Raw genomic sequence first — 57,671 nt, 5'->3', positions numbered from 1 at the left:
TGATGTTTCATCTATCTGCTGTATTCTATTGATTTTGCCGCGGCGGAGCACTTCTAATTCTGAAAGAAGTGCATGGACAAAGTTGCCGTCGAATGCCATGGTTTCGTCCTCCTAGTTTAGACTATCCAATATTTTAACATGAAACGTGAGGTCTTTGTTCAAGGTGGTGATTTAATGATGAATTTTTCTTTTGAATATGGTACATTAAGATATAATTACAAATAGAAAGGTAACGTGTTATGACTTCAGACAAGGGACTGCTGATTGTTCTATCCGGCCCGTCCGGTGTAGGAAAAGGGACCGTCAGAAAGGCGATTTTCGACCATCCGGATACGGATTTTAAATATTCCATTTCAATGACGACGAGAGAGAAGCGTGAAGGTGAAGTGGATGGTGTGGATTACTTCTTTAAAGCCAAAGAGGAGTTCGAAGCACTGATCGAGCAGGATAAATTTATTGAATATGCTCAATATGTAGGCAATTATTATGGTACCCCAGTCGATTATGTGGAGCAGACGATGACTTCCGGCCACGATGTCTTTCTGGAAATTGAAGTTGAAGGCGCAAAGCAGGTGAGAGAGAAATTCCCAGAAGCGCTATTCATCTTTTTGGCACCACCGGATCTAGCTCAGCTTGAAAAGCGGCTTGTAAATCGCGGTACAGACTCTCCGGAAATAATAAAACATCGTATAGATGAGGCGAAACGTGAACTTAAACTGATGAACCTGTATGATTACGTTGTAATTAATGACGATGTGGATCATGCACGACAACGGGTACAATGCATCGTTGAAGCTTCCCATATGAAGCGGGCACGTGTCGAATCAAAATTAAGAAAAATGCTACTGGAGGTTAACCAATAATGCTATACCCATCAATCCATGATTTGAAAAAGAATGTAGACTCCAAATACCGCCTCGTGACTATGGCTGCCAAGCGCGCCCGTCATCTTCAGGATCATCCCGATGATCTCGCAATGGATGATTATGAAACGTTGAAAACAGTAAGTCGGGCATTAGAAGAGATTGCCCTGAACAAAGTTAAGCAAAAACACTAGCTGACAAATTTTTGTCAGCTTTTTTATGAGGTGAAGACATGGCAAATATTGTAATCGGTGTTGCCGGTGGAATTGCTGCATACAAAGCTGTGGATCTGACAAGCAAGCTGATCCAGTCCGGTCATGCTGTCCGTGTTGTGCTGACTGAAAATGCTCAGGAATTTGTAACACCACTTGCTTTTCAGGCGATCAGCCGCAATCACGTCTATACAGATACTTTCAAAGAAGAAGATCCGTCAGTCATTTCCCATATTAGCATCGGGGAATGGGCGGATATTATTGTTGTTGCACCCATAACAGCCAATACGATCAGTAGATTAGCAAACGGACTTTACGACAACATGTTACTCAATGTACTTGCTGCGAATACTAAACCCGTCGTTTTGGCACCCGCAATGAATGTCAATATGTATAACCAACCAGCTGTCCAAAGAAATATACAAACCTTGATGAACGATGGGTATCGCTTAATCGACTCGGAATCTGGGTTTCTTGCATGCGGCTACAATGCAAAAGGCCGTATGGCGAATGTACCTGAAATAAAGGCCTATTTAGAAGAACTGCTTGAAACAGGAGAAAAGTTTAAAGGGAAAAAAGTGGTAATCACAGCAGGACCTACTCAGGAAGCAATTGATCCTATCCGCTATATCACCAACCATTCGAGCGGCAGAATGGGATATGCGTTGGCCGAAGCAGCAAACCGTCAGGGTGCCGAAGTGGTTCTCATCAGCGGACCAGTCAATCTGTCTGCACCATACGGTGTCAAAGTTATTGATGTAGTATCAACAGACGAGATGTTTGCAGCTGTAAAGGCTAATATGGATGCAGATCTCGGCATTTTCACTGCAGCGGTTAGCGATTTTACGCCAGTATCTCCACTAGATAGCAAGCTGAAGAAACAAGGCGGGGGGAATATTTCGATAGATATGAAGCAGACACAAGACATTCTTCATTATGCAGGGGAAAACAAATCGAATATGTATGTTGTTGGGTTTGCTGCTGAAACTAATGATGTCGAAAAGTATGCGCTTGATAAACTTAAACGTAAAAATGCTGACTGCATCGTCATGAACGATGTATCTGACCCCTCAATTGGCATGAACAGTACCGACAACGAGGTTGTCTTGCTCTTTAAAGAAGGCGAACGTATCCCTTTGGAAAAGATGGACAAAATGCTCCTGGCAGAGCGCATCATTGATCTGCTTTCAAAGAGGTGGACCGATTAATGTTTGCTTCAGTCATAGTTGATATACCGAGCAAAAGCGTCAACCAGGTGTTCGACTACCGAATCCCTAACGGCATGGAAGACTTGATAAAAGTGGGCCACCGTGTGCTTGTCCCATTTGGTCCAAGAACGATTCAAGGCTATGTCATGTCAATTGATGATAAAACGGATTTCGATCCAGCGAGAATCAAAGAGATCGCACGTACACTTGACATAGAGCCGGTATTGACGAAGGAAATGATTACAATCGCAATGTATCTGGCAGACTACTATGTCGACCAGTACATCAGCGTCATAGAGACAATTTTGCCAGCTGCACTCAAAGCGAACTATAAGAAAGTGCTTAGGCTTGGTGAATCTCCTTCCATGGCAGCTAGGAATGCATTCGCAAAAGTTTCAGGTGAGACAGAAATTGAGGTGAAACGTCTTGATCCAAGTGTCATCAAAACTTTAGCCCCCTATTTAAAATCTGGGGACATTCATGAGGAGACAATCATCACCCAGCATACAAAAAAGAAAATGGCACTTGCGGTGCACTCACTGAATGAACAGGCGATCGATCTCTCCCGTGCTAAAAAGCAACAGGAACTCTACGATGTCATTAATGCATCTTCAGAACCGATTTTCATTAGAAATCTGGTCAATGATGGTTTTTCCAATGCGCTGATTAATGCACTTCATAAGAAGGGTCTGATTGCAAAAGTGGAGATTGAGATGGAGCGTGATCCATACAGTGATCGTGTGTTTACAATCGATCCTCCGAAAGTACTCAATCCCGAGCAGCAACATGCATACAGTAGAATCACCTCATCCATGGATGCAGAAGAAGCGAAAACATTTTTACTTCACGGCATAACGGGCAGCGGCAAGACTGAAGTCTACCTCCAGATCATCCAAAAAGCGCTTGACGAAGGGAAAACAGCCATCATGCTGGTGCCTGAGATTGCTCTGACTCCGCAGATGGTTAACCGTTTCAAACGGCGTTTTGGAGATGATGTGGCGGTGCTGCACTCAGGTTTGTCCTCCGGTGAAAAATATGATGAATGGCGTAAGATCAAGGAGAATCGTGCACGTGTTTCTGTCGGTGCAAGGAGTAGCATATTCGCCCCGTTTCAAAATATTGGTGTAATCATCGTGGATGAAGAGCATGAGACGACGTATAAGCAGGGCGATCGTCCAATGTATCATGCAACGGAAGTGGCAAAGTTCAGAAGCACTTACCATAACTGCCCGCTGATTCTTGGTACTGCGACACCAAGTCTCGAAACCTTCGCAAGAAGTGAGCGCGGTGTGTATGAACGGCTTGAATTGACAACGAGAGCGGGTACGAAAGTACTGCCTGAAATACGTGTTGTCGATATGTCAGAAGAACATCGGACTGGTAATACCTCCATCATTTCTGGGACACTTGAAGCAGGTATCCGGGAAAGGATCGGAAAAGGGGAACAGACAGTACTTCTACTGAACCGCCGGGGATATTCCAACTTCCAAATCTGCCAGAGCTGCGGGCACGTACCGATGTGCCCAAACTGCGACATCTCTCTGACTTACCATAAGTCCAATCGCAGCCTCATGTGTCATTACTGTGGCTATGAAAGTGCAGTGCACAAAACGTGTGATAACTGTCAGAGTGACGAAGTAACTTTCCGCGGCACTGGTACCGAGAAAGTAGAAGAGATACTCCGGGACATGTTCGACACAGATGTGGTCAGAATGGATAATGATACGACGAGAAGGAAAGGCATGCATGAAAAGCTGCTCGATCACTTCGAACAAGAAGAGATTCCGATACTGCTCGGTACACAGATGATTGCTAAGGGACTCGATTATCCAAAAGTCACACTGGTCGGCGTATTGAATGCCGATACGATGCTTAACCTACCGGATTTTAGAGCGAATGAAAAAACCTACCAGCTGCTGACGCAGGTGTCCGGTCGTGCTGGACGTCATGAACTCTCTGGGGAAGTAATCTTCCAAACCTATAACCCGACACATTATGCGATACAGTTAGCTAAGGAAAGTGACTATAGAACCTTCTATGAAAAAGAAATGGCGTTCAGGCGACTCGCACGCTATTCACCGTACTATTTTCACGTCCTTTTTACGATCTCGAGTGAGGATATTAGGAAATGTCTAAAGGCGACCACACATATTCATGATACGCTGGTTCAAGAAGTCTCAGATCAGTCCATCATCGTCGGCCCGTCACCAAGTCCACTCGAGCGTATCAATCGACAATACCGTTTCCAAATCATGCTTAAATACAAAAGAGAGCCAGAGCTGCTCAAAATGCTCAATGCATTGGATGAACACTATCATGAAGCATATAAGACGGAGGGGATATCTCTCAGAATCGATGTGGATCCGTTAGTGATCATGTAGGAGGAATAGATTATGACTGAAACTATTATATTTATGGGTACACCGGATTTTTCCGTACCAATATTAAAACGGCTACATGACGAATATCAGGTTGCCATGGTCATCAGCCAGCCCGATAAGCCTGTAGGGAGAAAACGCGTGCTGACATCACCACCTGTAGCTGAAACGGCAAAGGCACTCAATATCCCATTGTTCCAGCCTGAGCGTATAAGGGATGAAGCAGCGCTTGAAAAAATTGCAGAAATAAAGCCAGATTTGATCATCACGGCAGCTTATGGTCAGATACTGCCCAAAGCGTTGCTTGACATTCCGCCGCTTGGTGCCATCAATGTCCATGCCTCCCTCCTGCCAAAGCATAGAGGTGGGGCACCGATTCACCGAGCTATTATGGAAGGTGACACTGAAACAGGTGTCACAATCATGTATATGGCTGAAGGGCTTGATAGTGGAAACATCATCAGTAGTCGCCGGACACCGATTGAGGATCAGGATGATACAGGAATACTACATGACAGGCTTTCGGCAATTGGTGGAGATTTACTGATGGATACGCTCCCCGACATATTCTCTGAGCAGAACAACAGTATTCCGCAGGATTCTGAGCTAGTGACAGTCAGCCCCAACATCTCGAAGGCTGATGAGAAGATCGACTGGACGAGGGATGCCCGAGAAGTGTTCAACCATATCCGAGGCTTGTCCCCTTGGCCTGGTGCTTATACGGAAATAGAAGACAAGCGTCTAAAAATATACGAAGTGAAAATATCTGAAAGTACACCCAAGGAAATGAACTACATCCCGGGTACCATTGTAGATACAACGCCTGAAGGCATCACCATCGTCTGCGGTGATGGTGGAACCATTGAAGCCATCACTGTACAGATTGCAGGCAAGAAGCGGACGACGGCCATCGAATTCGCAACGGGTAGACAAGTCGTCGGCACCGTACTCGGGCAGGTGGAGTAGATGCAACTGCGTGAAATGGCACTTGAGGCCTACAGTAGAGTAATGGACGAAGGTGGCTACAGTAATATCGTACTGAACGATATGATCAAAAGTAGCGACCTCGCTCCGAATGACCGTGGTCTGCTTACAGAGATCGTATATGGTACAATTTCGAAAAAGCTGACCATCCAGTTCTATATCAGACCATTCATCCGTACAAAACTGAAACGTTGGCAGAAAAACCTACTCGACATCACCGTTTATCAGATTGTCTGGCTCGACCGTGTCCCCAACTATGCTGCTATCAATGAAGCGGTCGATATTGCCAAAAAGTGGGGCGGCCCCCAGGCAGGAAAGGCGATTAATGGCATATTGAGAAACTTTGAGCGTGAACCGCTTGAAGATATTTCAAAGATCAAAAGCGAGACGCTGCGATTATCTATCGAGACAAGTATTCCAGAGTGGATCATCACCCACTGGAAGATACATCACGGCATCGGCGGTGCGGCGGAAATCGCTCACGCACTGAACGATCGTCCGAAAATGTATATTCGGACAAATACTACGCGCATATCTCGAGATGCACTCGTGGCGAATCTCCTTGATGAAGGGTTCAGCGCCATTCCGTCTGAAATACAAAAGGATGCCATCGAAGTCAAAGGAGAAGTGCTCCAATCCGACTTGTATCAAAAAGGCTTCTTTAGCATACAAGATGTTAGTTCCATGCTCGTCAATGATGCACTATCGCCTGAATCAGACGATGTCATTCTCGATGCGTGCAGTGCACCGGGGGGGAAAGGACTCCATGCACTTGAGAAAGTACCCGGAGGTCATGTTGATCTGAGTGATATCCACGAGCATAAGATTCCATTGATAGAACAGCAAGCTGAACGCCTGGATTTGAGTGGGTATGAAACCTTCCAAGGGGATGCAACAAAAAAGGTCTATCCTCGCCAGTATGACCGTATCATTGTAGACGCACCATGCTCAGGCCTCGGAGTCATCCGCAGAAAACCGGAAATCAGATACGAACGCAGGGCAGAAGATGTCGATTCACTGGTCGACCTCCAGCTCGAAATTTTAGCCAATATAAAACAATACTTGAAGCCTGGCGGAGTACTTGTATACTCCACTTGTACCATCCATCAGATGGAGAATGAAAATGTGGCCTATACATTCATGAAAGAAAATGACGATATCGAGTTCGATCCATTTGTGCTCGAAGCATTTGATTTTGAAGGTCCATACCGACAAATCCTGCCTCAAGAAGTAGGGACGGATGGATTTTTCATCGCCAGATTCAGAAAGAAGGAAAAATAATGATTCAAAGACCACCCAAAAAACCGATAAAGAACATTAGACAACCTGATTTTGACCAGCCCTCTATCTATTCGCTATCTCTCACTGACCTTGAAGCACTTGCACTTGAGTGGGGGGAAGATAAGTACCGTGGCGGACAAATATTCGAATGGCTCTACACACACCGTGTCGACCGCTTCGAAGATATGATGAACTTGCCAAAAAGTATGCGCGAAGCGCTTGCTGAGAGCTACAACATCGATCCCCTTGAGACCGTTGTAAAACAAGAGAGTAAGGATGGCACGATGAAGTTCCTTTTCCGTCTACGCGACGGCTATACGATCGAAACTGTACTAATGCGCCACGATTACGGTAATTCCGTCTGTGTTACGACACAGGTTGGATGTCAGATCGGCTGTAGTTTCTGTGCTTCCACACTCGGAGGATTAAAACGGAACCTCGAAGCAGGTGAGATTGTTTCTCAAATCGTGCAGATTCAGAAGGTACTGGACGATACAGATGAGCGTGTTAGCAGCGTCGTCATTATGGGTATTGGTGAACCATTCGAAAACTATGTCCAAATGATGCAATTCCTAAGAATCATCAACCATGATGATGGTTTAAATATTGGTGCCCGTCATATTACGGTATCAACAAGTGGAATTGTCCCAAGAATCTACGATTTTGCAGACGAAGATATCCAGATTAATTTTGCCGTGAGCTTGCATGCGGCAGATAATGATATAAGAACACGTCTCATGCCAATCAACCGTGCCTATGATATCGATAAGCTGATGGAATCGTTGAAGTATTACCAACAGCAAACGAATCGCAGAATTACTTTCGAATATGGTCTGTTTGGTGGCGTTAATGACCAACCGGAACATGCGCGTGAATTGAGTGAACTGATCAAGGACTTGAAGTGCCATGTTAACCTCATCCCCGTCAATCATGTGCCGGAGCGAAACTATGTACGCACGAGCCGGGACGATATTTTTGGATTTCTCGAAACATTGAACGAGTGCGGGGTCAACGCTACACTCAGAAGAGAACAAGGTACCGATATAGATGCTGCTTGTGGACAACTCAGAGCAAAAGAATCAAAAAACGAAACGGGGGAATAGCTTTGAAAGTGATCGATCGGAGTATTCGTGGCGACTATAGGGAGCTCAACGAAGACGTTACAGGTATTTTTGAGAATGGCACTGGCCAAATGCTGATGCTTGTGGCCGATGGCATGGGGGGCCATCGGTACGGGGACGTCGCAAGCCGGTACGTACACGATGAAATCAAAGCGGCCTGGATTGAAGAAAATCTTTTCAATGTGGAAGAAGGCGTTGAATTTTTGCGACGCCTCGTAATGGATGTAAATAGACGGATGTACGACTACCAACAAGAAAATCCGGAGTATCAGGGCATGGGAACAACGCTTGTACTATGCGCACTCATTGACGAGTCGATTGTCGTACTCAATGTTGGTGACTCACGAGCCTATGCAATGAATGATCGTGCCATTGAACAAGTGACGAGCGACCATTCATTCGTCAATCTGTTGGTCGAATCAGGAGAAATCACACCTGAGGAAGCGAAACATCATCCGAAGCGTAACATTATTACAAAAGCACTCGGGACAGACCGTCTGATCCAAGCAGACGTCTTCAGGCTCAGGAACAGGCAATATGATTATCTGCTGCTGGCTTCTGATGGGCTGACAGACAACCTCGATGACAGTGAACTTCACGACACTATTATCCGTGAGGGGGTCGAGATATCGGATAAAGCTTCACAATTGGTCGAACAGGCGCAAAAAAGTGGGTCTACGGACAATATCAGTCTCGTTCTCGCGGACTTGAAAGCGAGTGGCTCGGATTGATCGGCAGTATCGTCTCGGATCGATACCGTGTGACTGCGTACTTAGGTGGGGGGATGAGTTCAGTATATTTGGCGCACGATATCATACTGGACCGTGAAGTTGTCCTGAAGATGATCAAGATTGATCATCATAACCGAGAGAAGTCAAAGGCGCGGTTCCAAAGAGAGGTGGAGAGTACGATCCACCTTGCACATCCCAATATTGTTAGTGTGCTGGATGTCGATGAGTCCGAAGAATACCATTTACTTGTAACTGAAGTCGTTCATGGACCGACACTGAAAGCCTTCATTGATGAAAATCATCCTATTGCGATCGATGAAGTTATTCGCATCAGTGAGATGGTATTGAAGGGTATAAGGCATGCGCACAATGCTGGTATCATCCATCGGGATATAAAACCTCAGAACATACTGATGAATGAGTCGAATCAGATTAAGATAACGGATTTTGGTATAGCCAAAGCGCTAAGCGAGACCCGCCTGACTGAAACAAACCAAGTGATGGGGTCGGTGCAGTACATTTCTCCTGAGCAAGCAAAGGGACAGGTAACGGATGAACGAACAGATATCTATTCATTTGGCATCGTACTCTACGAATTGATCACATCCAAGCTGCCTTTTGATGGAGAAACTCCGGTATCCGTAGCTTTAAAGCATATTTCAGAACCGTATCCGAATATCTCACAACATAGAGAAGTTCATGGAGATCTGGCGTATATTGCCTACAAATGTACTGAAAAGGATCTGAATCGTCGTTATCGTCACGTTGATGATGTGCTCAAGGATTTGAATAGCTTCAAGGAAGGCCGACCAATCAATGCACCCGTTCTGCCCATGGATATGGAAAGTACGGTCGAATCTCCAGCACTCATTTCACCAGTGTCTGAAGAACAAGAGCCAGAGGCAAACGCTCCCGCACGAAAGAGACGGCGTATGATTTGGTTGTTGCCAATATTATTGATACTTGGTGCCATCATTTTGCTCTTGTCTCCAATCTGGTCGGGAGATAGTTCAGTTGTTCTGCCAGACATGCAAGATATGACTTTGGAAGAAGCCGAAACATTTCTTGACGACAATGGACTTGTGCTTGGAGAAATAACTGAGGAGTATAATAGTAACTTCGAAGTAGATCGTATCATCGAGACATCGCCTGTTTCCGGTGCTGAAATAGAAAAAGGTGGGACCGTGGACCTTATTGTCAGCAGAGGAGAAGAGCCCTACATAATGGAGGACTTTACTGGTGAAAGATACAATGATGTCCTCAGTTCAATCAATAGTCTTGGCTTTGCTTCACTCGAAGTGAATGAAGCGCATGATGACTCTGAACCTGGAACGATTGTCTCCCAATCTGTAGAGCCAGGCGAAGAAGTAGATCCAGGAGAGACATCACTCACACTCACTATCTCACAAGGTATTGAGCCAATTGAAATGCGTGACTACAGAGGACAGCTCTATGATTCAGCAGTGCAAGATGAAATCGCGGAACAGGGCTTTACTGTCGACTTGGAACAGATATACGACGATGCGGAATCCGGGACAATCTTGCGGCAATCTATAGAGCCCGGCGATGAAGTTGTCCCTTCGGAAGAGACACTTGTACTATCCATCTCCCAAGGACCTGAAACAACCGTTATATCCGATTACACAGGACAGTCGTACGACGAAGTGAAAGATACACTCGAAACGCTCGGCTTTGAAGTCGAAGCAACAGAGGAAAATGATGATGCCGATGTCGGCACTATCCTCTCACAGTCCATAGAGCCCGGTACCGAGGTCGTCCCCGGGTCGGAAACATTGCGATTTACCATCTCAGAGGGGCCAGAACGAGTTGAAATCACTGACTATACCGGCGAGCCATACGATACAGCTAGAAAGGCCCTCGAGGATCAGGGGTTCACGGTTGAAATGATTCAGGAAGCCTACAGCAGTGAAGTGGAAGAAGGTAGTGTAATCAGCCAGACTCCGGACGAAGGGGAGCTGGTTCCAGGGGAGACCAACGTCCGTATGATTGTTTCGCTCGGAGAAGAGCCCGTGCGTGAAAGGGAGTTCGTCAGGCAAATCGATATTCCTTATAGTGATGATGATTCTGAAGAAGGGGATAATACTGAACCGGTAACAGTGGAAATCTATATTGATGATAAGACACGGTCCATAGAAGATGTCTCAGATACAGTCGAGATTACTGAAGATACAGACTATACAATCAGCCTAGTCATTCAGGAAGGGGAAGCAGCTGCCTACCGTATTGAACGTGAGGGTGATGTTGTAGCAGAAGAAAAGGTTCCATACGAGTAATTGTTGGCATATATGTTATGATTTATATATAATGGTTTAGGAATACTGAAATTGGAGGAGAACTTATGAGCACAATCAAGAGAGACAAAGGTCTCGATAATACGCTTAAAGTCATGAAAGAAGGATATCTCTATACAACCAACCAACGACAACGTCTTGGTGCAGACAATATTTTCGAAACACGTGGGCTTGGTGGTAAACGCATTATCGTTCTCAGCGGAAAGAAAGCAGCAGAAACTTTCTACGACAATGACAAGATCGAGCGTAAAGGTACACTACCAAAGCGTGTAGTCAATACACTTTTCGGCCAAGGTGCCATCCACACGACGACAGGAAAGAAACACATTGATAGAAAAGCCCTCTTCATGTCCTTGATGACAGAAGGCAATCTCAAACACCTCAGAGAATTGACACGCAACCACTGGTATATGAATACACACAGAATGGAACAGATGGATCAGATTAACATTTACAGAGAATCTATCATTCTTCTGACTAAAGTGGGTACCAAGTGGGCAGGCGTCCAGGCACCTGAAGAGAAGATTGAGGAGATTGCGACTGATATGGATATCATGATCGACTCCTTCAGAGGTCTCGGAACAGCGTTTAAAGGTTATAAATCTTCAGTCAAAGCACGTCGTCGTGTTGAAGATTGGCTTGAAGACCAGATCATCCAGACACGTAAGGGCAAGATTCATCCTCCTGAAGGTACTGCTCTTTACGAGTTTGCGCACTGGGAAGATTATCTCGGGAACCCGATGGACTCCAGACTATGTGCGATTGATCTGATGAATACTTTCCGTCCTCTGATTGCGATCAACCGTTTCGTTTCCTTCGGTCTGCTTGGAATGCACGAACACCCAATTTCAAAAGAAAAGATTAACAACGAAGAAGATTATGCTTACATGTTCTCCCAAGAGGTCAGACGTTTCTATCCATTCGTTCCTTTCCTTCCTGCGAAAGCGAAAACTGACTTCCACTTTGATGGTCACAAAATAGATAAGGATACGATGCTACTACTTGATATCTATGGCACAATGCATAGGGAAGACGTATTCGAGAATCCGAACGAATTCCGTCCTGAGCGTTTCCTTGATTGGGATGGTAGTCCGTTCGATCTAATTCCACAAGGTGGCGGCGACTATTACACGAACCACCGTTGTGCGGGCGAATGGATGACTGTTATCATCATGGAAGAAACAATGAAATATTTTGCAGGCAGAATCACTTACGATGTGCCTGAACAGGACTTACGTGTAGATCTCAACAGCATTCCAGGATATGTCAAGAGTGGCTTTATCATTGAGAATGTCAAAGAAAATCTTGATCGCGGATAACTTTAACTATAGAAGACTGCAGACATCGTCTGCAGTCTTTTTATTGCATAAGGAGGGACGAATTTGGAACGGATTATCGTACTGCATGGCTCGAAGAATGAAAAAAGAAATGACGTGCTTACCGAACGTCTTGCTCACCTAATGGGAACGGTCTCTGATTATAGTGTGGCATTCGTTGAAAGTCGCGAACGAGGTGTCGATCAAGTAATTGAAAAACGGATAGAGCAGGGGCAAAGTCGTTTTAACATTGTACCGGCACTTTTCTTTTCAGCGTCGCACTATTGCCATGATATTCCTAGAGCGATTGAGAAGGTCAGGGAAAGCCATAATTTCGAATATACAATGGCCCCTGTACTCAGCCATCACCCGTTTATGAAGTGTCTTATTGAAAAACGTATGTCCGAGCTACCACCCGATGGTGCTGTCATTGTAATGGCACATGGAAATACAGAATACGAAATGGCGGATTACGAGATGAAGAATCTGGTCTCCGGGATGGAGACCGATCGTTCTGTTTTCCCTGCCATGCTCAAAGGACAACTCTCGGTGGAAGGTGTTTTGAGGGAAGTAAGAAAGAAGCATAGAGTGTTATGTGTTGTACCAATTGTACTTGAAGACGGTTTTGTGACCTCGAAAATGAAAGATGCGGTGATGACGCATGCAGAAGATCTTACGGTCGCATTTGCTCCTGCAATCAACTACGACCCCATACTTAAAGAGATTCTGCTAAGTCATATGAAATTATAGACACGGTGCAACCATATAAAAAAGGTGTCCATATGGACACCTTTCATTTTGATTATATATGATTCACTGGACCGTCATAGTCCAGTATGCCGCCTTCAACATTGACTGCGTCATAGCCATTGTCGATCATATAGTTTTGGACTTGTGCACTGCGTTTGCCTGAACGGCACATGACGTAGTACTTTTTGTCTTTGTCGAGATTACCGAGTGCACTGTCGAAGCTCGACATCGGATAGTGATGCGCGCCTGGAACGAAGCCCGTTTCTTCAAGCTCCTCCCTCTCTCTGACATCTAGTAGCACGTTATCGGGATTTTGTGTTACGCGATGAACTTCGCTTGCATGTATTGCATCAGTCATGCTATGTCCTCCTCATATTAAATCTATTCATATTTTATCATAAAGTCTGGAACTGTTATAATGAAGAAAAATGAGTTCGGGGTGAAGTATGCTGGAAGGTAGAATTGTAAAAGCATTAAGTGGGTTCTATTATGTGGAATCAGAAGGCAGTCTTTATGAAACAAGAGCACGGGGACTGTTCAGGAAAACGAAAGAATCGCCACTTGTTGGCGATATCGTAACCTTTCAGGTTGAAAATGAAAATCAAGGGTACATCGGAGAAATACATGAACGCAGAAACGCATTAGTGCGTCCACCGGTTGCCAATATCGATCAAGTCCTAGTAACAATGAGTATGAAGTCACCTGAGTTCAGCTACTATCTCTTGGACCGCTTTTTGGCTTATGCCGAGGCCCACGACATTGAACCGGTCATCGTAGTTACGAAGACGGACCTTGCTGAAGGAGATGCATATCAGGAAAAAATTGCATCAGTATACCAAGGAACATATGATATCCATTTCACTGACCGGGATCATATTAATGAAGCATTGAAAGATATTTTCAAAGACAAACTCAGTGTACTCGCTGGCCAGTCGGGTGTTGGCAAGTCCACACTTCTGAATACGCTTGTACCAGAACTTGCGCTTATTACCAATGAAATATCCAATGCATTGAATCGAGGCAAGCATACCACAAGGCACGTTGAACTGGTTAAAATCGGGGGTGGTCTGATTGCTGATACACCGGGATTCAGTACAATTGAATTCAGCGAATTGGACAAGCATAATCTGAAATTCTGTTTCCCAGATTTCAATTATTACAGTGCTTCATGTAAGTTTCGTGAGTGCCAACATATCAAGGAGCCAAAATGTGGCGTCAAGGACGCAGTCACAGCCGGTGAACTGGCTGAAAGCCGATACAGTAGCTATACAGCCATCTATCAAGAAATCGAAAACAGAAAGGCGCGTTACTAACATGGTAAAAATTCTTCCTTCACTGCTTGCCAGTGACTTTACAAAGCTTGGACAAGACATAAAGAAGATGGAGGCAGCAGGTGCTGATCTATTCCATCTCGATATTATGGATGGACAGTTCGTTCCAAATATCTCTTATGGCCTGCCTGTTGTGGAAGCCATCAGCGAAGTGGCTTCCCTCCCGCTTGATGTCCACCTTATGACAAACGATCCGGGACAATTCATAGATGAGTTCAATAGAATGGGCGTCAGCATGATATCTTTTCACATCGAGGCGACAAATCATCCGCACAGATTGATGCAGTATATACAGGAGCGAGGTATGAAAGCTGGCATTGTACTCAATCCGCATACACCTGTGTCATCCATACACCATCTGCTTCAGGAGATTGACTACATCCTTATCATGACGGTCAATCCTGGTTTTGGTGGGCAGAAATTTATCAATGATGGTGTGGAAAAGATTAAGATGCTCAATACTTTAAGGCAAGAAAATAGTTATGGATATGAAATCGAAGTGGATGGTGGTATTAATGATGAGACTGCTAGCATCTGCAAAGAAGCTGGCGCAGATCTGCTCGTCAGTGGATCACACCTGTTTAAATCGGAGGACTGGAAGGCTGCAGTCTCTAGAATGAAGGGGTGAAAGCATGCATATGAATGTGCTGATCAGAGAAGATCAATCGGATATATTGAAAAGTAGGTGTGATGAAGCATGGACTGGTGTCGATCGTGGTGTCTACCTATTGTTAAATGAGAGTATCATGCCAATGCATACTTACGGGGACTTTGACTCCGTGAGCGGTGAGGAGTGGGAGTATATAAAAACACGCATGGCAGTTACTCCAGTACCTGCTAGAAAGGATGACACTGATCTTGAAATGTGTTTGCATGATCTTGTAGAGCGGGGCTATAGTTCAATTGACGTATATGGAGCAACCGGTGGTAGACTTGATCATATGCTTGGTAACATGTTTCTGCTTATGCATGGGGACTTCAAGAAAGCGGATATACGGATTATTGATAATCAAAATGTCATGCAGCGTTTAGGCGCAGGAAGTCACGAAGTTGAAAAGGCAGTGGGTATGAAATATGTCTCTTTCATTCCATATTTTTCAGGAACAAAAGTCACCCTTGAAGGATTCGAGTACGATCTTGATGAAAGAGTACTATCTCTTGGTTCTACGCTCACCATCAGCAACGAATTTGTGAAAAGTCCTGCAAAAGTCCGTACAAATGAACCGTTAATTATGATACAATCCAAGGATGATTAGTAAAGGAGAGAACTAATGATTCTTACGGGTGCATTTATCAATGGGCTGGCGATTGTCGTTGGTGGACTCTTGGGACTGATATTTACCTTCATACCGGAATACATAAAAGATTCGATTATGAAGATACAAGCACTTGTCATTATTACGCTCGGCATCCAGATGGTAGTACAGGCAGAAGATATTATTCTGACTCTGCTCAGCCTGATCGTTGGCGTGGTTATCGGAGAAGTTGTCCGACTTGAAGAACTGCTCAATCGCTTCGGGCATTGGTTGGAATTCAAGCTGGGCGATAAACATGCGGGAACGCTATCGCAGGGTCTCGTTTCCGGGACACTCGTATTCATTGTAGGTGCCATGGCGATTGTTGGCGGACTAGACGCCGGACTCAGAGGGTCAAATGAAGTACTTTTCACTAAATCGATCATGGATTTCTTCATCGCTATAGTGATGACGACAACTTATGGCATGGGTGTTATCATCTCTGGTATTCCGACATTTCTATATGAGTCCGGAATCATCCTTTCCGCTCAGCAAATTGCCCAATTCATTCCTGAGCCGGTACTCGATGACATGATTGATCAGGTCACAGGGACCGGTGGGGTCATTCTGCTTGCGATTGGTCTCAACATGCTCAACGTCACACATATGCGTGTTGGCAACATGATACCAGCGATATTCACAGCAATGCTTATGGTCTATCTGATAAATATTATATAATAAAAAAACCATCTGACACTGTCAGATGGTTTTTTTAGATATTAAACGCGTTCAACTTTACCGGACTTAAGCGCACGAGTTGAAACCCATACTTTTTTCGGCTTGCCGTCAACCAAGACTCTTACTTTCTGCAGGTTAGCACCAAAACGTCTTTTGTTAGCGTTCATCGCGTGTGAACGATTGTTTCCTGAAGCCGCTTTACGACCAGTGAAATAGCATTCTTTAGCCATATTTTTCATCTCCCTTTATAAGAATTACCATAAACATTCAATGTTGGTTTAATTGCATACTCTAATATAATACATTATTTTGATCTGTACGTCTACATCAAAAGTTTTGTCAGTGGACGTATGCGGTATGGATAGTGCTCCATTAAAGCTGGAACTTGACCAAGTCTCTTAGATGAACACTAGGAGACGTATACTTCTTTTAACGAGTGGACGGGTCGAGTAGGCTTCACCTCTAATGGTTTGCGCTTACAATAGAAGTCAAATATAATACAAGAAACAACAGTTATATTAGCCGTATGCATTTTATATAATCAACTCTGCAGATGACGGATCACACTTGTAATCACCTGTCATTTCTGCTTATAATAAAATGATGCGACAGGGGGTAAAATAATGGCTCTGGAAATAAAAAATGAACTTGGCAGCATTGATATCGCAATAGATGTCATCTCCAACATTGCCGGTGGTGCCGTGGTAGAAAGCTATGGCGTAGTCGGCATGGCTTCAAAGCATCAAGTAAGGGATGGCTTTGCGGAATTACTCGGTAAAGAGAACTATGCGCGAGGTGTCATCGTCGACAACAAGGATGGCGATATTAACATTGACCTTTATATCATCGTAGGCTATGGAATTAAAATTTCCGAAGTCGCAACGAATGTACAATCAACTGTAAAATATAAACTTGAAAAGACGCTTGGACTTGATATTAAGTCAGTAAATATCTACGTGCAAGGCGTCAGAATCATTAATACCGAGGACTGACCAGGGAGGATTTATTAAGTAATGGATAAGATAGATGGCAGAATGTTCAGGAATATGATTTTAAGCGGGGCCGAGAATCTAAGGCAACACGCTGAATATGTGGATTCTTTAAATGTCTTCCCTGTGCCTGACGGTGATACGGGCACGAATATGAACCTTTCCATGACCTCGGGTGCAGATGAAGTGGCGGATAAGGAAGATGTTCATATCGGTACTGTGGGAAAGCACTTTTCAAAAGGGCTACTCATGGGAGCACGTGGCAATTCAGGGGTCATCCTGTCCCAACTCTTCAGAGGATTTTCCAAATCAATCGAAGAAAAAGAAGAGATCGCAGCATCGGATTTCGCCGCTGCGCTTAATGCAGGAGTCAAGACAGCCTACAAAGCCGTAATGAAACCAGTGGAGGGTACAATCCTCACAGTAGCTAAGGATTCTGCCAACAAAATTGAGGAAATTGGTGGTTCCGAATCCTCCATCATAATGGTGATGGAGGCAGTTATCAAAGAAGCAAAGGCCTCTCTTGAAAGAACGCCGGAATTGCTTCCTGTACTTAAAGAAGTGGGCGTCGTCGATTCTGGTGGGCAAGGTCTTGTGTACGTCTACGAAGGTTTTCTTTCTGCCTTGAAAGGTGAACCAATCGAAACGACTGAAAAAACAGACACAGAAACATTCGTGAATGATGAACATGATTTCGAAGAATTCATGTCTGTAGAGGATATCGAATATGGATTCTGTACAGAATTCATGGTGCGTTTCGAGGCGGACAAACGAGCATTTGATGAAGAGGACTTCCGCCAAGAAATGAGTGCATTCGGTGATTCTCTACTCGTGATATCGGATGAAGAGATTGTCAAAGTTCATGTTCACACAGAAACACCTGGTGAAGCCATGACGTACGGCGCAACTTATGGTGAATTAATCAAAATGAAGATCGAAAACATGCGTGAGCAGTTTAGGGCAGTCCATCATAAACAGAGTGCCGTAAATGAGAAAAAAGAAGACTACGATACAGCAATCATCACAGTTTCTTCCGGAGAAGGCGTCAATAAGCTGTTCACAAGCCTTGGTGCTACACATGTCATCAATGGTGGACAGACTATGAACCCTTCAACTGAAGACATTCTAAGAACAATCGAAGAAGAAGATGTTAAATCTGCCATCATCTTGCCAAACAATAAAAATATCATCATGGCAGCAGAGCAGGCGCGAGACATGCTGGATATTCCAGCGGTCGTTATTCCCACACGTTCCATACCGGAAGGGCTCTCCAGTCTCTTAGTCTATTCGCCTGATGCGGAACTTGAGGAAAACAAAGAGGCAATGGAAGCTTCCCTTGAACATGTCAAGACTGGGCAGGTCACTTACGCGGTCAGAGACACGAAAATTGATGGCATCGAGATCCGCAAAGACCAGCATATGGGTATCAAGAACGGTAAAATTACTGGTGCGCATGACTCGCGTGAAACTTCACTTAAGCAGTTAATCGAGTCCATGCTTGATGAAGAGTCGGAAATCGTTACTGTGCTAATAGGTGATGAAGGGGATGCGGATGAAGTAGACCGTATCATTGAAGCGCTCGAATCGGAATACGATGATGTGGAATTCGAGGTTCATGATGGACAGCAGCCGGTGTACAGCTATCTGCTATCTGTAGAGTAATCATAATAATCTCATCGGTTCCATGGAGCTGGTGAGTTTTTTAATGGAGGGGATTATATGAAGTATAAAAGTGTTTTTGATATTATAGGACCGGTAATGGTCGGACCTTCTTCATCACATACGGCAGGAGCAGCGAGGATTGGACTACTGGCTCGCAACCTTTTTGGCGGACAACCGGATCATGCTGACATTTACCTTTACGGTTCTTTCAAAGATACCTACAGGGGACACGGTACTGATGTGGCGCTGATCGGAGGGTTGCTCGGTTTCGATACAGATGACGATCGTATTATTACGGCGCACGCGCTCGCAGAAGAGGCCGCGATGCATGTACAGTTTATCGAAATGGATGAAGAACGCTCTCATCCAAATACTGCACTGCTTCATCTCGTAAAAGGAGCAGAGCGTCTGACTGTAGAAGGTATTTCTATTGGAGGCGGTAAGATTGAGGTGGTCAGCATCAACGACTATCCAATCAATATTTCAGGGAACTACCCGGCCTTGCTCGTTTTTCATAAAGATACGTTCGGGACGATTGCACGGGTGACGACCATTTTGGGCAATAATCGCATTAATGTCAGCCAGATGAACGTCTCACGCAAAGAAAAAGGGGATATTGCATTAATGACCATTGAACTCGATGAACGGATCGATAAAGCGGTCACCGAAGAAATCCGCGAGGCATCGGGTGTCGAAAGAGTAATGGAAATGGAAGAAAGCTAGGGGGGCCATTATGTTTAAAACTATTGAAGAACTTATAACGAAAGCGTCGGCGGAAGAAAAATCAATCGCAGATATCATGATTGCCCAGGAGATTGAAGCGACCGGAAAGTCTTACTTGGATATCTATAAAGATATGGAACGGAACTTGGAAGTCATGGAATCAGCTGTCGAAGAAGGGTTTGGCGGCGTTGAAAGTACCACTGGCTTGACCGGTATGGATGCCGTAAAAATGAAGAAATACATCGATAGTGGGAAAGGGCTCAGCGGAGAATTGACACTCTATGCCATCGCTCATGCCGTCAGTACCAATGAAGTGAATGCCGCTATGGGTAAGATTTGTGCTACACCGACAGCAGGCTCAGCAGGCGTCGTTCCTGGTGTGCTTTTTGCCATGCGAGAGAAGCACGATATAAGCCGTGAAGATATGGTGAAGTTTCTATTCACTTCAGGTGCCTTTGGTTTTGTTGTGGCTAATAACGCCAGCATTTCAGGTGCTGCCGGGGGCTGCCAGGCGGAAGTCGGGAGTGCCAGTGCAATGGCTGCAGCGGCACTTGTTGAGATGGCAGGCGGAACTCCGGAAATGAGTGCCCATGGGTTTGCCATCGCTCTGAAAAACATGCTTGGGCTTGTATGCGATCCGGTGGCTGGTCTGGTTGAAGTCCCTTGTGTCAAAAGGAATGCAGCAGGTGCGAGTAATGCGCTGACTGCAGCCGACATGGCCTTGGCTGGCATCGAATCCAGAATACCAGCGGATGAAGTAGTCGAGGCGATGTACAAGATTGGCCTAACTATGCCGTCTGCACTGCGTGAAACAGGACGTGGCGGCTTGGCTGCAACACCAACAGGAGAGCGTATAAAAGCAGAACTGTTCGGTGACCAGTAATGCTCGCCCTGTATAATATCATCACACCAGCACCACCGGTGGAAGATATGAAGGGTGTCGGACCAAAACTTCGAGATAAGCTTCTTGAACTTGATATTAAAAATGTGAATGATATTGTATTCCATCTTCCGAGTGGATATGAGAACCTGACTGTCATGAATCTGACTGAAGCCAAGCATAATGATAAAGTCACGGTGGCTGGTCTCGTCAAGACGGAGCCTACTGTTGCCTTCTTTAGAGGCGGGAAGAGTCGTCTGACCGTATTTATGGAAGTGAATGGGATGTATGTTAAAGTCGTATTCTTCAACCAGCCTTACCTAAAGGATAAGCTGACTGTCGGGGAGCCCGCCAGAGTTTCGGGGAAGTTCGATCTTCACAAGCTTGAAATCAATGCCCAAAAACTTATTTTTGATGCTTCAGGTGGCTTTTATGTGAAGTACTACCTTGGTGGTGTAATGCATTCGAAGACTTTCAGTAAGATTGTAGCCGAAGTATTTGAAAAATGTATCTTCAATTATGACCTTCCGGAAGATCTGAAACAAAAGTACAGATTGCTGTCAGTAAGGGAAGCACTATGGCATCTCCACTTCCCTAAAAATCCGCATGATATTAACGAGGCGCGCCGGACAATCAAATTCTATGAGCTATTTATTTTTCAGCTACAATTGATGGAGAAACGAAAACAGGAGCGTGTCAGGAATGAGCGGTACATCGTCAATTACGACGTCGATGCCCTCAGAGAGTTTATCGAGACACTGCCTTTTGAACTTACTTCCGATCAGAAGCGCAGTGCCAACGAGATTTGCCGTGATCTAAAGCAAAATATTTCAATGCACCGACTGTTGCAAGGGGATGTAGGAAGCGGCAAGACAATCGTTGCCGGATTAGCGAGTTATGCGATAAAGACCATCGGTGACCAGACTGCGCTAATGGTTCCTACAGAGGTGCTCGCGAACCAGCACTATCAGTCGTTTATGGAGATATTCGATGGTCGGCTTAATATTGCTAAGCTGACAGGAACGACATCACGTCGGGAGAAAATCCACATACAACAAGCCTTGCGGGAAGGAGAGATAGATCTCCTCATTGGTACCCACGCGCTGATAGAGGATGACGTCATCTTTAAAAGGTTGTCCCTTATCATCACGGACGAGCAACATCGATTCGGCGTCAATCAAAGAAAACGGTTAAACGATAAATCCTACCGGAAGAACGTTCTCTACATGACAGCTACACCCATTCCAAGAACCCTCTCCATCACCACTTTTGGTGACATGGATGTCTCAATCATCAAGGAAATGCCAAAAGGTAGAAAGCCTGTTGAGACATACTGGCGACGATTCGATGAAACAGATGAAGTGCTCAATGCACTGGCTGCTGAAATCAAGCAAGGCCATAGTGCTTACATTGTTGCACCTCTCATCGAAGAATCGGAAACATTAGATTTAAAGAACGTACAAGAGATATTCCAGCTGTTTACCAATCGTTTCGGAGAGGAGAACGTCGAGCTTGTCCATGGGCGGATGAAGCCGGAAGATAAAGCAGCAGGCATGAAACGGTTCGAAGATCACGAGAAGCCGGTGCTTGTGTCAACGACTGTCATAGAAGTGGGGATCAATGTACCTAATGCCACTTTCATGGTAATATTCAACGCAGAACGGTTCGGACTATCTACACTCCATCAACTGAGAGGTCGGGTCGGGCGAAGTGACAAACAGAGCTACTGCATTCTTGTCAGCGACCCGAAGACTGAAAATGCCAAGCTCAGAATGGATATTATGACCAGTACAACGGATGGATTCGAACTGAGTGAACGGGACCTTGAGATGCGCGGCCCAGGTGATTACTTTGGGGTACGTCAGAGTGGTCTGCCACAGTTCAAAGTGGCGGATTTATCGGAAGACTATCGGGTGTTGGAACATGCAAGAATAAGTGCAATCGACTATGCTGCAAAAATGGAGGCAGATGGATGAGATATGTTCTTAGAATCTTCGGTGTCACGTTGATACTTTCAGGAATCGCGCTTTTCTTCTGGCAAGATATCCGCGAAATGTTTACAGACCGGGTGAACGAACGGGTGATTGAAGCCTATCAAGATGGTGGGCGAGATGTGGAATTGAATATGCTCGAGTCATTTATTACAGGTATAGACGATTCGGAACATGCTACAAGCGCTGAAGACATGTCCACTACTGAAAACAGTACACCTCCCTCGGAACTGAGCGTGGAGCATGTAGCAGGTATTCTGACAATCGAGTCGGCAGGAATAAGGGAACCGGTGTTTAAAGGCCCTGTAACCGAGTACAATCTTAAAAGGGGATTGTCTTTTGTGGATGAAACAGATCATGTTGACATGCAGAACATTCCAATCGCAGGACATCGTGTCGAAGGCGCCGGAATCCGGTTCAACCATCTGGACCGGGCTGTCTTGGGCGATGAAATCACTTTTGATACTGCCAGTGGGGTTCGAACGTATGAAATCACTGAAATATTCGAAGTGGAGCCTTCGCAAGTCGAAGTGCTCAATCAGACAGAAGGTGCTCCCCAGCAGCTTACACTCATCACTTGTGAGGATTACAATCCTGAAACATTGTTGTTTGAGAAGCGGCTCATCGTAAGGGCTGCAATAGCAGAATAAAAATGGTGCGTGTTCTTCGGACATGCACCATTTTTGTCTGGTGTTTTAGAAATTATTTGAAATCATCTGTTCAGTTATATATACTGATGTTAGTACCAACTACTAAATGAGGTCGACATATGGCGAAATATAAGAAAAGAGAACGCCAGGAACTTCTGATCGAAAAAGTATCGACAGATCCCTTCCTGACTGATGAGCGACTATCCGAAATGTTTGAGGTCAGTATCCAGACGATTCGTCTGGATCGTCTGGAGTTGAATATTCCTGAACTTAGGGAGCGCATCAAGCATGTGGCGAGAGAAGAGACAGATAAGATTCGCAGCCTTTCACTACAGGAAGTCGTCGGTGAAATCATTGATCTTGAACTTAATCACTATGCGCTGTCACTATTCATTGTTGAGGAAGGGCATATATTCAAAAAAAATCAGATTGCCAGAGGGCATTATCTGTTTGCACAGGCCAATTCCTTATGTGTTGCTGTTATTGATGAACCGCTTGCATTGACGAAGTCTGCCCAGATAGAGTTCATCAAGCCAGCGAAACTTGGTGATAAGGTAATATCAAAGGCAGTAGTTGAAAAAATGGAAGACAGGATTGCCGCGATTACAGTGGAATCGAAGATTGAACAGCGTCTTGTATTCAAAGGGCGTTTTGAAATGTACTATACAGGTGAAGGTGAAAACAATGGTTAAAATTGCAGTCGATCTAATGGGTGGAGACAATGCACCTGCAGAAATTGAAAAAGGCGTACTCAAAGCTGTCGATGCAGATGAGTCTATTGAGATACTGCTCTATGGACTCGAGGGCGCCTATACAGGCAATCATCCCCGCATACAGTTCGTCGCAGTTTCCGAAAAGATTGAATCGGAAGATGATCCTGTCCGTTCGGTCAAGCGGAAAAAAGACAGTTCTCTCGTGAGGGCATGCCATGCAGTAAAAGATAAAGAAGCAGATGCTTGCATCTCGGCTGGTAACACAGGTGCGCTGATGAGTGCCGGACTATTTATAGTCGGACGCATCAAGGGCATTGAACGCCCTGCTATTGGAACACTGCTCCCGACAACGGATGCTGGCGGTAAGGGGACGATGTTGCTTGACATGGGTGCCAATGCTGATAATAAGCCGAAACACCTCCACCAGTTTGCGATTATGGCGGACATTTATATGCGTGATAATGAAGGACGCAGCAATCCGACCATCGGTCTCGTGAATAACGGCAGTGAAGCCAATAAAGGCAGCGAACTGACAAAAGAAACGTATCAATTGCTTGATGAGAGCGAATTGAATTTTGTAGGCAATTTCGAAACACGCGATATTCTCTCAGGTAAAGTAGATATTGCAGTGACGGATGGATTTACAGGCAATGTAATACTTAAAACAATTGAAGGCACTGCCATGTCACTCATGGGCGAAGTGAAGCATGCCTTTTTAAAGAATGCCAAAAATAAGCTTGCAGCGCTCATTTTGAAGAAGGATATACAGTCCGTTAGAGACTTGCTGGATTACCGTCACTACGGTGGTGCCCCGTTGCTCGGTTTGGACGGGAACGTCCTGAAGGCTCATGGTTCAAGTGACAGTACAGCAATCGTATCTGCCATCAGACAAGCGAAAAGAATGGCCCAATCCAATGCTATAACCAAGATTAAAGAAAGTGTGGGAGAAGAATGAAGAAACTTGTTCTATTTCCAGGCCAAGGCGCGCAATACAACGGTATGGCCAAGGATATATATGAAAACTCCGCAGAAGGTCGGACACTGCTTGATGAAGTGTTCGTCAATGTGGATTACGATCTAAAGTCCATCATGTTCGGAGACGATACACGTCTGAATCAGACTGAATATACACAGCCGGCTCTGTTCGCGCACAGCCTTGCGGTGCTTGCAGCAACAGGCATCAAGGGCGATATCGTGCTCGGGCATAGTCTCGGCGAACTGCCAGCACTGGTCCACGCTGGTGTACTCAGTATCAAAGATGGCGTACGTATCGTTGCAAAACGGGGCGAACTGATGGCGCAAAGCGAAGAAGGGGGTATGGCAGCTGTGATTGGCATGGAACACGAAGCACTTGAAACACTATGTGCCTCTCTTTCCGATGAAAAACGCAAGATACAGCCGGCTAATATCAACGCACCAGACCAAATTGTTGTCTCTGGTGACCGTGAGCTAATCGAGACATTTACGACAGAAGCTAAATCGCATGGTGCACGGAAAGTGATGCCACTAAACGTATCAGGCGCATTCCATTCACACCTTATGGCCCCGGCTCAACAGGACTTCAAGGATTTCGTCGATAATATCGAATTTAATGCACCCGCCATTCCGGTAATCCAGAATGTTTCTGCTAGACCTGAGACAGACCCGGAAAAAATTAGGGAACAGCTCATCGATCAGCTGACCCATCCCGTGCGTTTCGTTGAATGTATTGAAGCCGCAGTTGAATATGGAGTGACGGAAGCGGTGGAAGTCGGACCAAAAAAAGTATTGAACGGACTGGTAAGAAAAATAGATCGTTCCATCACTACATCAAATATTGACACGATGGAGCAAGTAAAGGAGTTCAAAAATGGGTAATATTGCACTTGTAACAGGCGCTTCAAGAGGCATCGGCAGGAGCATTGCACTGAAACTTGCGGAGAATGGCTACACAGTTATCGTCAACTACTCCGGTTCTAAAGATAAGGCGGAAGCAGTAGTGTCAGATATCGAGGCTGCAGGAGGCACCGCAGAAGCACTGCAGTGTCAAGTTCAAAACTTCGACGAAGTGAAGGAGATGGTCAAGCATATTACAGACGCACATGGATCAATCGATGTCGTCGTTAATAACGCTGGTGTAACAAAGGACAATCTGCTCATGAGAATGAAGGAAGCGGAATGGGATCAGGTCGTCGATGTTAACTTGAAAGGGACATTCAACGTCATCCAAAATGTGGCGCGTCCGATGATTAGACAAAAAGGCGGCCGAATCATCAACGTTTCAAGTATCGTCGGCTCACTTGGTAATGCAGGCCAGACAAATTACGTGGCTTCAAAGGCAGGCATCGACGGTATGACTAAATCAGTGGCCAGAGAGCTTGCTCCAAAGGGCATTACAGTAAATGCCGTTGCACCGGGATTTATCGAGAGCGACATGACAGATGTGCTTTCAGATGATATCAAGTCCCAGATGCTGTCTCAGATACCTTTGAACCACTTCGGTAGCACAGAGGATATCTCCGAAACAATCGCGTTTCTTGCATCCAGTGCCGCACGTTACATCACTGGTCAGACCATTCATGTAAATGGTGGTATGTACATGGGCTAAACCCTGTGGTACCATTGGAGGGAGGTGAAGAATAATGGCAAACTTTGATAAAGTAAAAGACATCATCGTTGACAAACTTGGAATCGATGAAGAAAAAGTGACAAGAGATGCATCTTTTAAGGATGACCTTGGTGCAGACTCTCTAGATATCGCTGAGCTTGTTATGGAACTTGAAGATGAGTTCGAAATGGAAATTCCGGATGAGGAAGCTGAAAAGATTAACACAGTAGGCGACGCTCTGGATTACATCGACAAACTGGAAGCGAAGTAATGATAAAATCCACTTTTCGAAGTGGATTTTATTTTTGTAGTACAACTTTTATTCAGTATGACAATCATTTAAAATAGTGGAATGGAGGCGGATATGATGAGTGATAAAATGACTTTCAAAGCAATTGAAGCACGCATCGACAAAGACAGGCACGCAAAGCGTGGACTCGCAAACTTCCGTCGGGAATTCAGGGATTTCATTGATAGAACAGGTATTGAAGTCGAAGACGAAGCGCAATATATTCAGGCTTTCATGCACAGTTCCTACATCAATGATCTGCAGATGGATAAGATATACAATAATGAACGTCTAGAATTTCTTGGGGATGCAGTACTAGAATTGATGGTTTCAGATTATATATACGAGCGATTTCCAAAATTGCCGGAAGGTGATCTGACCAAACTCAGAGCCAATATCGTATGTGAACCCTCACTTGTAGTATTCGCAGAAAAGCTTAAGATGCACCCCATGATATTGCTTGGCCGAGGAGAGGAGAAGACAGGCGGACGTGAACGGCCTTCGATTGTCTCAGATACATTCGAAGCGTTTCTTGGCGCACTCTATTTGGACAGAGGTTCTGAAGCAGCGCGGCAATTCCTTGAGCGTCATGTATTCCCGGAAGTGAAAGGCAGCGACTACAATGCGGTTATCGACTACAAGACAGCACTTCAGGAGAAGATGCACAAGACGCATGGAAAGAGTGTTGCATATCAGCTTCTCGAATCAACGGGGCCGAGCCACGACAAGACGTTTGTGACTGGCGTATATACAGATGGAGAGATGATTGGCAGAGGTTCTGGCCGATCCAAAAAGGAATCGGAACAAAAGGCAGCGCGACATGCCCTCGTAGAAATGGATGATGGGGAGAAACAGTAATGGTATATTTGAAAGCAATCGAAGCACATGGTTTCAAATCATTTGCCGATAAAGTGAACATTCAGTTTGATGCTGGGGTCACTGCGGTGGTTGGGCCGAATGGAAGCGGCAAAAGCAATATCACCGATGCCATTCGTTGGGTACTTGGCGAACAATCTGCACGGTCTATACGTGGTGTAAAGATGGAAGATGTCATATTCAATGGCACCACTGACCGTAAGCCGATGAATTATGCTTACGTCAGGCTTGAACTTGACAATACTGCACGGACATTGCAAATGGAAGCAGATACTGTGCATATTACAAGAAAATTGTATCGTAACGGTGATAGCGAATATTTTATTAATAGTGATAAGAGCCGACTGAAGGAAATCAATGAGCTTTTCTTGGATTCGGGACTTGGACGTAATGCATTTAATATTATTTCGCAAGGCGAAGTGGATGAAGTGCTAAACGCTAAACCTGATCAGAGACGTGGGCTGATTGAAGAGGCAGCGGGCGTAATGAAGTATAAACTGCGCAAGAAGGAGTCGGAGAAGCGCCTTGAAGATACTGCCGGCAACCTAGATCGTGTGCATGATATCATTCACGAACTCGAATCCAGAGTGCACCGCTTGGAGCAGGAAAGTGCCAATGCTAAAGAGTATCTTGCACTTAAAGAGGAAATGCGTCAAAGCGACATAGAAGTGACGGTATATGATGTGGACGCCCTGCTTGCTGAGCTTAAAGCTGAATCACAGGCGCTTGCATCGGTCGAGCAGTCCATTGCAGCTGATCGCGAGGATCTTGAAGGAATCGAAGCACATATGAACCTTCTCGCACAGAAAAGAGATGAGCACGACCGTAAAAATCGAACGCTCAACAGTAAGCTGGTTGACCTATCTAAAAAGCTCGAGCAGACCAACGGGCAGATTGCGCTTTTTAAAGAACGCAAAGACAACAGAGGACAAGCGACTGAAGATCTGAATTCTCGTCTCGAAGTTTCTATAGAGCGCCATGACTACCTGCAAAGCCAACACACAGAAGTCCTTGAGACACTTTCAGAGTTGACGCATACAGCTGAAGATCTCAAGCAGACGATTAATGAAGCTAAGAAGGAACGTCAGGAACTGATGAAGGATCAGAGTGGGGAAATTGAGCAACTGAAAGATCAGTACTATGATCTGATGGTTCAAAAGACGACACTTGAAAACGAGCATCGACGTGCAGAAGATGAGAGATCGCGTCTTGGTGACAGTATTCGTCAGAAGCAAGACCGGCTCGTCTCTTTAAAATCAGCTCTGGAAGAAGAGCAATCGCGTCATCTAACTTTGCAAAAACAACATGAGGCAACTCACATTACACTATCTGAAAAACGGAAAGCATTCCAAGAAGTAAATACTGGAGTCATGTCACTGCAGTCGCAATATGATAAAGAGCGAGAAAAGCTCGACACTGCCAAAAGATATATTGAACAACAGTCATCGAAGCTTGAGATGCTAACCACTATGCAGAATGAATACCGGGGATACTATCCCGGTGCACGCTTTATTCTGAAGAATCACAAATCATCAGAGGGGATCATCGGTTCGGTAGGTGAGTTGCTGTCGACCGACAACCAGTATGTCAGAGCCCTTGATACTGCACTTGGAGCACAGGCTCAAAACATTGTTACAGCAGACGAATATAGTGCCAAGCAGGCCATCAGACGCTTGAAGGAAGCCAAAGCGGGCTTTGCAACCTTTCTGCCGGTGGATGTTATTAGACAAAAGCACATTCATTCCGACGTTAGAAATACAATCGACCAGTCATCTATTGATGTACAAATCATGTCGGAAGTCGTTCACTATACAGCTAACATTTCAAATATCGTTTCACATCTGCTCGGTACTACACTTGTCACAAGGTCGATGGACGATGCCACCAAACTAGCCCGTGAAATCGGACACAAGCTTCGTATTGTCACGGTCGATGGTGAAACAATTATGCCGGGTGGTGCTATGTCTGGCGGCTCTAAAAATACCAAGAGTTCAATCATTGAAAGTCAACGTGAACATCAAGAGACAAAAGAAAAGTTAGAAGAATATCAAGAAAAAACACGCCATATGACTGCATCTCTTACACGTCTCGGTGAAAATTTGACAGAACAGATGGTTCAAAAGGACAAGTTGGAATCTGAGGGCAGAACCCTTGCCGAACAGAATGATGCTACGCAAGCTGAAATCGGTCGGTTGGAGTATCATATTGAAGCTAAAATAGAAAATATCGCGATTCTTGAAGCGGAATTAAAGGCAATTGATGCGCCTCTTGATGCCAATGACCAAGCAGAACAAATTCGATCTGTAGAAGTGGACCTTGAAGCATTAGATGCACGAATTAAAAGAATGAGTGCTTCAGAGCAGGATAAAAAAGAAACACTGCGACAGTTGACCGATGAAGGGCATGCGATGGAACGCGAACTCGCAATGGTCAGTGAGCGGCTTAGTCACTCGAGGAGCGAAGCAGAGCGCTTGGAAACGGAACTGGGTGATGCCAAGCTCACAGTCGAGGACATCACTGCCAAAAAGCAGATGCTTGAGCAGGATATCAGCACACTCGATATCGAAGCACTCGAAGCGCAAAAGGGAACACTCGAACATCAGGTCGCAGAACTTTACGAGTCGACCGAAGCAGCTGCTACTATGCAACATAAAATGAAGCAGGAGTATATTTCCCACCAGGAGAAGAAGGATACCTATCTCAAACGTCTCAACGAGCTACAGGATGCTCTAATCAGGCACAGTTCATCGAAAGAGAAGCTCGATGTTCAAATCGAACAGAAGATCGAATATTTATCAGAAACTTACAAAATGACGTATGATAGAGCAAGAGAGGAATATCAGGACTTCTCGAACATCGAACAGAAGCGGATGAAGATAACGCTCAACAGGAAGAGCATCGAAGAACTGGGTCCAGTGAACCTCGGAGCAATCGATGAATATGAGCGGGTCAATGAACGCTATCTGTTCCTAAAAGCTCAGGAGAGCGATCTATATGAAGCGAGACAGACACTACTTGAAGTCATTGAAGAAATGGACGAAGCAGTAGCTGTAAGATTTCAGTCTGCGTATGACCAAGTTAACCAGCATTTCGGAGAGGTGTTCAGAAGAATGTTCGGTGGTGGGCAAGCAGAACTCAGACTCACTGAACCTGGCAATTATCTTGAGTCTGGCGTCGAAATATATGCCCAACCTCCAGGCAAGAAACTGTCTACACTTTCCTTGCTTTCAGGAGGAGAACGGGCTCTGACTGCTATTAGTCTGTTGTTTGGGATACTGAAGGTGCGTGTTAGTCCGTTCATCATATTAGACGAAGTAGAAGCAGCACTTGATGAAGCTAACGTAGTACGCTATGCACGTTATTTGAAGGAACTCTCACAAAATACCCAGTTCATCGTAATTACCCACCGCAAGGGGACGATGGAGGAGAGTGATCGTCTGTTTGGCATAACCATGCAGGAACGCGGAGTCAGTCAGCTGATTAGCGTCGATCTGAAAAATTACGAAGAAACTACCAGAGAGGAAGAAACAGTTTGAGCTTTCTAAAAAGACTAAAAAATAAGTTCCAACCGAAAAGTGACCAGACCGAGGGTCAGGATCCGGAAACTCTTGAATCGCAGAGTGAAGCTTTAGATGATGGCTTAATCAGCATAGAGGAATTTGAGGAATGGGAACAAGAACAGATCGGCTACAAGTTCAAAGCTGGACTTGAGAAAAGCCGCGAAAAGTTTCAAAATGAAATCAATGAACTTATGGCACGCTACCGCACAGTAGATGAAGACTTCTTCGAAGCGCTTGAAGAAGTATTAATTTCAGCTGATGTAGGATTTAATACAGTCATGGAACTGACCGATGAACTGCGTCATGAAGCTAAAATAAAGAATATTACAGAAACGGCGGATCTTAGAGAGACGATTGTCGAAAAGATGGTGGAAATCTACGAACGTAATGATGATCTTCCAGAAACAATTAATATTCAAGAAAATGGTCTATCTGTCATTCTTGTTGTGGGTGTCAATGGGGTCGGTAAGACGACAAGTATTGGTAAACTTGCGTACAAGTATAAACAAGAAGGCAAAAATGTGATGCTTGCTGCCGGAGATACGTTCCGTGCAGGAGCAATCAGTCAGCTCAAAATTTGGGGAGAGCGAGTCGGGGTTGATGTCATATCTCAAGCCGAAGGTAGTGATCCTGCTGCTGTGATGTATGATGCTGTCAGTGCAGCCAAAAAGCGTGGTGCTGATGTACTGATTTGCGATACAGCCGGTCGCCTGCAGAATAAAGGCAATCTGATGAACGAACTGTCGAAAATTAAGAAAGTTATCCAGAAAGTTGTGCCTGAAGCTCCTCACGAATCGTTGCTCGTGCTCGATGCGACAACCGGTCAAAACGCACTTAGCCAGGCCAAAGCTTTTAAGGAAGTGACCGATGTTTCAGGTATCGTCCTGACCAAGCTTGATGGTACTGCGAAGGGTGGAATCGTTCTTGCGATTAAAAACGAGCTCGGCATTCCAGTCAAGTTTGTTGGACTGGGTGAGCAGCTTGATGATCTTCAGGAATTCAGTGCAGAAAATTACGTCTATGGATTATTTGCCGATATGGTCTCTGATGCTGAAGAGATTGTGGATGGTGAAGAGGAGGATAAGGAGTGATTGAAGGTCTTGAGCGTACGATGCGCATGAATTACCTCTATGACTTCTACCATACACTGCTTACAGATAAGCAACGCAAGTATATCGAGCTGTACTACCTTGAGGATTTTGCCTTTAGTGAAATTGCCGAAGAACTTGAAGTGACAAGGCAAGCGGTATATGATAATTTAAAGCGGTCGAAAGATCTGCTCGAACATTATGAAGGTAATCTCGGCATGTACAAGAATTTCGTAACGAGACAGTCTCTACTCAGACGCTTGAAGGAGAGGCTTGGACATAATCAAGATGAGGAAATCGCAACAATTTTAGATGAGCTTGAAATGCTCGATTAGGAGGAGAAAGTTATGGCATTCGAAGGTTTAGGAGAACGCCTCCAGGCGACGATGGATCGCATAAAGAGCAAGGGGAAAGTCACGGAGTCCGACGTAAAAGTGATGATGCGTGAAGTACGATTGGCGCTACTTGAAGCGGACGTCAATTTCAAAGTTGTCAAGGAGTTTGTTAACCAGGTCAAGGAACGTGCGCTCGGAGCGGACGTCATGCAATCACTTACACCAGGACAACAAGTCATCAAGATCGTCAGAGAAGAACTGACTGACTTGATGGGTGGAGAGAACCAAAAGATAACACTTGGTACAAAGCCGCCAACAGTCATCATGATGGTAGGTCTACAAGGTGCCGGTAAGACAACGACTGCAGGAAAGCTCGCATTGCATCTTAGAAAAAACTTTAACAAGAAACCAATGCTTGTTGCTGGAGACATATACCGACCAGCTGCCATCGACCAGCTCGAGACAGTCGGCAGGCAGATAGATATACCTGTATTTTCAATGGGCGACCAAGTAAAACCTCAGCAAATAGTAACTGAAGCCCTAGATCACGCCAAAGCAGAGCATTTGGATACAGTGATCATTGATACAGCGGGTCGACTGCATATTGATGAAAACTTAATGAGTGAATTAAAGGATATTAAGGGCATTGCTAATCCGCACGAAATCATGCTTGTTGTGGATGCAATGACTGGTCAAGATGCAGTTAACGTCGCTGAATCCTTTAATGATTTGCTGGACATCACAGGGGTGACCCTGACAAAGCTTGATGGAGACACACGTGGTGGAGCGGCGCTCTCCATCCGTTCTGTGACGAAGAAGCCAATTAAGTTTGTTGGTATGTCCGAGAAAATGGATGGTCTTGAAGCTTTCCACCCCGATCGCATGGCCCAGCGTATACTTGGTATGGGCGATGTGCTCTCCATCATCGAAAAGGCTCAGGCCAATGTAGATGAAACAGATCAGAAAGCACTGGAACAAAAGATTAAGGACCAGAGTTTTACGCTAGACGACTTCCTTGCTCAGATGGATCAAGTTAAAAACCTTGGACCGTTGGATGAATTGCTGAAAATGATGCCTGGCGCAAATAAGATCAAAGGTCTCGATCAGATGCAGATGAGTGGTAAGGAGATTGATCATGTCCAAGCCATTATCCGGTCGATGACCATGCAAGAACGTGAGAACCCGAGTATACTCAATGCCAGTCGAAAGAAGCGGATTGCTAGAGGCTCCGGAAGAAGCCTACAAGAAGTCAACAGGCTCCTTAAGCAGTTTGGGGATATGAAGAAGATGATGAAGCAGATGACGAGCCAGAAAGGTAAGAAGAAGAATCCATTCGGTAATATGGGCCTACCTTTCTAGAACTGATACCCTGTAAAGCAAAAGGTCTTTACAGGGTATCTTGTTTCTGTTATAGTAGTAAAAGTGAAATTGAGAAATTGAAAGGAGTTAATAAAAATGGCAGTTAAACTTAGATTGACACGTATGGGTTCCAAAAAGAAACCTTACTACCGTATTGTTGTTGCGGATTCCCGTAGCCCAAGAGACGGTCGTATCATCGAACAGATCGGTTCATACAACCCGACTATAAAAAGTGATGACAATGTAACACTTGATGAGGAAAAAGCACTTGCATGGTTGCAGAATGGTGCGAAACCAAGTGATACAGTACGTAACATCCTAAGCAGCAAAGGTGTTATGGAACGTTATCATAATGCTAAACTCGGGAAATAATCTCGTATGAAACAATTGCTTCAAACAATTCTTGAACCGATGCTCGAACATCCCGAAGCGCTAGAGATCGAAGTCGAGGAGACTGAGTACGATATCTCCCTAAAGATCAGCGTCCACGAGGAAGACGTGGGTCGTGTCATCGGCAGGCGGGGTCGCATGATAAAAGCGGTGCGAACCATCCTGTCGAATGCAAATCACGGCAGTTCAAAGAAAGTGTTTGTAGATGTCGATTAGGCACACCGGGCGGTGTGCCTTTTTTGTACCTTTACCATATTTGAGGAGGCAAATAATGAAAATCAGTATCGGTCGCCTAGTCAATTTTCACGGTATTCGTGGAGAAGTAAAAGTTTTGAGTGATTCAGACTTTGCAGAAGACCGTTTTTCCCCAGGCAACAGTGTAGAAGTGGGAGGTACTTCTTATACCATCGATAGCTATCGCAAGCACAAGAACTTTCATATGTTGAAATTTGAAGGTGTAGGTAATATTAATGAAGTGGAGCACCTGAAAGGTTCTGACGTACTTCAGGAGACAGAAGCAGTGGAGTTGCCTCTTGATGAAGGAGAATTCCACTACAAGGACATCATCGGCCTCGACGTATTGCTTGAAGGTACACTGGAATCAATCGGCAAGGTCTCGGATATATTCGAAACAGGTGCAAATGATGTCTGGGTGGTCGATGGCAGCAAACAGTACATGATTCCTTATATTGAAGATGTGGTGAAGGATATAGATCTTGAGTCTGGTCATATCATCATCCATCCGATGGAGGGGCTGCTAGATTGAATATTCATTATTTAACACTGTTCCCAGAAATGTACCAAGGTGTCCTTAATACCTCCATTCTTGGCCGCGCAAAAGAGAAAGGTATTGTCAACTACCACGCAGTCAATTTCAGAGATTACTCTGGAAATAAGCATAATAAGGTTGATGACTATCCCTACGGTGGTGGGGCGGGTATGGTCCTCAAACCGGAACCTGTATTTAATGCGATGGAGGCGATGGACCTAAAGTCACCACGTGTTATCTTGATGTGCCCCCAAGGTCGCCCGTTCAATCAGAAAATGGCCGAAGAGCTTAGCGAAGAAGAGGATATCGTCTTCATCTGTGGTCACTATGAGGGATACGATGAACGCATACGTACACTCGTGACAGATGAAGTGTCGATTGGAGACTATGTGCTGACCGGTGGGGAGCTTGCGAGCATGACGATGACGGATGCCATCGTCAGGTTAATCCCTGGTGTCTTGAGTCGTGAGGAGAGCCACCAGGAAGATTCTTTCAGCACTGGTATGCTCGAACACCCGCACTATACAAGACCACGTGAGTACCGTGGAATGGAAGTCCCGGAAGTGCTGTTGAATGGCAATCATGCACTCATTGAGCAATGGCGTCGTGAGGAGAGTCTGAAACGTACGAGGGAAAGAAGGCCGGATCTGCTTTCTGATCAGTAAAATGATTTAAAATTTTTCCCGTTGAAACCGCATGGTGATTATGGTAAAATTATACGAGTGTCAAAGCACACATATACACAATCATCCGCTGCTATGATCGGCAAGATAATTGGAAGAAGGAGAAGATAATATGTCACAGCAATTAATTAACGATCTGACAAAAGAACAGCTTAAATCAGATCTACCGGAATTCAAACCTGGAGATACAGTACGTGTGCACGTACGTATCGTCGAGGGTTCACGTGAGCGTGTCCAGGTTTTCGAAGGTGTAGTAATCAAGCGTCGTGGAGGCGGAATTTCCGAGACATTCACAGTCCGCAAGGTTTCCTACGGTGTTGGTGTTGAGCGTACATTCCCTGTACACACTCCAAAAATCGAGAGAATCGAAGTTACACGCCGTGGTCGTGTACGTCGTGCGAAACTTTACTACCTACGTAACCTGCGCGGTAAAGCTGCACGTATCAGAGAAATCCGATAGAACTATAAAAATGCCTGACAGTTTAGCTGTCAGGCATTTTTTATTTGCGGCGACTGATTCTACTTCTGGTTCCAAACAAATCGAGATAGAAGAAGCCAAGAAGCAAGGACAGAATACTCACCATCAATGTGAGTAAATAGTAGGGTGGGGTGTAGGAAATCGTAATCACACGATCATCGGGACCTAGCGTAAATCCGGTCATCAGATAATTTGCACGGAAAGCTTCGAGGTCTCCGGAAGCATCTCCTGAAACTTTCATGCCATCCCGATAGATGATAGGAACGCTAGCTATGCCTGCTCTCGGTTCGGCTAAAGTGATCTGGTAAGCATTGTCCTGCTCGAATAAAGTATACTCTGGCTCTGGCTCTGCGCTTTCTCGCTCAAGCAATTCATAATCCTCGATGTAGACACTCTTAATTTCCACTGCATACTTTCCACTTGAGAAGGTAATTGGAATTTCTTCTTTTAATGGCACTCGATAAAGGAGGTCGTCAGCATAAGTACGGTACTTGCTTGTAGCAAATAGCCGTTCATTAGGATAACCATCAACATTGATAGTAAATCGTTTGTTTGGTTCGATCATTCTGACGTACATTTCGATATAGACATCTGAATCTTCGTAGGTGTCCACCAGAGAGTCGAAGCTAAAGCTCAGCCCGCCACCATCCTCCGGAACTTCTAGAACATCATCGGAGTAAATCGCATTCTCGGCTTCGACTGAAACTTCATTAAGTACATCTTCCATTGGTTCAGCGGCTGCGGTCGGTTCAAGCGCGTTTGTCACAATGCCGTCTAGCATAGCATGTTCCCTGGCAAGCGGATGATTGAGGGTATCAGGGTCATAGACATCTGTTGCATACCTCAAGAAAGGCAGCTGAGATTCGTTTTCATAAATCGTGTAGGTACCATCATCTATGATTGGACTAAATTTTGCCGGGATGCCGTAAGTATTGTCATCTCGCATCATGTAATCCACGTTGAACAGGGAGAAGAGGTTGCTACGTGACTGGAATGTGGAGTATCGGCTGATGGTTTCGTAGCGGAGGTTCACTTTTAGATCATTGTAGTAAAAGTCGATGATGTTACCATCAATGATACTCGAATATATGCTTGTTCCGCTAAATCCCATATACATTGGTGTATTGTCTTGGTCCCTAACTTTATAATCAATTTTTTGCTCGGGCGCTTTCATATCCTTTAGAAGCTCTATGTTGTATTTCTGGAGATCGCTGGCGTAGTGATTGCTATTGATATAAAAGAGATGGTTGCGATCGGTGATTCCGCTATGGTAGATTTGCGTATTCGTATGAGACGCGCTCACAATAATTGTAAAAATGACGATTAGTACAGCATTTATACCCTCAAGCAGTGGCCGACTGCCTTTCATATAGATAACTAAAAATCCAACTAGATGGATAACGGGCACTAGATAGACCCAAATGACAATATCATCTTTAAAATATATTGAGCATGTCAAAATAATATACACTGGAATTAGACTGATTAAATACTGGCGGATGCTGATTTCCTTGAAATAGGTAAAATATTGTGCGATGAGTATCGCATGGAAAAAAACAAGCATGTAATGCCAACGCTTTTGTGGCTGCTGGAAGCCGTTAAATAGCAGATCGACATACGGAGATAAGGTAAACAGCATAAAAACAACGGTCAGTATGGCGAACATTTTATAGAAGTAACGTACATATAACCTTTTTGTAAACAGTGCTTGAATAGCGATGAAAAGAATAATGACAAGGTAGTTTTCGTAAAAGATATTGTCCTGCCAATTCAACTTTTCAAATATCGGCACGTCCACTTCGTATTCACGTCCGTCATTGTTTAAAAATCCGCGTACTGCATGAAAGAATGCGAAAGCGGATATCCCAGCACCGATTACAGCTGAAGGTACTGCAAGTTTAACCGTTTCGACGCGTGGCAAATCTCCATGTCTTTTGAACAGAAGCCGTACAAAGAGGTAGAGGATGGCAACGATCAGCTGATAATAGCCGAAGTAGAAGTTATTGATAAGTGTGGCAGCTGTCGCAAAGATGAACAGACCAGGTTTTCTTTTTTGAATGATCAGTTCCAATGCCCATAGCGTCAGCGGTAGCCATATGAAAACGTCGCTGAAGAAGGACCAGAAAACTGTAAACCGGAAATAGGTCGGAGACGCTGCGAAAATAAAGCCACCTATTATACCATATAACGGACGGGTGCCGATTATACCAAGGAAGCGATATGTAAAATAGATGATAAGAAATGCTTTGAAAATGGAAATAAAGAATGCATTATATGCCCAAAAATCAATGGTTGAAGTGTCGAATCCGATTAAAAGATCTCCGATTCTGACAAAGAGGATGTTGATGTAGTAAACAATGTTCGTTGAATAATAGTACGCAAGATCGGTGTAGAAGTCACCACCAAGTCCAAAATCAGTATCGTAAAACCATCTGCCTTCCTTGAATTTCTCATATAGATAGAGTTGCATGGGTAGCATCTGCTCAATGCCATCATTGGCACCAGTCATAAACACCTGATTTTTAGTGTCGGTAGGTGAAAGGAACCGCCACAATACATAGGCGTGGGAAATGACTGCGAGAAGAGCAATAATTATAATGTACTTTAGTGCATGCAGCCGAGATTTCGTTGTATCCATCCTATCAACCTTTCTTGTCTTTCAGCACCCACCGTGTAATGCTATAGGTAATTGGTACAGTAATGATCAGTACTGGGAGTGGCGCCAGTATTTCACTCCACCCCAGGCAATCGACGAGCAGATATAGGAGTAGGGTCTGCAAGCCCATATTGATGACTTGAGTCAATGGAAACTTTAAAAATTTGCGAAGTGTCGGCCTGACGTGATAGACGAAGTGGCAGTTCAGGAAATAGGAAATGATAAAAGCTGTGATGAAGCCGCCAAAGTGTGCCGCAATATAAAACAAGCCAGTGTACACAAGGAATGTGTAGACACCATAGTAGATACCTGTATTGACGATGCCGACTATAACGAATCGGATAAACTCACCGAGTGTACTGCTTCTCATGGTGTCCTCCCTGTTCTGCTTCATATGCGGATGATTCCCTGATAATGTACTTCGGTCGATTCTTTGTCTCTATATAAATACGTCCGACATACTCGCCAATAATCCCAAGGGAGAAAAGTTGGATACTTCCGAGCAGGAGCAGGCTTGCGATAATGGTAAAGTAGCCCGGTACCTCGACACCATGGATGGCAATATTTACGAACATGTAGAGGATATAGGCAACGGAAGCCAACAGCACGACTAGCCCAAGATAAAAGCATGCCCTGAGTGGGCGATGATTGAAAGCACTGATGCCGTCTATCGCATAATCTAAAAGCTTGAGCGGATTAAACGTCGAATTACCGGACTCGCGTTCAATATGATTGAATTCGATGACTGTCTTATTGAAACCGACCCATTCGAAAATTCCTTTTGAAAATCGATTATTCTCACTGAGCATCAGGATGGCATCAACTACTTTCCTTGAGATCAGCCTGAAATCTCCTTCACCATCTTCAAGGTGCACTGTACTTGTGAAATTCATCAGCTGATAAAAGAGTTTTGAAGGGAGGCGGCGTGAGAGTGGCTCTTTGGCCTTATTTCTTTTTGCTACAACTTGGTCATAGCCCGCTTCATATTGTTCTATCAGCTCGGAAATCAATGAAGGCGGGTGTTGCATGTCCCCGTCCATAATAATGACAGCGTCTCCTGCCGCCTTCTCAAGACCAGCAATGATGGCTGCTTCCTTGCCAAAATTCCTGGAAAATGAAAGATATCCAGTATCGGATCCGTCAATTTTTCTGAGCTCAGCCAATGTATCGTCTGTTGATCCGTCGTCGATAAAAAGAACCTCGTACGGGCGGTCGATTATTGTCATTACAGATACGATTTCTTGGTGGAGTCCAGGTATATTTTCAGCTTCATTAAGCACAGGAACAATAATCGAGATCATTTTCCCACCTCCTGTGATTTTATTAAACATTGGTATTATTATATAATATAGGAATAAAATAATGAAACAAAATAAAATGAGATATAAGTAGAGGTGCTTCACATGAGTATCAACTGGTTTCCAGGACACATGGCAAAAGCAAGAAGAGAAATAGAAGAGAATCTGAAGAAAGTGGACGTGGTCATCGAAATACTTGATGCCAGAATCCCACATTCCAGCCACAATCCGATGCTCGATGAAATCACCCAGCATAAGCCGAGAGTTGTCGTGCTGAACAAGGTCGATATGGCTGATAAGCAGGCAACCGATGCATGGATGGCAAAGTTTAAAAGTGAGGGCAAATATCCAGTGGCACTTGATGGCAGGAACAACCAAATCATTAAAAGGATTGAACCACTGGCAATTCGTGCAACAGCAGAAATTTTCGAGCGGATGCAAAAGAAGGGCATCGGGCGCCGTGCCATCCGTGCGATGATCACAGGCATACCGAATGTCGGCAAGTCCACCGTCATAAATAATGTAGCTAAAAGGAAGATTGCCAAAACCGGCAATACACCTGGAGTAACAAAACAACAACAATGGATCAAAGCAGGGGAGCAGATGGAACTACTCGATACACCAGGTATACTGTGGCCGAAGTTTGAAGATGAAATTACAGGCAAAAAACTGTCTTTGACAGGTGCGATTAAGGATACGGTAGTACCGCTCGACGAAGTGGCTATCTATGGGATCGAATTCCTCTTGACACACGATCCAGCGCGGTTCAATGCCTTCTACAACATTAATGTTTCTGAATCCGACGATGTCGTTGACGTTTTCGATGCAATCGGCCGCTCACGTGGTCTTAAGGCAGGCGGTAATGAGATTAATTATGAAGCGGTCACTAATCGAGTTATCTATGATATTCGTAATGGTAAGATTGGCAGCTATACTTTCGATGAGGCGGATGCATGAAAACAATAAAAGAGGTTGAAGTTGAGGTTTCATCCTACGATACAATTGAAGAAGTCAACACTTCCATCCATACCCACGATAATCGCAAAGGAGTTATCCGGTTGCTTGAGAAGCATCGCAGACGTATTACAAGTGAAAACAAGTTAAAAGCTAAGTACAGTACTATGAGTCAATACGAAAACAATTTAAGAGAGAGTGTCCACTACATCGCGGGGCTTGATGAAGCTGGTCGTGGTCCAATCGCCGGCGAAGTCGTGGCCGCTGCCGTGATCTTGCCTGAGGGATTCTATCTACCGGGGCTTGATGACTCAAAGAAACTTTCATTAAAAAAACGGATGGCTTTTCGTGAGGTCATCATGGCGCAGGCGGACTACGGTATCGGTATTGCAAGTGTGGAAGAGATTGATGAGCTAAATATCTACCAGGCTAGCCGACTCGCCATGAAACGGGCAGTCGAGAATCTTAAGGCGGCGCCCGGTCATCTGCTCGTTGACGCAATGACTCTGGATATGGGTATTCCAGAAACATCCATCATCAAAGGAGATGCCCATTCCGTGTCCATCGCTGCCGCGAGCGTCATCGCCAAAACCGAACGAGACATGATGATGGCACAGTATAATGTCTCATATCCGGGCTATGGATTTGACAGTCATAAAGGCTACGGTACAAAGGACCACTTGGAAGCACTCTATTCTCTTGGCGCAAGCAATATCCATAGACAGACATTCGAACCTGTAAAAAGTATTCTTTCGAATATATAATTTTGTGAATTCAGTTTACTTTGATGAATACCTTTTCTATAATTGGATGGTAAGGTTTAAAAAAGTCTTAGGAGGATGAACATGAATATCCATGAGTATCAAGGGAAAGAAATCTTTCGCTCCATGGGCGTAGCCGTGCCTAACGGTAGTGTAGCGTATACACCTGAGGAAGCTGTGGAAGCAGCAAAGAATCTGGATTCAAATGTATACGTTGTCAAAGCACAAATCCATGCCGGTGGCCGTGGTAAAGCGGGCGGCGTCAAAATCGCCAAATCACTTGATGAAGTGAGAGAATATGCAAAAGAACTTCTCGGTAAAGTCCTCGTTACACATCAGACAGGTCCTGAAGGTAAAGAAGTAAAGCGCCTTCTTGTCGAAGAGGGATGTGACATCCAAAATGAATTCTACATCGGTTTCGTCATAGATCGTGCAACGGATCGTGTTGTATTGATGGGTTCTGAAGAGGGTGGTACGGAAATCGAAGAAGTGGCAGCAGAAACGCCTGAAAAGATTTTCAAGGAAATCGTTGATCCTGTAGTCGGACTTATGCCATACCAGGCAAGAAGACTGGCCTTTAATATCAATATTCCAAAGGAGTCTGTAGGCAAAGCAGCTAAACTTATGCTTTCCTTATACAATGTGTTTATTGAAAAAGACTGTTCAATTGTAGAAATAAATCCACTTGTCACTACTGGAGAGGGCGGCGTACTTGCGTTAGACGCCAAAGTCAATTTCGATGCCAATGCACTCTTTAGAAACAAGGATATTGTTGAACTTCGTGACAAGGATGAAGAGGATCCGAAAGAGATCCAAGCGTCTAAATATGATCTTTCCTATGTTGCGCTAGACGGTAACATCGGTTGCATGGTCAATGGTGCTGGTCTTGCGATGGCGACCATGGATACAATCAACCACTTTGGCGGTAAGCCCGCAAACTTCCTTGATGTAGGGGGCGGTGCAACGACAGAGAAGGTAACAGAAGCTTTCAAAATCATCCTTGGTGATGAAGGGGTTGAAGGCATCTTCGTCAACATCTTCGGGGGTATCATGAAGTGTGATGTCATCGCTGAAGGTGTTGTCGGAGCCGTTGAAAATGTTGGTCTCGACATTCCACTCGTTGTGCGCCTAGAGGGAACGAACGTCGATCGCGGCAAGGAAATCCTTGAGCAGTCCGATTTCGACATCATCCCTGCAAGTACTATGGCAGAAGGTGCACAGAAGATCATCGAAGCAGTCAATCAAAATAAATAATAACGGAGGAATCTACTGTGGGTGTATTTATCGATAAGGATACGAAAGTCCTAGTTCAAGGTATTACTGGATCAACAGCACTGTTCCATACGCAGCAGATGCTTGAATATGGCACGAAAATTGTAGCTGGCGTCACACCAGGTAAAGGCGGACAGGAAGTCGAAGGCGTCCCAGTCTTCAATACGGTCGAAGAAGCAAAAGAGCAGACGGGTGCAAGCGTATCTGTTATCTACGTACCGGCACCATTTGCAGCAGATGCAATCGTCGAATGTGCCGAAGCGGAGCTTGACCTTGTTATTTGTATTACAGAGCACATTCCTGTACTCGATATGGTCAAAGTGAAGCGATATCTAGAAGGTAAAAAGACACGTCTCGTCGGACCTAACTGTCCAGGTGTTATTACTGCAGATGAGTGCAAGATCGGCATCATGCCAGGTTATATCCACAAGAAGGGCCATGTTGGTGTTGTCAGCCGTTCTGGTACATTGACTTATGAAGCAGTGCATCAGTTGACGGAAGCTGGGATCGGACAGACGACGGCTGTCGGTATCGGTGGTGACCCGGTTAACGGCACAGATTTCATCGACACTCTAAAGGCATTCAACGAAGATCCGGAAACAGAAGCTGTTGTCATGATTGGTGAAATCGGTGGTACAGCAGAAGAAGAAGCCGCTGAATGGGTCAGAGACAACATGAACAAGCCGGTTGTCGGTTTCATTGGTGGTGTTACAGCCCCTCCAGGTAAACGTATGGGTCATGCAGGTGCGATTATCTCAGGCGGCAAGGGTACAGCGGATGAGAAAATCAAAACGATGAATGCATGCGGCATTGAGACTGCAGATACGCCATCTGAAATTGGCGAAACGCTTATCAAACGTATTAAAAAAGAAGATGGACTCTATGAGAAGTGTCTAACTGTAAAGTAAATTCAATAAAAGTGGATGATCCCACTCGGAAGCACGGAATCCTTAACAGGAATCCGTGCTTTTTTTCATTTTCTTCCAAGTAATTTAACCGTATGGTAAACAGAAAAAACCCTAGTTTCTACTATAATTATTCATATGAATAAGGAGGGGTCGTATGGATAGTATCTGTCTTAGCTATGCGGGTGTGACAGCACTTGAACATAAAGTAATACGTGGAGAAGCTGTAGGAAGAATGACAGAGGGGTTGAAGCAGAAACTACACCAAGCAGAAAAGATGCAGAAGGGTGCACTCACTGAAGGTCTAATGGAGGAAGGAATTGGGTATATGACCATTGAAGATGCAGAGTATCCTCCCATTTTAAGGGAGATTCACGATCCACCGTATATACTGTACTATCGTGGTGACGAGACGCTCTTGAAGAGAAAAATGCTTGGAATTGTCGGCAGTAGAAAAGCCACCCATTATACGAAAAGAACACTTCAAGCAATTATGCCGCAGCTGGATAGCCAGATTGGGATACTCTCTGGGTTGGCATATGGTGCCGATGAACTTGCACACTTAAAAGCAATGGAGAATAACATGGCGACAATCGGGGTACTTGCATTCGGCCACCGAACCCATTATCCTTCAAGCACGAGGAAAACGAGATTAAAGATGGAACGCGAAGGTCTGGTCATAAGCGAATATCCGCCAGGTACTGGCATTGCAAAGTGGCGATTTGTTGCGCGGAACAGAATCATAGCCGGACTGTCGACTGGGGTTTTTGTTACGGAAGCGGAAGAAAGCAGCGGGAGTTTAATTACGCTCGATATGGCTCTTAGCGAGAATCGCCATGTCTACTGCCTGCCGGGAAATATTCATGCTCCCCAGTCAAAAGGACCCAACTTAAGAATACAAGAAGGTGCCAAAATGGTACTGTGCGGTGCAGATATAATGGAAGATTTCAGAGAGTAGTTTTCAGGGAACCATGAAAATTTAAAATATATTATAGTTGACAAACAATTTTGGTTCACTGTAATATTTGGATTTGAAAACACAACAAAAGGGGGCAATCGAGCTGTGGCAGATAATCTGGTCATTGTAGAATCACCTGCGAAAGCCAAGACGATAGAGAAATACCTCGGCAAACGCTACAAAGTTGTTGCGTCGATGGGTCACGTTCGCGACTTGCCTCGCAGTCAAACGGGGATAGATACTGATAACAATTATGAGCCTAAATATATTACAATTCGCGGAAAGGGGCCTCTACTCAAAGATTTGAAGAAAGAGGCCAATAAAGCGAAGAAGATATTCCTGGCAAGTGACCCGGACCGCGAAGGTGAAGCAATTGCATGGCACTTGAGTCATGCACTCGGGGAAGATAAGGAATACTACAGGGTAGTCTTCAACGAGATAACAAAGGATGCAGTAAAGGAAAGTTTTAAACATCCAGGGGAAATAAATCAAAAACTGGTAGATGCACAGCAGGCGCGTCGTATACTTGACCGTCTTGTCGGTTATAACATATCGCCGGTATTGTGGAAAAAGGTCAAAAAAGGGCTGTCGGCAGGTCGTGTACAATCCGTCGCACTCAAGTTGGTTATCGATCGTGAAAATGAAATCAGGGCATTCAAACCAGAAGAATATTGGAGGATCACCGGCCAGTTCAAGTACGGTAAAAATACATTTGAGGGCAAGTTCAATCGTCTGACAGATGAAAAAATCAAACTGAAGACCAAGGAAGATGTCGACTACGTGTTATCCAAACTTGATGGCGACACATTCAATGTTGATTCTGTTGAAAAGAAAGAGAAGAAACGTTTCCCTTCGAAGCCGTTCACGACGTCTTCCCTTCAGCAGGAAGCGGCGAGAAAACTCAATTTCAAAGCGAGAAAAACAATGATGGTCGCGCAGCAGCTCTATGAAGGAATAGACATTAAAAAAGTGGGTACAGTCGGACTGATCACCTACATGAGAACGGATTCCACGAGAATCTCTCCTGTTGCACAAAAAGAAGCAACTGATTATATAGAGAATGAATATGGGAATAAATTCGTTGGCGCCAAGCCGTCAGCAAAGAAGGCCGAAGGCAGCCAGGACGCCCATGAGGCTGTACGCCCGACTTCAGCGAACCGTACACCGGAGAACATGAAACAATATCTATCTCGCGATCAGTACCGGTTGTATAAACTTATCTGGGATCGTTTCATTGCCAGCCTGATGTCGCCAGCAATATTGGACACTGTACGTATGGAAATGTCCAACAATGGTGTCGTCTTCAGAAGTAATGGCCAAACAATCAAATTCAAAGGATTTATGCAGATCTACGTGGAAAGCAAGGACGATGAGGAAGAGGAGCTTGACAACCGTCTACCGGAAATAGCTGAAGGTGAGACGACGAAGTCCCAACAAATCGATCCCAAACAGCATTTCACACAGCCACCACCGCGCTTTACCGAAGCGCGACTTGTTAAAACACTTGAAGAAGTCGGAATTGGCCGACCATCGACTTATGCACCGACGCTTGATACCATTCAGAAGCGGAACTACGTTAAAGTCGATCAGAAACGTTTTATTCCAACAGAACTGGGTGAAATTGTCAACCAGTCAGTAACCCAGTACTTCCCAGATATTATCGACATCGATTTCACGCGGACCATGGAGAAAAGTCTAGATGATATCGCTGAAGGTGATGCATCTTGGGTAGCTGTCATTGATGAGTTCTATAAAGGGTTCGAACCACAAGTTTCCCGTGCAGACGAGGAAATGGAGAAAATAGAGATTAAAGATGAACCAGCAGGTGAAGACTGCGAGAAATGTGGGTCACCAATGGTCTTCAAGATGGGCCGCTACGGTAAGTTCATGGCATGCTCGAATTTCCCTGATTGCCGCAACACCAAAGCGATTGTTAAATCAATCGGCGTCAAATGCCCGAAATGTAACGAGGGAGATGTCGTTGAACGTAAATCCAAAAAGAACAGAATCTTCTTTGGTTGCGATCGCTACCCGGAATGCGACTTCATTTCATGGGATCGTCCAATCGGCAGAGACTGTCCGAAGTGTGAGCATTATCTGGTCGAAACTAAAAAAGGTAAGACTGCGAAAGTGAAATGCACGAACTGTGATTACGAAGAAAAGGCTGAGTGACAAAGGTATCCATATTTCTATATGGGCCTTTTTATTGCGCTCGCGCAAAATATTATAAATATTCATATTATTTTGTGCAAAATAGAATGAAATGGTTTAATATGTATTATTGGATACAAGAAATCCATACCTTCTGTAAGCGGCTGTATCTCAAAATTCAATTGTTTCTGCAAAGAAATATATTGCGAAGGCGGCGATTTGATGAATCAGCTTGAAAACTTCTTACAACAGCTCATGTATCAACGGAATCTTTCCGCTCATACTGTCAGTAACTATAGAAGGGACATTACAGAATTTATACTTTTCCTTCGGGAAGAGTCATTATCCATTGAAACGTTCAAGTACGTGGATGCGCGGAATTATTTGAACATGCTGTATCGTAAGCAGTTGAAGAAATCTACGGTGTCGAGAAAGATATCTGCGTTAAGAAGCTTCTATAACCATCTGATTGATAAGGGCGATATAACTTCCAATCCATTCACCAGTCTCCCGAACCCGAAGAAAGAAAAACCACTTCCGGGCTTTCTGTATGAAAATGAGGTGCGTGGGCTTTTTGACTCTTTGGACCGAAATGCTAAGATGCATGAACGAGATCGTGCCATTCTCGAACTATTCTATGCGACCGGTATGCGAGCATCGGAACTGCTTAGTCTGACCCTTTCACGTATCGACTTCGACTATGGACTACTGAAGGTGATCGGGAAAGGTAATAAGGAACGTGTACTGCCCTTTGGAAAGCATGCTGCTGACGCAATGAAATGCTACATTGATACGCATGGAGATAAGATCGAAATGGATGGACCATTATGGATCAACCATAGAGGAGGACCTTTGACAGATAGAGGGTTAAGATATGTAATCGATATGCTAGTAAAAAAAAGTGCTAGTGACCTTCACCTTCATCCCCATAAGATCAGGCATACCTTCGCAACACACATGCTAAATAATGGGGCCGATTTGAGAGCAGTGCAGGAACTGCTCGGTCACGAATCACTTTCGACTACTCAGAAATATACCCATGTATCGAAGGAACAGCTTAGAAAAACCTATCTAGAACATCATCCAGCTAATCAGAAGAGGTGAAACAATGGCAATAAAAGGAACTACGATATTTGCCATCCGTCATAACGGTAAGATGGCGATGGCAGGAGATGGTCAGGTTACACTTGGCAACCAGGTTGTCATGAAGCACACTGCACGTAAAGTAAGGCGTCTGTTCGACGACAAGGTTGTCGCAGGATTTGCAGGCAGTGTTGCGGATGCATTTACACTATTTGAGAAATTTGAAGCAAATCTTTATGCGTATAACGGTAACATGACGCGTGCAGCTGTAGAGCTTGCCAAAGAGTGGCGGGGCGATAAGATCTTAAGACAGCTTGAAGCGATGCTGATTGTCATGGATAAGGAGACCTTGCTGCTTGTTAGTGGCACAGGAGAGGTCATCGAACCGGACGATGGCATCCTTGCTATTGGTAGTGGTGGCAACTTTGCCCTTAGTGCGGGGCGTGCCATGAAACGACATGGAGACGCCCTCAGTGCTGAGACCATTGCAAGAGATAGTTTGTTGATCGCCAGTGAGATTTGCGTATTTACAAATGACCATATTACTGTAGAAACGATTGAATAAAAGGAGCGTTCGAATTGAGACAAAATCTTACTCCGCGCGAGATTACGGCCAAGCTTGATGAGGATATCATCGGTCAGCAGGAAGCAAAACGCAAAGTGGCGATTGCAATGCGCAACCGATATCGCCGCATGTTGCTTGATGCTTCACTAAAAGATGAGGTCATACCTAAAAATATACTGATGATTGGACCGACCGGTGTTGGTAAGACGGAGATTGCTAGAAGGATGGCTAAATTAACTGGCGCGCCGTTTTCGAAAGTAGAAGCGACAAAGTTCACCGAAGTGGGTTATGTCGGCCGCGATGTCGAGAGCATGGTGCGAGATTTGGTAGAGGCAAGTGTTCGTATGGTCAAAGAAGAAAAGATGAAACTCGTAGAGGACGATGCTCTGAAACTCGCAGAGGAACGACTTGTTGGCTTACTTGCTCCAGGGGAAAAACGCACCCAGTCGAGTTCCAATCCTTTTGAGATGTTTATGAACCAGCAGACTGACGATGATCACGAGGAAGTGACGCCCGAAGTAAGATCGAAACGCCTGAACTTAAGGGAAAAGCTTACAGCTGGTCTCCTTGAGGATGCGGATGTGACGATCGAGGTGGAACAGGAGCAGAATCCGATGGGCATGATGACGCCTGGCATGGATACTGGAGGTATGCAGGACATGTTGAAGCAATTCATGCCGAAGAATAAGCACAAGCGTACAATGCCGGTCAAGAAAGCACGGGAATACCTAAAGCGTGAAGAGGCGGAAAAAATTGTCGATACAGACAATGTTAATGATGAAGCTATTTCACTTGCAGAAACAATGGGCATCATCTTCATTGATGAGATGGACAAGATTGCCAAAGGTAGTCAGAATTCAGGAGATGTCTCAAGAGAAGGAGTCCAGCGTGATATTCTTCCAATTGTTGAAGGCAGTACAGTTCAGACAAAGTACGGCCCGATAGATACCGAGCATATCCTCTTCATCGGTGCTGGTGCCTTCCATGTTGCTAAACCGAGTGATCTGATTCCTGAACTGCAAGGGCGCTTCCCGATCCGTGTCGAACTCGACAAACTCAGAACGGAAGACTTTGTCAAGATACTGAAGGAACCTAAAAGTTCCATGATCAAGCAGTACGAAGCGCTCTTAGCAACAGAAGAGGTATCCATTTCATTCACCGACGAAGCAATAGATGAAGTAGCATCAATTGCGTTTGAAGTGAACAACGACACAGATGATATTGGTGCCAGACGCCTCCATACTATACTTGAAACTTTGCTTGAAGAACTTCTATTCGAAGCGAGTGGCATGCAAGGCGCACAAGTAGAGATTACAAAGCAGTACGTAGAATCAAAACTGAACAAAATTAAGTCCGATAAGAATTTGAGTGCTTTCATACTATAAACCTAAAGGAGAAATATCAATGAACCTATTACAGAAAACAAGAGAAATTAATAAGCTGATCCAAGGCAACCACGGTGTAAAAGTAGATTTTAAAGAAGTATCAGAAAAGGTAAGCCGAGTACTTGAGTGTAACGTATTCATTGTTTCACGCAGAGGGAAGTTGCTTGGTTATGGCATCAATCAAAAAATAGAAAACGATCGCATCGTAGACATGCTGGAGGAAAGAAGATTCCCCGATGAATATGTAGAGCGGATTATGAAGATCAACGAAACTCAAGAAAATATAGAATTTGAAGATGACCTTACTGTCTTCCCGACAGAAGACTCTTTCCAAGACTCTGAAACATGTATCGTACCAGTATTCGGTGGCGGTGAGCGTCTTGGCACACTAATTCTCGGTCGCATATCCGAAGTGTTTAAAGAAGAGGACTTGGTACTTGCAGAGTACGCAGGAACAGTAGTGGGTATGGAGATTCTCCGTGAGAAACAAGAAGAGATCGAACAAAAGGCACGGGATAAGGCGAGCATCGCAATGGCGATCCGTTCCCTGTCATACTCTGAGAGAGAAGCCATTGAACACATCTTTGATGAGCTCGATGCAGATGAAGGCCTCCTCGTTGCATCGAAAGTCGCAGACCGTGTAGGCATTACACGTTCTGTCATCGTCAATGCACTGCGCAAGCTCGAAAGTGCTGGTGTCATCGAATCCCGTTCCCTAGGTATGAAAGGTACCTTCATTAAGGTCAAAAAAGAAGACTTCCTGCCTGAGCTTAGAAAAGAGAGCTAGGTACCAATGTTTGGGTTTGATTTAAAGAATGATATGTGTTATAGTATTAAACGGCTGAAAACAGCCCACTACACACAGTAGAGTGAATTGGAGACTGGTGCCTTACGGTCGTTTCCAAAGCTGTACTGGAGGAAAAAACCAGAGGAGGAAATAAATCATGGCAGTAATTACTATGAAACAACTGCTTGAAGCAGGTGTACATTTCGGACACCAGACACGTCGTTGGAATCCTAAAATGAAGAGATACATCTTCACGGAAAGAAACGGCATCTACATCATCGATCTTCAAAAGACAGTCAAAAAAGTAGGGGAAGCTTACGATTTCGTAAAGAGCGTCTCTGAAGAAGGCGGAAAGATTCTGTTTGTTGGTACTAAGAAACAGGCTCAAGATGCCATCAAAGAAGAAGCTGAGCGTGCAGGTCAACTTTATGTGAACCAAAGATGGCTCGGTGGAATTCTCACAAACTACAAAACAATTTCAAAACGTATCAAACGTATTGATGAAATTGAAAAAATGGAAGCGGACGGCACTTTTGAAGTACTTCCTAAGAAAGAAGTTATGGAACTCCGTAAAGAATACGATCGTCTGATCAAATTCCTCGGCGGTATCCGTGACATGAAGGAAATGCCTAAAGCACTTTTCATTGTAGACCCTAGAAAAGAACGCAATGCAATCATGGAAGCTAAAAAACTTAACATCCCAATCGTCGCAATGGTTGATACCAACTGTGATCCGGATGAAATCGACTATGTTATCCCAGCAAACGATGATGCCATCCGTGCGGTCAGACTTATGACAAGCAAAATGGCTGACGCAGTGCTCGAAGGCCAGCGCGGCGTATCTGACGAAGAAGTCGCTGCAGAACAGAATATCGATATGAACGAAGGTTCAGAAGAAGCTGTAGAAGCAGGCGAAAGATAATAAAGTGTTAGACAATGGTGATAAGTAGCTTATTCTTATCACCATTTTTAAAAGATGGGAAGGTTTTCCCGGTCAACAATACGATTCCAGGAGGATGAAAAATGGCTATTTCTGCAAAATTAGTTAAAGAACTGCGTGAAAAGACTGGCGCTGGCATGATGGATTGTAAAAAAGCGCTTCAGGAAACTGATGGTGACCTTGATAAAGCGGCAGACTATCTCCGTGAAAAAGGGATTTCCAAGGCTGCTAAAAAAGCGGACCGTATCGCTGCTGAAGGTATCGTACATGTGGCATCCAAAGGCAATGACGGTGTAATCGTCGAAATCAACTCTGAAACTGACTTCGTTGCACGTAATGTCGAGTTCCAGCAGCTTGTGAAAGATGTTGCGGACCACATCCTTGAAACAAAACCAGCTGATATCGAAGCACTTAACGCTTCTGAAATGAATGGCAAGAAAGTCGAAGATGTCATGAACGAAGCAGTAGCTAAAATCGGTGAAAAACTTACACTCAGAAGATTCGCTCTTGCTGAGAAGACAGACAACGATGCTTTCGGTGAGTATCTTCACATGGGCGGGCGCATCGGCGTTCTGACACTTGTTGAAGGTTCCACTGATTTCCAGGCGGCAAAAGACGTTGCGATGCACGCTGCTGCTTTGAACCCTAAATATGTCTCCAAAGATGAAGTATCACAAGAAGAACTAGATCATGAAAGAGAAGTTCTAAAACAGCAGGCCCTAAACGAAGGCAAACCTGAAAAGATTGTCGACAAAATGGTGGAAGGTAGAATGCGTAAGTATCTCGAAGAGATCTGCATTGTAGATCAGCCATTTGTTAAAGATGCTGATCAGACTGTCGCACAGTTCCTGAAATCAAAAGGTGGAGAACTGAAGACATTCATCCGCTTTGAAGTTGGTGAAGGTCTTGAGAAAAGACAAGAAAACTTCGCGGATGAAGTAATGGGTCAAGTGAATAAATAAAAAAAAGACACTTCGGTGTCTTTTTTTCTAAACAGATAGAACATTAAACTATGTAAGGATGGAGACATATGCCTGAAACTTCCAAATTTAAACGTATTGTACTTAAACTGAGCGGAGAGGCCCTGGCTGGAAATGATGGTTTCGGCATCAACCCAGTCGTAATTAAAAACATTGCAGAGCAGGTTGCGGACGCAAAAAGTCTCGATGTTGAGATTGCCGTTATTGTTGGCGGTGGGAATATTTGGCGCGGTAAGATAGGCAGTGACCTTGGTATGGATCGTGGCACTGCGGACTATATGGGAATGCTTGCGACAGTGATGAATTCGCTCGCATTGCAAGACAGTCTTGAGCAGCTTGGCTGTGAGACGCGTGTATTGACATCGATTGAAATGAAGCAAGTTGCTGAGCCCTACATCAGAAGACGTGCGATCAGACACCTTGAAAAAGGACGCATCGTCATTTTTGCAGCAGGAATCGGTAATCCGTATTTCTCTACCGATACAACTGCAGCACTGCGCGCAGCCGAAGTTGAGGCGGATGTCATCTTAATGGGTAAAAACAATGTTGATGGCGTCTACTCTGCAGATCCGAAGTTGGATACGACCGCTTTCAAGTACGATACATTGACTTATATGGAAATGTTGCAGGAAAATCTACAGGTTATGGATGCAACTGCTTCATCCTTTTGCATGGACAATGATATACCGCTTGTGGTATTTTCGATTACAGAAGAGGGTAACATCAAACGTGCTGTTTCAGGCGAGACCATTGGTACGGAAATTAAAAAGTAATAGGAGAGAGATAGTATGAGTGAATCTGTCTTGAAAGACACCAAATCGAAAATGCAGAAATCCTTGGATAACCTAAGCAGGGAACTTGCTGCGATTCGCACGGGTCGTGCGAATTCAAACATGCTGGATCGCGTGACCGTCGACTACTATGGCGCGCAGACACCAGTTAACCAGCTTGCAGGTATTTCAGTACCTGAAGCTCGTATGATTACAGTAACGCCATATGATAAAGGGTCTGTAGATGATGTACTCAAAGCCATCCAGCAAGCTGACCTCGGGGTTAATCCGACAAGCGATGGTACAATGATCCGAATCACTGTCCCTCAGCTCACAGAAGAGCGCCGTAAGGAATTTGTAAAAGATGCACGTAAGGAAGGCGAGAGCGCGAAAGTTGCGGTCCGTAATGTCCGCCGCGATGCCAACGATGAACTCAAAAGTCTTCAGAAAGATGGAGAGCTGACTGAAGATGACCTTAAGGGATATACAGAAGATGTCCAGCAGCTTACAAATGACTACATCGAGAAAATCGATAAGATGTGCGATGAAAAAGAAAGCAGCATCATGGAAGTCTGATTTATTGTTCATAGGCAGGATATTCCTGCCTGTTTTTTTATGTCCTCTATTTTGTGGTAGAATAAAGTGATTGAGGACTATATATCATCAATGTATACTAATAATTATAATGCTTCAGGAGGATTGTTATGTTTGGTTGGAAGAAGCACAAGAAGACCGATTCCGATAAAGCGCTGCCCGAACATATCGCCATTATCATGGATGGAAATGGCAGGTACGCCAAAAAGAAAAATAAACCAAGAGTGCATGGTCACTATGAAGGCATGCAGAATGTAAAGAGCATTACAAGGCATGCTTCGGATCTCGGTATAAAGTATTTGACGCTGTATGCTTTTTCCACAGAGAACTGGTCCCGACCTAAAAGTGAAGTCAGCTATCTCATGAAACTGCCGGGGGATTTTCTCGGTACATTCCTGCCTGAGCTCATTGAGAAAAACGTCAGGATAACGACCATTGGAAATATGGACGGATTGCCCATACATACAAGGAAAGCTGTACAGGACGCAGTAGATAAGACCGCCGGAAATACGGGTTTGAACCTTATATTTGCACTTAACTACGGGGGACGTGACGAAATCATCCAAGCTTTCCAGGCGATGGCTGAAAAAGTATCAGACGGCGGGCTTTGTGCTGAGGATATTACGCCTGAGATGCTCAATGACTATTTGATGACGTCCAGTGTGCCCGATCCGGAGATGCTCATACGTACAAGTGGAGAATACAGATTAAGCAACTTCCTGTTATGGCAGTCATCATACAGCGAGCTGTTTTTCACAGATACGCTGTGGCCTGAATTTACAACAGACGAACTCGACCATATGATTTCCCAATACCGTAAACGTGAAAGAAGGTTTGGGGGACTTAACCAGGAGGAGGAATGATATGAAGACGCGGACAATTACTGCATTACTCGCTTTATTGATTTTTGTACCTATTGTTGTCTTGGGTTCATGGCCGCTGCTCGCTATCGTTTTTCTTCTGGCCTATACTGCATTGTATGAAATTCTCAAGATGAACAGGATTCATATTTTTTCAATACCCGGAATGCTGTCCATGGTGGCGCTCTTTATAATCATGATGCCACAAGAACCTTACATGCCATATATATCCGGCTTTCAGGTCGACCTGATTATTGTTATGGCGCTGCTCATGTTGAGCTTTACAGTGATTAGCAAAAACAGGTTCTCTTTTGTGGATATGGGGTTTTGCGTACTTGCCGTCGCCTATGTGGGCATTGGCTTCATGTATTTTTATGAAACGCGTGAAGCGGGCATCATCTACATACTCTACGGACTATTGATTGTCTGGGTCACGGATACCGGGGCCTATCTTTTCGGTCGTGCAATGGGCAGGAGGAAGCTCTGGCCTCAGATTAGTCCAAATAAGACTGTGGAGGGCTTTCTCGGTGGTATTTTTTGCAGTGTACTCCTGGCAGTTGTCTTCTATTTCACAGGATGGATTGACGGCATAAATGTATTTCTGCTATTGGTGCTTACGATGATACTGAGTGTCGCAGGACAGCTTGGTGATCTTGTAGAATCTGCATTGAAACGCCATTTCGATATCAAAGATTCAGGTCAACTGCTTCCTGGCCACGGTGGTGTGCTTGATCGTTTCGACAGTTTCATCTTTGTTCTGCCACTGATGAATATACTACCGCTGATAAATTAAACCGAAATATAGGTGAATCTAATGAAAACAATTTCCATTCTAGGGGCAACGGGTTCCGTTGGAACACAAGCCCTGACGGTGATAAATAATAATCCAGAATACTTCAAGCTTGGTAGCATCTCCATCGGCTCAAATATAGAGCGTCTGGAAGAGATACTTAAGACGTTTCAGCCGCGACTCGTCAGTGTGGGCAATGATGCCGATCGTTTGGCACTTCAGAGCAAATACTCACACATAGAATTCACTTCCGGAGAAGTGGGCCTACTCGAAGTAGCCACGGACGACTCGGACCTTCTTCTTACAGCCATAATGGGGAGTGTAGGACTTGAGCCTACAATCGCAGCGATTGAAGCAGGCAAGGATATAGCGCTTGCCAATAAGGAGACACTTGTTGCAGCAGGTGATATTGTTATGGCCAAAGCAAAAGAAAAGAATGTATCTATTATTCCAGTGGACTCCGAACATTCTGCAATATTTCAGTGTCTGCGTGGCGAGAAAAAGAGTGAGATGAAGCGCATCATTCTGACAGCCAGTGGCGGATCGTTCCGAGACCTCTCGCGAGAAGCACTCTCTAATGTGACTTTGGAAGATGCACTTAATCATCCGAACTGGTCGATGGGACGCAAAATTACCATTGATTCTGCAACAATGATGAATAAAGGGCTCGAAGTCATTGAGGCTAAGTGGTTGTTTGATGCAGAGGTTGATCAGATTTCTACCATCCTTCATCGGGAGAGCACCATCCATTCCATGGTTCAATTCGTCGATAACAGTATCATGGCCCAAATGGGTACGCCGGATATGAAGACGGTCATTCAGTTTGCTTTTAGTCATCCAGATCGTCTCCCAACCAATGATTCGCTGGATCTCGACGCACTCAGTCAGCTGAATTTCAGACCGATGGACCTCGAACGATTTAAAATGCTTAGTCTTGCTTACGACGCAATCCGTGCAGGTGGCACCATGCCGGCAGTCATGAATGCATCAAATGAATATGCAGTGGCCCGCTTCCTAAATGGAGAAATCTCATTTCTAGAAATAGAAGAGATTGTCGAATCCCGGATGTCTGAACACAAAGCGGTACAAGATCCGGATCTCGATACAATTCTATACTACGACCGGCTTTACAAGTCTGATATGAGGTGATGCAATGACCGGTATTTTAGCTTTTATTGTAGTTTTTGGTGTACTGGTGACAGTACATGAACTGGGGCACCTAATATTTGCCAAGCGGGCAGGTATCATGTGTCCTGAATTTGCCATTGGTATGGGTCCTAAGATTTTCTCATACAAGTATAACGATACACTCTATACTATCAGGCTGTTGCCTGTAGGTGGGTATGTAAGGATGGCCTCTGAGGAAATGGAGATTAATCCTCTTAATGCCGGCATGCGGGTACAGCTTAAAACAAACGACAGCGATCAGATTACACACGTTATACTTGATGACAAACATAACTTCACTCAAATTGAAGAA

At 44.6% G+C, this 57,671-nt stretch carries 60 protein-coding genes (2 of these 60 running past the window's edge); 54 read left to right on the top strand and 6 right to left on the bottom strand.

All coding sequences use genetic code 11. The annotated features are described in order from the left end of the window. On the bottom strand, positions 1-99 hold the 5' portion of the coding sequence (locus tag ACFOJ8_RS08080; protein ID WP_380655008.1) for an Rqc2 family fibronectin-binding protein. 1,605 nt of this gene lie to the left of the window's left edge; only the first 99 of its 1,704 coding nucleotides appear in the window; its start codon is at positions 97-99; the stop codon falls past the left edge of the window. Positions 100-239: 140 nt separating this feature from the next. On the opposite strand from ACFOJ8_RS08080, the gene gmk reads away from it, so the two are divergent. The 11 genes from gmk to ACFOJ8_RS08025 all read left to right on the top strand — a co-directional run bounded on the left by gmk (position 240) and on the right by ACFOJ8_RS08025 (position 13,156). Further along, complete coding sequence (gene gmk, locus ACFOJ8_RS08075; RefSeq protein ID WP_380655007.1) at positions 240-863, top strand: guanylate kinase; 624 nt, start codon at positions 240-242, stop codon at positions 861-863. Then, positions 863-1,057, top strand: coding sequence for a DNA-directed RNA polymerase subunit omega (rpoZ, locus tag ACFOJ8_RS08070; RefSeq protein WP_380655004.1), 195 nt, complete (start codon positions 863-865; stop codon positions 1,055-1,057). The genes gmk and rpoZ overlap by 1 nt, the downstream gene beginning before the upstream one ends. A 38-nt stretch (positions 1,058-1,095) precedes the next feature. Further along, positions 1,096-2,283, top strand: a complete 1,188-nt coding sequence (gene coaBC, locus ACFOJ8_RS08065) for a bifunctional phosphopantothenoylcysteine decarboxylase/phosphopantothenate--cysteine ligase CoaBC (protein ID WP_380655001.1) — start codon at positions 1,096-1,098, stop codon at positions 2,281-2,283. Continuing rightward, entirely contained in the window at positions 2,283-4,664 is a 2,382-nt protein-coding gene (priA, locus tag ACFOJ8_RS08060) for a primosomal protein N' (RefSeq protein WP_380654998.1), read from the top strand. The genes coaBC and priA overlap by 1 nt, the downstream gene beginning before the upstream one ends. Before the next feature lie 12 nt (positions 4,665-4,676). Then, positions 4,677-5,627 carry a methionyl-tRNA formyltransferase gene (fmt, locus tag ACFOJ8_RS08055; RefSeq protein ID WP_380654997.1) on the top strand — a complete coding sequence of 317 codons (951 nt, stop codon included), beginning with the start codon at positions 4,677-4,679 and terminating at the stop codon, positions 5,625-5,627. Beyond that, complete coding sequence (gene rsmB / locus ACFOJ8_RS08050) at positions 5,628-6,926, top strand: 16S rRNA (cytosine(967)-C(5))-methyltransferase RsmB (RefSeq protein ID WP_380654994.1); 1,299 nt, start codon at positions 5,628-5,630, stop codon at positions 6,924-6,926. After that, positions 6,926-8,029, top strand: coding sequence for a 23S rRNA (adenine(2503)-C(2))-methyltransferase RlmN (gene rlmN / locus ACFOJ8_RS08045; protein WP_380654991.1), 1,104 nt, complete (start codon positions 6,926-6,928; stop codon positions 8,027-8,029). The genes rsmB and rlmN overlap by 1 nt, the downstream gene beginning before the upstream one ends. Before the next feature lie 2 nt (positions 8,030-8,031). Further along, positions 8,032-8,778, top strand: coding sequence for a Stp1/IreP family PP2C-type Ser/Thr phosphatase (locus ACFOJ8_RS08040; RefSeq protein WP_380654988.1), 747 nt, complete (start codon positions 8,032-8,034; stop codon positions 8,776-8,778). Next, positions 8,775-11,072: a Stk1 family PASTA domain-containing Ser/Thr kinase gene (gene pknB / locus ACFOJ8_RS08035; RefSeq protein ID WP_380654985.1), complete on the top strand. Its 2,298-nt coding sequence runs from the start codon at positions 8,775-8,777 to the stop codon at positions 11,070-11,072. Before ACFOJ8_RS08040 ends, pknB begins: the two co-directional genes overlap by 4 nt. Before the next feature lie 65 nt (positions 11,073-11,137). Beyond that, positions 11,138-12,409: a cytochrome P450 gene (locus ACFOJ8_RS08030; RefSeq protein WP_380654981.1), complete on the top strand. Its 1,272-nt coding sequence runs from the start codon at positions 11,138-11,140 to the stop codon at positions 12,407-12,409. A gap of 63 nt (positions 12,410-12,472) precedes the next feature. Continuing rightward, positions 12,473-13,156, top strand: coding sequence for a sirohydrochlorin chelatase (locus ACFOJ8_RS08025; RefSeq protein ID WP_380654978.1), 684 nt, complete (start codon positions 12,473-12,475; stop codon positions 13,154-13,156). A 52-nt stretch (positions 13,157-13,208) separates the two neighbouring features. On the opposite strand, the gene ACFOJ8_RS08020 is transcribed toward ACFOJ8_RS08025, so the two are convergent. Further along, complete coding sequence (locus ACFOJ8_RS08020; RefSeq protein WP_380654975.1) at positions 13,209-13,514, bottom strand: rhodanese-like domain-containing protein; 306 nt, start codon at positions 13,512-13,514, stop codon at positions 13,209-13,211. 88 nt (positions 13,515-13,602) lie between these two features. Between ACFOJ8_RS08020 and rsgA the strand changes: the two genes are divergently transcribed. From rsgA to ACFOJ8_RS08000, 4 genes are read left to right on the top strand one after another with little or no spacing between them, the layout of a single operon-like run. Continuing rightward, positions 13,603-14,469, top strand: coding sequence for a ribosome small subunit-dependent GTPase A (rsgA, locus tag ACFOJ8_RS08015; RefSeq protein WP_380654973.1), 867 nt, complete (start codon positions 13,603-13,605; stop codon positions 14,467-14,469). Position 14,470: 1 nt separating this feature from the next. Further along, on the top strand, positions 14,471-15,115 hold the full coding sequence (gene rpe / locus ACFOJ8_RS08010) for a ribulose-phosphate 3-epimerase (protein ID WP_380654970.1): 645 nt from the start codon (positions 14,471-14,473) through the stop codon (positions 15,113-15,115). A 4-nt stretch (positions 15,116-15,119) separates the two neighbouring features. Continuing rightward, on the top strand, positions 15,120-15,743 hold the full coding sequence (locus tag ACFOJ8_RS08005) for a thiamine diphosphokinase (protein ID WP_380654968.1): 624 nt from the start codon (positions 15,120-15,122) through the stop codon (positions 15,741-15,743). 15 nt (positions 15,744-15,758) lie between these two features. Next, positions 15,759-16,460, top strand: coding sequence for a DUF554 domain-containing protein (locus ACFOJ8_RS08000; protein ID WP_380654965.1), 702 nt, complete (start codon positions 15,759-15,761; stop codon positions 16,458-16,460). A 41-nt stretch (positions 16,461-16,501) separates the two neighbouring features. Here ACFOJ8_RS08000 and rpmB read toward each other — a convergent pair whose 3' ends face one another. Then, positions 16,502-16,690 (bottom strand): 50S ribosomal protein L28, encoded by a 189-nt coding sequence (gene rpmB, locus ACFOJ8_RS07995; protein ID WP_380654962.1) that lies wholly within the window; start codon positions 16,688-16,690, stop codon positions 16,502-16,504. 393 nt (positions 16,691-17,083) lie between these two features. Between rpmB and ACFOJ8_RS07990 the strand changes: the two genes are divergently transcribed. The 21 genes from ACFOJ8_RS07990 to rplS all read left to right on the top strand — a co-directional run bounded on the left by ACFOJ8_RS07990 (position 17,084) and on the right by rplS (position 36,464). Further along, positions 17,084-17,452: an Asp23/Gls24 family envelope stress response protein gene (locus tag ACFOJ8_RS07990; protein WP_380654959.1), complete on the top strand. Its 369-nt coding sequence runs from the start codon at positions 17,084-17,086 to the stop codon at positions 17,450-17,452. A 21-nt stretch (positions 17,453-17,473) separates the two neighbouring features. Next, complete coding sequence (locus tag ACFOJ8_RS07985; RefSeq protein ID WP_380654956.1) at positions 17,474-19,111, top strand: DAK2 domain-containing protein; 1,638 nt, start codon at positions 17,474-17,476, stop codon at positions 19,109-19,111. Positions 19,112-19,168: 57 nt separating this feature from the next. Further along, the gene (sdaAB, locus tag ACFOJ8_RS07980; RefSeq protein WP_380654953.1) at positions 19,169-19,834 is read left to right on the top strand and encodes an L-serine ammonia-lyase, iron-sulfur-dependent subunit beta; all 666 of its coding nucleotides are present in this window, start codon (positions 19,169-19,171) and stop codon (positions 19,832-19,834) included. 10 nt (positions 19,835-19,844) lie between these two features. Beyond that, positions 19,845-20,717, top strand: a complete 873-nt coding sequence (sdaAA, locus tag ACFOJ8_RS07975) for an L-serine ammonia-lyase, iron-sulfur-dependent, subunit alpha (RefSeq protein ID WP_380654950.1) — start codon at positions 19,845-19,847, stop codon at positions 20,715-20,717. Continuing rightward, on the top strand, positions 20,717-22,690 hold the full coding sequence (recG, locus tag ACFOJ8_RS07970; RefSeq protein WP_380654947.1) for an ATP-dependent DNA helicase RecG: 1,974 nt from the start codon (positions 20,717-20,719) through the stop codon (positions 22,688-22,690). Before sdaAA ends, recG begins: the two co-directional genes overlap by 1 nt. Beyond that, positions 22,687-23,355, top strand: coding sequence for a sortase (locus ACFOJ8_RS07965; protein ID WP_380654944.1), 669 nt, complete (start codon positions 22,687-22,689; stop codon positions 23,353-23,355). Before recG ends, ACFOJ8_RS07965 begins: the two co-directional genes overlap by 4 nt. Positions 23,356-23,474: 119 nt before the next feature. Further along, positions 23,475-24,047, top strand: a complete 573-nt coding sequence (gene fapR / locus ACFOJ8_RS07960; RefSeq protein WP_380654941.1) for a transcription factor FapR — start codon at positions 23,475-23,477, stop codon at positions 24,045-24,047. Next, positions 24,040-25,023: a phosphate acyltransferase PlsX gene (gene plsX, locus ACFOJ8_RS07955; RefSeq protein WP_380654939.1), complete on the top strand. Its 984-nt coding sequence runs from the start codon at positions 24,040-24,042 to the stop codon at positions 25,021-25,023. Before fapR ends, plsX begins: the two co-directional genes overlap by 8 nt. Next, entirely contained in the window at positions 25,020-25,925 is a 906-nt protein-coding gene (gene fabD, locus ACFOJ8_RS07950; RefSeq protein WP_380654936.1) for an ACP S-malonyltransferase, read from the top strand. Before plsX ends, fabD begins: the two co-directional genes overlap by 4 nt. Beyond that, positions 25,918-26,655 (top strand): 3-oxoacyl-[acyl-carrier-protein] reductase, encoded by a 738-nt coding sequence (gene fabG / locus ACFOJ8_RS07945; RefSeq protein WP_380654934.1) that lies wholly within the window; start codon positions 25,918-25,920, stop codon positions 26,653-26,655. Before fabD ends, fabG begins: the two co-directional genes overlap by 8 nt. Positions 26,656-26,689: 34 nt before the next feature. Continuing rightward, entirely contained in the window at positions 26,690-26,926 is a 237-nt protein-coding gene (locus tag ACFOJ8_RS07940; RefSeq protein WP_380654931.1) for an acyl carrier protein, read from the top strand. A 108-nt stretch (positions 26,927-27,034) separates the two neighbouring features. Then, positions 27,035-27,802: a ribonuclease III gene (rnc, locus tag ACFOJ8_RS07935; RefSeq protein ID WP_380657084.1), complete on the top strand. Its 768-nt coding sequence runs from the start codon at positions 27,035-27,037 to the stop codon at positions 27,800-27,802. Next, on the top strand, positions 27,802-31,356 hold the full coding sequence (gene smc / locus ACFOJ8_RS07930) for a chromosome segregation protein SMC (RefSeq protein WP_380654929.1): 3,555 nt from the start codon (positions 27,802-27,804) through the stop codon (positions 31,354-31,356). Before rnc ends, smc begins: the two co-directional genes overlap by 1 nt. After that, complete coding sequence (ftsY, locus tag ACFOJ8_RS07925) at positions 31,353-32,471, top strand: signal recognition particle-docking protein FtsY (RefSeq protein WP_380654926.1); 1,119 nt, start codon at positions 31,353-31,355, stop codon at positions 32,469-32,471. The genes smc and ftsY overlap by 4 nt, the downstream gene beginning before the upstream one ends. A 20-nt stretch (positions 32,472-32,491) precedes the next feature. Beyond that, complete coding sequence (locus ACFOJ8_RS07920; protein WP_380657081.1) at positions 32,492-32,803, top strand: putative DNA-binding protein; 312 nt, start codon at positions 32,492-32,494, stop codon at positions 32,801-32,803. A 12-nt stretch (positions 32,804-32,815) separates the two neighbouring features. Continuing rightward, the gene (gene ffh, locus ACFOJ8_RS07915; protein ID WP_380654924.1) at positions 32,816-34,162 is read left to right on the top strand and encodes a signal recognition particle protein; all 1,347 of its coding nucleotides are present in this window, start codon (positions 32,816-32,818) and stop codon (positions 34,160-34,162) included. 96 nt (positions 34,163-34,258) lie between these two features. After that, positions 34,259-34,534 carry a 30S ribosomal protein S16 gene (rpsP, locus tag ACFOJ8_RS07910; RefSeq protein ID WP_160651302.1) on the top strand — a complete coding sequence of 92 codons (276 nt, stop codon included), beginning with the start codon at positions 34,259-34,261 and terminating at the stop codon, positions 34,532-34,534. 6 nt (positions 34,535-34,540) lie between these two features. Further along, a complete protein-coding gene (locus tag ACFOJ8_RS07905; protein WP_380654921.1) occupies positions 34,541-34,768 on the top strand; it encodes a KH domain-containing protein in 228 nt (75 codons plus the stop codon). A 55-nt stretch (positions 34,769-34,823) separates the two neighbouring features. Next, entirely contained in the window at positions 34,824-35,318 is a 495-nt protein-coding gene (gene rimM, locus ACFOJ8_RS07900) for a ribosome maturation factor RimM (protein WP_380654919.1), read from the top strand. Further along, positions 35,315-35,986, top strand: a complete 672-nt coding sequence (gene trmD, locus ACFOJ8_RS07895; RefSeq protein WP_380654916.1) for a tRNA (guanosine(37)-N1)-methyltransferase TrmD — start codon at positions 35,315-35,317, stop codon at positions 35,984-35,986. Before rimM ends, trmD begins: the two co-directional genes overlap by 4 nt. Positions 35,987-36,116: 130 nt before the next feature. Further along, a complete protein-coding gene (gene rplS / locus ACFOJ8_RS07890; protein WP_380654914.1) occupies positions 36,117-36,464 on the top strand; it encodes a 50S ribosomal protein L19 in 348 nt (115 codons plus the stop codon). A gap of 40 nt (positions 36,465-36,504) precedes the next feature. Here rplS and ACFOJ8_RS07885 read toward each other — a convergent pair whose 3' ends face one another. The 3 genes from ACFOJ8_RS07885 to ACFOJ8_RS07875 are packed head-to-tail and all read right to left on the bottom strand — an operon-like array spanning position 36,505 to position 40,439. Next, a complete protein-coding gene (locus ACFOJ8_RS07885) occupies positions 36,505-39,120 on the bottom strand; it encodes a YfhO family protein (protein WP_380654911.1) in 2,616 nt (871 codons plus the stop codon). A 4-nt stretch (positions 39,121-39,124) separates the two neighbouring features. Next, positions 39,125-39,508 (bottom strand): GtrA family protein, encoded by a 384-nt coding sequence (locus ACFOJ8_RS07880; RefSeq protein ID WP_380654908.1) that lies wholly within the window; start codon positions 39,506-39,508, stop codon positions 39,125-39,127. Further along, positions 39,486-40,439 (bottom strand): glycosyltransferase family 2 protein, encoded by a 954-nt coding sequence (locus tag ACFOJ8_RS07875; protein WP_380654905.1) that lies wholly within the window; start codon positions 40,437-40,439, stop codon positions 39,486-39,488. Before ACFOJ8_RS07875 ends, ACFOJ8_RS07880 begins: the two co-directional genes overlap by 23 nt. Before the next feature lie 102 nt (positions 40,440-40,541). Here ACFOJ8_RS07875 and ylqF point away from each other — a divergent pair, with 102 nt between their 5' ends. The 18 genes from ylqF to rseP all read left to right on the top strand — a co-directional run. Continuing rightward, positions 40,542-41,393 (top strand): ribosome biogenesis GTPase YlqF, encoded by an 852-nt coding sequence (ylqF, locus tag ACFOJ8_RS07870; RefSeq protein WP_380654902.1) that lies wholly within the window; start codon positions 40,542-40,544, stop codon positions 41,391-41,393. Continuing rightward, on the top strand, positions 41,390-42,154 hold the full coding sequence (locus tag ACFOJ8_RS07865; protein WP_380654900.1) for a ribonuclease HII: 765 nt from the start codon (positions 41,390-41,392) through the stop codon (positions 42,152-42,154). The genes ylqF and ACFOJ8_RS07865 overlap by 4 nt, the downstream gene beginning before the upstream one ends. Positions 42,155-42,235: 81 nt before the next feature. Continuing rightward, the gene (gene sucC, locus ACFOJ8_RS07860; protein ID WP_380654898.1) at positions 42,236-43,405 is read left to right on the top strand and encodes an ADP-forming succinate--CoA ligase subunit beta; all 1,170 of its coding nucleotides are present in this window, start codon (positions 42,236-42,238) and stop codon (positions 43,403-43,405) included. Positions 43,406-43,422: 17 nt separating this feature from the next. Next, a complete protein-coding gene (gene sucD / locus ACFOJ8_RS07855) occupies positions 43,423-44,331 on the top strand; it encodes a succinate--CoA ligase subunit alpha (RefSeq protein WP_380654895.1) in 909 nt (302 codons plus the stop codon). A gap of 154 nt (positions 44,332-44,485) precedes the next feature. After that, the gene (gene dprA / locus ACFOJ8_RS07850; protein WP_380654892.1) at positions 44,486-45,286 is read left to right on the top strand and encodes a DNA-processing protein DprA; all 801 of its coding nucleotides are present in this window, start codon (positions 44,486-44,488) and stop codon (positions 45,284-45,286) included. 105 nt (positions 45,287-45,391) lie between these two features. After that, on the top strand, positions 45,392-47,458 hold the full coding sequence (gene topA / locus ACFOJ8_RS07845; RefSeq protein WP_380654889.1) for a type I DNA topoisomerase: 2,067 nt from the start codon (positions 45,392-45,394) through the stop codon (positions 47,456-47,458). Positions 47,459-47,659: 201 nt separating this feature from the next. After that, positions 47,660-48,541, top strand: coding sequence for a site-specific tyrosine recombinase/integron integrase (xerA, locus tag ACFOJ8_RS07840; RefSeq protein ID WP_380654886.1), 882 nt, complete (start codon positions 47,660-47,662; stop codon positions 48,539-48,541). Positions 48,542-48,545: 4 nt separating this feature from the next. After that, the gene (hslV, locus tag ACFOJ8_RS07835; RefSeq protein ID WP_145285369.1) at positions 48,546-49,085 is read left to right on the top strand and encodes an ATP-dependent protease subunit HslV; all 540 of its coding nucleotides are present in this window, start codon (positions 48,546-48,548) and stop codon (positions 49,083-49,085) included. Positions 49,086-49,099: 14 nt separating this feature from the next. Continuing rightward, complete coding sequence (gene hslU, locus ACFOJ8_RS07830; RefSeq protein WP_380654883.1) at positions 49,100-50,470, top strand: ATP-dependent protease ATPase subunit HslU; 1,371 nt, start codon at positions 49,100-49,102, stop codon at positions 50,468-50,470. Positions 50,471-50,489: 19 nt separating this feature from the next. Then, entirely contained in the window at positions 50,490-51,257 is a 768-nt protein-coding gene (codY, locus tag ACFOJ8_RS07825; RefSeq protein WP_380654881.1) for a GTP-sensing pleiotropic transcriptional regulator CodY, read from the top strand. Positions 51,258-51,414: 157 nt separating this feature from the next. Next, positions 51,415-52,179, top strand: a complete 765-nt coding sequence (gene rpsB / locus ACFOJ8_RS07820) for a 30S ribosomal protein S2 (protein ID WP_380654878.1) — start codon at positions 51,415-51,417, stop codon at positions 52,177-52,179. 101 nt (positions 52,180-52,280) lie between these two features. Then, positions 52,281-53,159 carry a translation elongation factor Ts gene (tsf, locus tag ACFOJ8_RS07815; protein ID WP_380654875.1) on the top strand — a complete coding sequence of 293 codons (879 nt, stop codon included), beginning with the start codon at positions 52,281-52,283 and terminating at the stop codon, positions 53,157-53,159. Positions 53,160-53,227: 68 nt separating this feature from the next. Next, positions 53,228-53,950 carry a UMP kinase gene (pyrH, locus tag ACFOJ8_RS07810; protein ID WP_380654872.1) on the top strand — a complete coding sequence of 241 codons (723 nt, stop codon included), beginning with the start codon at positions 53,228-53,230 and terminating at the stop codon, positions 53,948-53,950. A gap of 15 nt (positions 53,951-53,965) precedes the next feature. Continuing rightward, positions 53,966-54,523: a ribosome recycling factor gene (gene frr, locus ACFOJ8_RS07805; RefSeq protein ID WP_380654869.1), complete on the top strand. Its 558-nt coding sequence runs from the start codon at positions 53,966-53,968 to the stop codon at positions 54,521-54,523. A 128-nt stretch (positions 54,524-54,651) separates the two neighbouring features. Further along, positions 54,652-55,404 carry an isoprenyl transferase gene (locus tag ACFOJ8_RS07800; protein WP_380654866.1) on the top strand — a complete coding sequence of 251 codons (753 nt, stop codon included), beginning with the start codon at positions 54,652-54,654 and terminating at the stop codon, positions 55,402-55,404. A gap of 1 nt (position 55,405) precedes the next feature. After that, positions 55,406-56,194 (top strand): phosphatidate cytidylyltransferase, encoded by a 789-nt coding sequence (locus ACFOJ8_RS07795; RefSeq protein WP_380654863.1) that lies wholly within the window; start codon positions 55,406-55,408, stop codon positions 56,192-56,194. Positions 56,195-56,215: 21 nt separating this feature from the next. Continuing rightward, entirely contained in the window at positions 56,216-57,340 is a 1,125-nt protein-coding gene (locus tag ACFOJ8_RS07790) for a 1-deoxy-D-xylulose-5-phosphate reductoisomerase (protein ID WP_380654860.1), read from the top strand. Positions 57,341-57,344: 4 nt separating this feature from the next. Then, positions 57,345-57,671, top strand: partial view of an RIP metalloprotease RseP gene (rseP, locus tag ACFOJ8_RS07785; protein ID WP_380654858.1) — the 5' end (the start) only. Its footprint extends 957 nt past the window's final position; only the first 327 of its 1,284 coding nucleotides appear in the window; the start codon lies at positions 57,345-57,347; its stop codon lies off the right edge, out of view.

Origin of the sequence: Salinicoccus sesuvii (genome assembly GCF_042648145.1) — a bacterium.
Taxonomy (GTDB): Bacteria; Bacillota; Bacilli; order Staphylococcales; family Salinicoccaceae; genus Salinicoccus; species Salinicoccus sesuvii.
This window is presented reverse-complemented; position numbering and strand designations above follow the sequence as displayed.

Excerpts from the sequence above, each read along its gene's own strand:
- rpoZ (WP_380655004.1), top strand. The coding sequence starts at position 863 with ATGCTATACCCATCAATCCATGATTTGAAAAAGAATGTAGACTCCAAA.
- ACFOJ8_RS08005 (WP_380654968.1), top strand. The coding sequence starts at position 15,120 with ATGCATATGAATGTGCTGATCAGAGAAGATCAATCGGATATATTGAAA.
- rpmB (WP_380654962.1), bottom strand. The coding sequence starts at position 16,690 with ATGGCTAAAGAATGCTATTTCACTGGTCGTAAAGCGGCTTCAGGAAAC.
- gmk (WP_380655007.1), top strand. The coding sequence starts at position 240 with ATGACTTCAGACAAGGGACTGCTGATTGTTCTATCCGGCCCGTCCGGT.
- rpsP (WP_160651302.1), top strand. The coding sequence starts at position 34,259 with ATGGCAGTTAAACTTAGATTGACACGTATGGGTTCCAAAAAGAAACCT.
- plsX (WP_380654939.1), top strand. The coding sequence starts at position 24,040 with ATGGTTAAAATTGCAGTCGATCTAATGGGTGGAGACAATGCACCTGCA.
- ffh (WP_380654924.1), top strand. The coding sequence starts at position 32,816 with ATGGCATTCGAAGGTTTAGGAGAACGCCTCCAGGCGACGATGGATCGC.
- codY (WP_380654881.1), top strand. The coding sequence starts at position 50,490 with ATGAACCTATTACAGAAAACAAGAGAAATTAATAAGCTGATCCAAGGC.
- tsf (WP_380654875.1), top strand. The coding sequence starts at position 52,281 with ATGGCTATTTCTGCAAAATTAGTTAAAGAACTGCGTGAAAAGACTGGC.
- rplS (WP_380654914.1), top strand. The coding sequence starts at position 36,117 with ATGTCACAGCAATTAATTAACGATCTGACAAAAGAACAGCTTAAATCA.
- rsgA (WP_380654973.1), top strand. The coding sequence starts at position 13,603 with ATGCTGGAAGGTAGAATTGTAAAAGCATTAAGTGGGTTCTATTATGTG.
- ACFOJ8_RS07965 (WP_380654944.1), top strand. The coding sequence starts at position 22,687 with ATGAGATATGTTCTTAGAATCTTCGGTGTCACGTTGATACTTTCAGGA.
- ACFOJ8_RS07875 (WP_380654905.1), bottom strand. The coding sequence starts at position 40,439 with ATGATCTCGATTATTGTTCCTGTGCTTAATGAAGCTGAAAATATACCT.
- rimM (WP_380654919.1), top strand. The coding sequence starts at position 34,824 with ATGAAAATCAGTATCGGTCGCCTAGTCAATTTTCACGGTATTCGTGGA.
- ACFOJ8_RS07920 (WP_380657081.1), top strand. The coding sequence starts at position 32,492 with ATGCGCATGAATTACCTCTATGACTTCTACCATACACTGCTTACAGAT.
- ACFOJ8_RS07905 (WP_380654921.1), top strand. The coding sequence starts at position 34,541 with ATGAAACAATTGCTTCAAACAATTCTTGAACCGATGCTCGAACATCCC.
- sucC (WP_380654898.1), top strand. The coding sequence starts at position 42,236 with ATGAATATCCATGAGTATCAAGGGAAAGAAATCTTTCGCTCCATGGGC.
- fmt (WP_380654997.1), top strand. The coding sequence starts at position 4,677 with ATGACTGAAACTATTATATTTATGGGTACACCGGATTTTTCCGTACCA.
- smc (WP_380654929.1), top strand. The coding sequence starts at position 27,802 with ATGGTATATTTGAAAGCAATCGAAGCACATGGTTTCAAATCATTTGCC.
- ACFOJ8_RS08030 (WP_380654981.1), top strand. The coding sequence starts at position 11,138 with ATGAGCACAATCAAGAGAGACAAAGGTCTCGATAATACGCTTAAAGTC.
- ACFOJ8_RS07865 (WP_380654900.1), top strand. The coding sequence starts at position 41,390 with ATGAAAACAATAAAAGAGGTTGAAGTTGAGGTTTCATCCTACGATACA.
- fabG (WP_380654934.1), top strand. The coding sequence starts at position 25,918 with ATGGGTAATATTGCACTTGTAACAGGCGCTTCAAGAGGCATCGGCAGG.
- recG (WP_380654947.1), top strand. The coding sequence starts at position 20,717 with ATGCTCGCCCTGTATAATATCATCACACCAGCACCACCGGTGGAAGAT.
- rlmN (WP_380654991.1), top strand. The coding sequence starts at position 6,926 with ATGATTCAAAGACCACCCAAAAAACCGATAAAGAACATTAGACAACCT.
- pyrH (WP_380654872.1), top strand. The coding sequence starts at position 53,228 with ATGCCTGAAACTTCCAAATTTAAACGTATTGTACTTAAACTGAGCGGA.
- hslV (WP_145285369.1), top strand. The coding sequence starts at position 48,546 with ATGGCAATAAAAGGAACTACGATATTTGCCATCCGTCATAACGGTAAG.
- xerA (WP_380654886.1), top strand. The coding sequence starts at position 47,660 with ATGAATCAGCTTGAAAACTTCTTACAACAGCTCATGTATCAACGGAAT.
- frr (WP_380654869.1), top strand. The coding sequence starts at position 53,966 with ATGAGTGAATCTGTCTTGAAAGACACCAAATCGAAAATGCAGAAATCC.
- rpsB (WP_380654878.1), top strand. The coding sequence starts at position 51,415 with ATGGCAGTAATTACTATGAAACAACTGCTTGAAGCAGGTGTACATTTC.
- ACFOJ8_RS07790 (WP_380654860.1), top strand. The coding sequence starts at position 56,216 with ATGAAAACAATTTCCATTCTAGGGGCAACGGGTTCCGTTGGAACACAA.
- ACFOJ8_RS07990 (WP_380654959.1), top strand. The coding sequence starts at position 17,084 with ATGGCTCTGGAAATAAAAAATGAACTTGGCAGCATTGATATCGCAATA.
- ACFOJ8_RS07885 (WP_380654911.1), bottom strand. The coding sequence starts at position 39,120 with ATGGATACAACGAAATCTCGGCTGCATGCACTAAAGTACATTATAATT.
- coaBC (WP_380655001.1), top strand. The coding sequence starts at position 1,096 with ATGGCAAATATTGTAATCGGTGTTGCCGGTGGAATTGCTGCATACAAA.
- rnc (WP_380657084.1), top strand. The coding sequence starts at position 27,035 with ATGACTTTCAAAGCAATTGAAGCACGCATCGACAAAGACAGGCACGCA.
- dprA (WP_380654892.1), top strand. The coding sequence starts at position 44,486 with ATGGATAGTATCTGTCTTAGCTATGCGGGTGTGACAGCACTTGAACAT.
- rpe (WP_380654970.1), top strand. The coding sequence starts at position 14,471 with ATGGTAAAAATTCTTCCTTCACTGCTTGCCAGTGACTTTACAAAGCTT.
- sdaAA (WP_380654950.1), top strand. The coding sequence starts at position 19,845 with ATGTTTAAAACTATTGAAGAACTTATAACGAAAGCGTCGGCGGAAGAA.
- ACFOJ8_RS07795 (WP_380654863.1), top strand. The coding sequence starts at position 55,406 with ATGAAGACGCGGACAATTACTGCATTACTCGCTTTATTGATTTTTGTA.
- ACFOJ8_RS08020 (WP_380654975.1), bottom strand. The coding sequence starts at position 13,514 with ATGACTGATGCAATACATGCAAGCGAAGTTCATCGCGTAACACAAAAT.
- fabD (WP_380654936.1), top strand. The coding sequence starts at position 25,020 with ATGAAGAAACTTGTTCTATTTCCAGGCCAAGGCGCGCAATACAACGGT.
- priA (WP_380654998.1), top strand. The coding sequence starts at position 2,283 with ATGTTTGCTTCAGTCATAGTTGATATACCGAGCAAAAGCGTCAACCAG.
- ACFOJ8_RS08000 (WP_380654965.1), top strand. The coding sequence starts at position 15,759 with ATGATTCTTACGGGTGCATTTATCAATGGGCTGGCGATTGTCGTTGGT.
- fapR (WP_380654941.1), top strand. The coding sequence starts at position 23,475 with ATGGCGAAATATAAGAAAAGAGAACGCCAGGAACTTCTGATCGAAAAA.
- ACFOJ8_RS07880 (WP_380654908.1), bottom strand. The coding sequence starts at position 39,508 with ATGAGAAGCAGTACACTCGGTGAGTTTATCCGATTCGTTATAGTCGGC.
- ylqF (WP_380654902.1), top strand. The coding sequence starts at position 40,542 with ATGAGTATCAACTGGTTTCCAGGACACATGGCAAAAGCAAGAAGAGAA.
- sdaAB (WP_380654953.1), top strand. The coding sequence starts at position 19,169 with ATGAAGTATAAAAGTGTTTTTGATATTATAGGACCGGTAATGGTCGGA.
- ACFOJ8_RS07985 (WP_380654956.1), top strand. The coding sequence starts at position 17,474 with ATGGATAAGATAGATGGCAGAATGTTCAGGAATATGATTTTAAGCGGG.
- rsmB (WP_380654994.1), top strand. The coding sequence starts at position 5,628 with ATGCAACTGCGTGAAATGGCACTTGAGGCCTACAGTAGAGTAATGGAC.
- ACFOJ8_RS07940 (WP_380654931.1), top strand. The coding sequence starts at position 26,690 with ATGGCAAACTTTGATAAAGTAAAAGACATCATCGTTGACAAACTTGGA.
- ACFOJ8_RS07800 (WP_380654866.1), top strand. The coding sequence starts at position 54,652 with ATGTTTGGTTGGAAGAAGCACAAGAAGACCGATTCCGATAAAGCGCTG.